This is a genomic window from Noviherbaspirillum sp. UKPF54, assembly GCF_007874125.1.
Taxonomy (GTDB): Bacteria; Pseudomonadota; Gammaproteobacteria; order Burkholderiales; family Burkholderiaceae_D; genus Noviherbaspirillum.
The window spans coordinates 1,992,571-2,048,352 of the sequence record NZ_CP040128.1 but is presented as its reverse complement, the minus strand read 5'-3'; the positions used below and the strand labels follow the sequence as shown (position 1 = coordinate 2,048,352).

The 55,782-nt window shown below is 61.4% G+C and carries 61 protein-coding genes (2 of these 61 cut by a window edge); 34 read left to right on the top strand and 27 right to left on the bottom strand.

Going from position 1 to position 55,782, the window contains the following annotated elements; all coding sequences use genetic code 11:
• From FAY22_RS09445 to motD, 19 genes are all read left to right on the top strand, one after another.
• A protein-coding gene (locus FAY22_RS09445) for a chemotaxis protein (RefSeq protein WP_146329972.1) crosses the window boundary here: on the top strand, window positions 1-36 show its 3' end. The gene continues 510 nt to the left of window position 1, outside the view; the window shows 36 of its 546 coding nt (coding positions 511-546); its start codon lies beyond the left edge, outside the window; its stop codon occupies window positions 34-36.
• Between the two features lie 65 nt (window positions 37-101).
• On the top strand, window positions 102-467 hold the full coding sequence (locus tag FAY22_RS09440; RefSeq protein ID WP_040040860.1) for a response regulator: 366 nt from the start codon (window positions 102-104) through the stop codon (window positions 465-467).
• A gap of 56 nt (window positions 468-523) precedes the next feature.
• Entirely contained in the window at window positions 524-2,716 is a 2,193-nt protein-coding gene (gene cheA, locus FAY22_RS09435; RefSeq protein ID WP_146329971.1) for a chemotaxis protein CheA, read from the top strand.
• A gap of 16 nt (window positions 2,717-2,732) precedes the next feature.
• Window positions 2,733-3,242, top strand: a complete 510-nt coding sequence (locus FAY22_RS09430) for a chemotaxis protein CheW (protein WP_146333390.1) — start codon at window positions 2,733-2,735, stop codon at window positions 3,240-3,242.
• 125 nt (window positions 3,243-3,367) lie between these two features.
• Window positions 3,368-5,077 carry a methyl-accepting chemotaxis protein gene (locus FAY22_RS09425; protein ID WP_146329970.1) on the top strand — a complete coding sequence of 570 codons (1,710 nt, stop codon included), beginning with the start codon at window positions 3,368-3,370 and terminating at the stop codon, window positions 5,075-5,077.
• A 57-nt stretch (window positions 5,078-5,134) separates the two neighbouring features.
• Entirely contained in the window at window positions 5,135-6,856 is a 1,722-nt protein-coding gene (locus FAY22_RS09420) for a methyl-accepting chemotaxis protein (RefSeq protein WP_146329969.1), read from the top strand.
• Window positions 6,857-7,182: 326 nt separating this feature from the next.
• Entirely contained in the window at window positions 7,183-8,076 is an 894-nt protein-coding gene (locus FAY22_RS09415) for a CheR family methyltransferase (RefSeq protein WP_146329968.1), read from the top strand.
• On the top strand, window positions 8,073-8,684 hold the full coding sequence (gene cheD, locus FAY22_RS09410; protein WP_146329967.1) for a chemoreceptor glutamine deamidase CheD: 612 nt from the start codon (window positions 8,073-8,075) through the stop codon (window positions 8,682-8,684). Before FAY22_RS09415 ends, cheD begins: the two co-directional genes overlap by 4 nt.
• Before the next feature lie 42 nt (window positions 8,685-8,726).
• Window positions 8,727-9,803 (top strand): chemotaxis response regulator protein-glutamate methylesterase, encoded by a 1,077-nt coding sequence (locus tag FAY22_RS09405; RefSeq protein ID WP_146329966.1) that lies wholly within the window; start codon window positions 8,727-8,729, stop codon window positions 9,801-9,803.
• A gap of 200 nt (window positions 9,804-10,003) precedes the next feature.
• Window positions 10,004-10,399 (top strand): chemotaxis response regulator CheY, encoded by a 396-nt coding sequence (gene cheY, locus FAY22_RS09400; protein ID WP_146329965.1) that lies wholly within the window; start codon window positions 10,004-10,006, stop codon window positions 10,397-10,399.
• 1 nt (window position 10,400) lies between these two features.
• Entirely contained in the window at window positions 10,401-11,045 is a 645-nt protein-coding gene (cheZ, locus tag FAY22_RS09395; RefSeq protein WP_146329964.1) for a protein phosphatase CheZ, read from the top strand.
• A gap of 35 nt (window positions 11,046-11,080) precedes the next feature.
• A complete protein-coding gene (locus FAY22_RS09390) occupies window positions 11,081-12,283 on the top strand; it encodes an EAL and HDOD domain-containing protein (protein ID WP_146329963.1) in 1,203 nt (400 codons plus the stop codon).
• Window positions 12,284-12,437: 154 nt separating this feature from the next.
• Complete coding sequence (gene flhB / locus FAY22_RS09385) at window positions 12,438-13,610, top strand: flagellar biosynthesis protein FlhB (RefSeq protein ID WP_146329962.1); 1,173 nt, start codon at window positions 12,438-12,440, stop codon at window positions 13,608-13,610.
• Window positions 13,607-15,691 carry a flagellar biosynthesis protein FlhA gene (gene flhA / locus FAY22_RS09380; protein WP_210411924.1) on the top strand — a complete coding sequence of 695 codons (2,085 nt, stop codon included), beginning with the start codon at window positions 13,607-13,609 and terminating at the stop codon, window positions 15,689-15,691. The genes flhB and flhA overlap by 4 nt, the downstream gene beginning before the upstream one ends.
• Window positions 15,688-17,082, top strand: a complete 1,395-nt coding sequence (gene flhF / locus FAY22_RS09375) for a flagellar biosynthesis protein FlhF (RefSeq protein ID WP_146329960.1) — start codon at window positions 15,688-15,690, stop codon at window positions 17,080-17,082. The genes flhA and flhF overlap by 4 nt, the downstream gene beginning before the upstream one ends.
• Complete coding sequence (locus tag FAY22_RS09370) at window positions 17,075-17,908, top strand: MinD/ParA family protein (RefSeq protein ID WP_146329959.1); 834 nt, start codon at window positions 17,075-17,077, stop codon at window positions 17,906-17,908. Before flhF ends, FAY22_RS09370 begins: the two co-directional genes overlap by 8 nt.
• 63 nt (window positions 17,909-17,971) lie before the next feature.
• Window positions 17,972-18,703 carry an RNA polymerase sigma factor FliA gene (locus FAY22_RS09365; RefSeq protein WP_146329958.1) on the top strand — a complete coding sequence of 244 codons (732 nt, stop codon included), beginning with the start codon at window positions 17,972-17,974 and terminating at the stop codon, window positions 18,701-18,703.
• A complete protein-coding gene (locus tag FAY22_RS09360) occupies window positions 18,685-19,422 on the top strand; it encodes a flagellar motor protein (protein ID WP_146329957.1) in 738 nt (245 codons plus the stop codon). Before FAY22_RS09365 ends, FAY22_RS09360 begins: the two co-directional genes overlap by 19 nt.
• Window positions 19,422-20,195 (top strand): flagellar motor protein MotD, encoded by a 774-nt coding sequence (motD, locus tag FAY22_RS09355; RefSeq protein WP_146329956.1) that lies wholly within the window; start codon window positions 19,422-19,424, stop codon window positions 20,193-20,195. The genes FAY22_RS09360 and motD overlap by 1 nt, the downstream gene beginning before the upstream one ends.
• Window positions 20,196-20,270: 75 nt before the next feature.
• Here the strand turns inward: motD and FAY22_RS09350 are convergent, their stop codons facing one another.
• The 3 genes from FAY22_RS09350 to flgA form a co-directional block, all read right to left on the bottom strand.
• Window positions 20,271-20,741 (bottom strand): flagella synthesis protein FlgN, encoded by a 471-nt coding sequence (locus tag FAY22_RS09350; RefSeq protein WP_146329955.1) that lies wholly within the window; start codon window positions 20,739-20,741, stop codon window positions 20,271-20,273.
• 2 nt (window positions 20,742-20,743) lie between these two features.
• Window positions 20,744-21,043 (bottom strand): flagellar biosynthesis anti-sigma factor FlgM, encoded by a 300-nt coding sequence (gene flgM, locus FAY22_RS09345; protein ID WP_146329954.1) that lies wholly within the window; start codon window positions 21,041-21,043, stop codon window positions 20,744-20,746.
• A 117-nt stretch (window positions 21,044-21,160) separates the two neighbouring features.
• Complete coding sequence (gene flgA, locus FAY22_RS09340) at window positions 21,161-21,865, bottom strand: flagellar basal body P-ring formation chaperone FlgA (RefSeq protein ID WP_146329953.1); 705 nt, start codon at window positions 21,863-21,865, stop codon at window positions 21,161-21,163.
• Between the two features lie 199 nt (window positions 21,866-22,064).
• Between flgA and flgB the strand changes: the two genes are divergently transcribed.
• From flgB to FAY22_RS22660, 13 genes are all read left to right on the top strand, one after another.
• Window positions 22,065-22,478 (top strand): flagellar basal body rod protein FlgB, encoded by a 414-nt coding sequence (gene flgB / locus FAY22_RS09335; RefSeq protein ID WP_146329952.1) that lies wholly within the window; start codon window positions 22,065-22,067, stop codon window positions 22,476-22,478.
• A 2-nt stretch (window positions 22,479-22,480) separates the two neighbouring features.
• Window positions 22,481-22,885, top strand: coding sequence for a flagellar basal body rod protein FlgC (gene flgC, locus FAY22_RS09330; RefSeq protein ID WP_146329951.1), 405 nt, complete (start codon window positions 22,481-22,483; stop codon window positions 22,883-22,885).
• 65 nt (window positions 22,886-22,950) lie between these two features.
• Window positions 22,951-23,577, top strand: coding sequence for a flagellar hook assembly protein FlgD (locus FAY22_RS09325; protein ID WP_246860723.1), 627 nt, complete (start codon window positions 22,951-22,953; stop codon window positions 23,575-23,577).
• 33 nt (window positions 23,578-23,610) lie between these two features.
• Window positions 23,611-24,861: a flagellar hook protein FlgE gene (gene flgE, locus FAY22_RS09320; protein WP_146329949.1), complete on the top strand. Its 1,251-nt coding sequence runs from the start codon at window positions 23,611-23,613 to the stop codon at window positions 24,859-24,861.
• Window positions 24,862-24,934: 73 nt separating this feature from the next.
• Window positions 24,935-25,675 carry a flagellar basal-body rod protein FlgF gene (gene flgF / locus FAY22_RS09315; protein ID WP_146329948.1) on the top strand — a complete coding sequence of 247 codons (741 nt, stop codon included), beginning with the start codon at window positions 24,935-24,937 and terminating at the stop codon, window positions 25,673-25,675.
• A gap of 75 nt (window positions 25,676-25,750) precedes the next feature.
• Window positions 25,751-26,533: a flagellar basal-body rod protein FlgG gene (flgG, locus tag FAY22_RS09310; RefSeq protein ID WP_146329947.1), complete on the top strand. Its 783-nt coding sequence runs from the start codon at window positions 25,751-25,753 to the stop codon at window positions 26,531-26,533.
• Between the two features lie 23 nt (window positions 26,534-26,556).
• Window positions 26,557-27,225 (top strand): flagellar basal body L-ring protein FlgH, encoded by a 669-nt coding sequence (locus tag FAY22_RS09305; RefSeq protein WP_146329946.1) that lies wholly within the window; start codon window positions 26,557-26,559, stop codon window positions 27,223-27,225.
• An 8-nt stretch (window positions 27,226-27,233) separates the two neighbouring features.
• On the top strand, window positions 27,234-28,346 hold the full coding sequence (locus FAY22_RS09300) for a flagellar basal body P-ring protein FlgI (protein ID WP_210411923.1): 1,113 nt from the start codon (window positions 27,234-27,236) through the stop codon (window positions 28,344-28,346).
• Between the two features lie 5 nt (window positions 28,347-28,351).
• The gene (gene flgJ, locus FAY22_RS09295) at window positions 28,352-29,245 is read left to right on the top strand and encodes a flagellar assembly peptidoglycan hydrolase FlgJ (RefSeq protein ID WP_146329944.1); all 894 of its coding nucleotides are present in this window, start codon (window positions 28,352-28,354) and stop codon (window positions 29,243-29,245) included.
• A 126-nt stretch (window positions 29,246-29,371) separates the two neighbouring features.
• Window positions 29,372-31,006 carry a flagellar hook-associated protein FlgK gene (gene flgK, locus FAY22_RS09290; RefSeq protein ID WP_146329943.1) on the top strand — a complete coding sequence of 545 codons (1,635 nt, stop codon included), beginning with the start codon at window positions 29,372-29,374 and terminating at the stop codon, window positions 31,004-31,006.
• 26 nt (window positions 31,007-31,032) lie between these two features.
• Window positions 31,033-31,404, top strand: coding sequence for a flagellar basal body rod C-terminal domain-containing protein (locus FAY22_RS22330; RefSeq protein ID WP_246860722.1), 372 nt, complete (start codon window positions 31,033-31,035; stop codon window positions 31,402-31,404).
• A 76-nt stretch (window positions 31,405-31,480) separates the two neighbouring features.
• Window positions 31,481-32,431, top strand: a complete 951-nt coding sequence (flgL, locus tag FAY22_RS09280; RefSeq protein WP_371417386.1) for a flagellar hook-associated protein FlgL — start codon at window positions 31,481-31,483, stop codon at window positions 32,429-32,431.
• Window positions 32,431-32,757, top strand: coding sequence for a hypothetical protein (locus tag FAY22_RS22660; RefSeq protein ID WP_371417385.1), 327 nt, complete (start codon window positions 32,431-32,433; stop codon window positions 32,755-32,757). The genes flgL and FAY22_RS22660 overlap by 1 nt, the downstream gene beginning before the upstream one ends.
• Before the next feature lie 113 nt (window positions 32,758-32,870).
• Here the strand turns inward: FAY22_RS22660 and fliR are convergent, their stop codons facing one another.
• The 8 genes from fliR to FAY22_RS09240 form a co-directional block, all read right to left on the bottom strand.
• Window positions 32,871-33,665: a flagellar biosynthetic protein FliR gene (gene fliR, locus FAY22_RS09275; RefSeq protein ID WP_146329942.1), complete on the bottom strand. Its 795-nt coding sequence runs from the start codon at window positions 33,663-33,665 to the stop codon at window positions 32,871-32,873.
• Window positions 33,666-33,733: 68 nt separating this feature from the next.
• Window positions 33,734-34,003 (bottom strand): flagellar biosynthesis protein FliQ, encoded by a 270-nt coding sequence (gene fliQ / locus FAY22_RS09270; RefSeq protein WP_040040830.1) that lies wholly within the window; start codon window positions 34,001-34,003, stop codon window positions 33,734-33,736.
• A 9-nt stretch (window positions 34,004-34,012) separates the two neighbouring features.
• Complete coding sequence (fliP, locus tag FAY22_RS09265) at window positions 34,013-34,783, bottom strand: flagellar type III secretion system pore protein FliP (RefSeq protein WP_305778382.1); 771 nt, start codon at window positions 34,781-34,783, stop codon at window positions 34,013-34,015.
• 7 nt (window positions 34,784-34,790) lie between these two features.
• Complete coding sequence (gene fliO / locus FAY22_RS09260) at window positions 34,791-35,207, bottom strand: flagellar biosynthetic protein FliO (protein ID WP_146329940.1); 417 nt, start codon at window positions 35,205-35,207, stop codon at window positions 34,791-34,793.
• Entirely contained in the window at window positions 35,204-35,611 is a 408-nt protein-coding gene (fliN, locus tag FAY22_RS09255) for a flagellar motor switch protein FliN (protein WP_146329939.1), read from the bottom strand. The genes fliO and fliN overlap by 4 nt, the downstream gene beginning before the upstream one ends.
• Complete coding sequence (fliM, locus tag FAY22_RS09250; protein WP_146329938.1) at window positions 35,604-36,668, bottom strand: flagellar motor switch protein FliM; 1,065 nt, start codon at window positions 36,666-36,668, stop codon at window positions 35,604-35,606. Before fliM ends, fliN begins: the two co-directional genes overlap by 8 nt.
• Window positions 36,669-36,672: 4 nt before the next feature.
• Window positions 36,673-37,194: a flagellar basal body-associated protein FliL gene (gene fliL, locus FAY22_RS09245; RefSeq protein WP_146329937.1), complete on the bottom strand. Its 522-nt coding sequence runs from the start codon at window positions 37,192-37,194 to the stop codon at window positions 36,673-36,675.
• A gap of 280 nt (window positions 37,195-37,474) precedes the next feature.
• Window positions 37,475-37,885, bottom strand: a complete 411-nt coding sequence (locus FAY22_RS09240) for a flagellar hook-length control protein FliK (RefSeq protein ID WP_246860721.1) — start codon at window positions 37,883-37,885, stop codon at window positions 37,475-37,477.
• A gap of 591 nt (window positions 37,886-38,476) precedes the next feature.
• Here FAY22_RS09240 and FAY22_RS22325 point away from each other — a divergent pair.
• Complete coding sequence (locus FAY22_RS22325; RefSeq protein WP_246860720.1) at window positions 38,477-38,944, top strand: hypothetical protein; 468 nt, start codon at window positions 38,477-38,479, stop codon at window positions 38,942-38,944.
• On the opposite strand, the gene fliJ is transcribed toward FAY22_RS22325, so the two are convergent.
• The 5 genes from fliJ to fliF are packed head-to-tail and all read right to left on the bottom strand — an operon-like array spanning window position 38,941 to window position 44,230.
• The gene (gene fliJ / locus FAY22_RS09235) at window positions 38,941-39,381 is read right to left on the bottom strand and encodes a flagellar export protein FliJ (protein ID WP_146329936.1); all 441 of its coding nucleotides are present in this window, start codon (window positions 39,379-39,381) and stop codon (window positions 38,941-38,943) included. The two genes, FAY22_RS22325 and fliJ, sit on opposite strands and share 4 nt — an antisense overlap.
• Window positions 39,382-39,416: 35 nt before the next feature.
• Window positions 39,417-40,814 carry a flagellar protein export ATPase FliI gene (fliI, locus tag FAY22_RS09230; protein ID WP_210411954.1) on the bottom strand — a complete coding sequence of 466 codons (1,398 nt, stop codon included), beginning with the start codon at window positions 40,812-40,814 and terminating at the stop codon, window positions 39,417-39,419.
• A gap of 2 nt (window positions 40,815-40,816) precedes the next feature.
• On the bottom strand, window positions 40,817-41,500 hold the full coding sequence (gene fliH / locus FAY22_RS09225; protein WP_146329934.1) for a flagellar assembly protein FliH: 684 nt from the start codon (window positions 41,498-41,500) through the stop codon (window positions 40,817-40,819).
• A 25-nt stretch (window positions 41,501-41,525) separates the two neighbouring features.
• Complete coding sequence (gene fliG / locus FAY22_RS09220) at window positions 41,526-42,521, bottom strand: flagellar motor switch protein FliG (RefSeq protein WP_146329933.1); 996 nt, start codon at window positions 42,519-42,521, stop codon at window positions 41,526-41,528.
• Entirely contained in the window at window positions 42,518-44,230 is a 1,713-nt protein-coding gene (fliF, locus tag FAY22_RS09215; RefSeq protein ID WP_146329932.1) for a flagellar basal-body MS-ring/collar protein FliF, read from the bottom strand. The genes fliG and fliF overlap by 4 nt, the downstream gene beginning before the upstream one ends.
• 238 nt (window positions 44,231-44,468) lie before the next feature.
• Between fliF and fliE the strand changes: the two genes are divergently transcribed.
• Window positions 44,469-44,810 carry a flagellar hook-basal body complex protein FliE gene (fliE, locus tag FAY22_RS09210; RefSeq protein WP_146333388.1) on the top strand — a complete coding sequence of 114 codons (342 nt, stop codon included), beginning with the start codon at window positions 44,469-44,471 and terminating at the stop codon, window positions 44,808-44,810.
• 111 nt (window positions 44,811-44,921) lie between these two features.
• Here the strand turns inward: fliE and FAY22_RS09205 are convergent, their stop codons facing one another.
• From FAY22_RS09205 to FAY22_RS09155, 11 genes are all read right to left on the bottom strand, one after another.
• Window positions 44,922-45,683, bottom strand: a complete 762-nt coding sequence (locus FAY22_RS09205; RefSeq protein ID WP_146329931.1) for a flagellar brake protein — start codon at window positions 45,681-45,683, stop codon at window positions 44,922-44,924.
• A gap of 47 nt (window positions 45,684-45,730) precedes the next feature.
• Window positions 45,731-46,015, bottom strand: coding sequence for an EscU/YscU/HrcU family type III secretion system export apparatus switch protein (locus FAY22_RS09200; RefSeq protein ID WP_146329930.1), 285 nt, complete (start codon window positions 46,013-46,015; stop codon window positions 45,731-45,733).
• Between the two features lie 69 nt (window positions 46,016-46,084).
• Window positions 46,085-47,392, bottom strand: coding sequence for a flagellar hook-length control protein FliK (locus FAY22_RS09195; RefSeq protein WP_146329929.1), 1,308 nt, complete (start codon window positions 47,390-47,392; stop codon window positions 46,085-46,087).
• 3 nt (window positions 47,393-47,395) lie between these two features.
• A complete protein-coding gene (locus FAY22_RS09190; RefSeq protein ID WP_146329928.1) occupies window positions 47,396-47,731 on the bottom strand; it encodes a flagellar protein FliT in 336 nt (111 codons plus the stop codon).
• A 5-nt stretch (window positions 47,732-47,736) separates the two neighbouring features.
• A complete protein-coding gene (fliS, locus tag FAY22_RS09185) occupies window positions 47,737-48,204 on the bottom strand; it encodes a flagellar export chaperone FliS (protein ID WP_146329927.1) in 468 nt (155 codons plus the stop codon).
• A 32-nt stretch (window positions 48,205-48,236) separates the two neighbouring features.
• On the bottom strand, window positions 48,237-50,267 hold the full coding sequence (gene fliD / locus FAY22_RS09180; protein ID WP_146329926.1) for a flagellar filament capping protein FliD: 2,031 nt from the start codon (window positions 50,265-50,267) through the stop codon (window positions 48,237-48,239).
• Window positions 50,268-50,364: 97 nt separating this feature from the next.
• Window positions 50,365-50,745 (bottom strand): flagellar protein FlaG, encoded by a 381-nt coding sequence (locus FAY22_RS09175; RefSeq protein ID WP_168204811.1) that lies wholly within the window; start codon window positions 50,743-50,745, stop codon window positions 50,365-50,367.
• A gap of 78 nt (window positions 50,746-50,823) precedes the next feature.
• Window positions 50,824-52,326 carry a flagellin gene (locus FAY22_RS09170; protein WP_146329924.1) on the bottom strand — a complete coding sequence of 501 codons (1,503 nt, stop codon included), beginning with the start codon at window positions 52,324-52,326 and terminating at the stop codon, window positions 50,824-50,826.
• Window positions 52,327-52,780: 454 nt separating this feature from the next.
• Complete coding sequence (locus FAY22_RS09165) at window positions 52,781-54,283, bottom strand: flagellin (protein ID WP_146329923.1); 1,503 nt, start codon at window positions 54,281-54,283, stop codon at window positions 52,781-52,783.
• 216 nt (window positions 54,284-54,499) lie between these two features.
• A complete protein-coding gene (locus tag FAY22_RS09160; protein WP_246860719.1) occupies window positions 54,500-55,156 on the bottom strand; it encodes a hypothetical protein in 657 nt (218 codons plus the stop codon).
• Window positions 55,143-55,782 carry the 3' portion of an NAD(P)-dependent oxidoreductase gene (locus FAY22_RS09155; protein WP_146329922.1) on the bottom strand. Its footprint extends 173 nt past the window's final position, so only the last 640 of its 813 coding nucleotides appear in the window; its start codon lies beyond the right edge, outside the window; the stop codon is at window positions 55,143-55,145. The genes FAY22_RS09160 and FAY22_RS09155 overlap by 14 nt, the downstream gene beginning before the upstream one ends.

Below are 55,782 nucleotides of genomic sequence, written 5' to 3'. Positions count from 1 at the left end.
ACCCACATGGAAAGCGGCGACATCGAATTGTTTTAACCGGAATCGGAAATCAGGAAAACGGGCGTCACGCCCGGACAACGGAAACAGCGGGAGTTAGAAAGATGGCAAAAACGATATTGGCAGTGGATGACTCGGGCTCGCTACGGCAGATGGTGGTGTTCAGCCTGAGAGCCGCTGGCTATCAGGTCACCGAGGCAGTGGATGGACAGGACGGCCTAGACAAGGCCCGCACGCAGGTGTTCGACCTGGTCCTGACCGACCAGAACATGCCGCGCATGGATGGCCTGACCCTGATCCGTTCGCTGCGCGGGCTGCCGACGTACCAGAAGGTTCCGATCCTGATGCTGACCACCGAATCGAGCGACGAGATGAAATCGAAGGGCCGCGCCGCCGGTGCCAACGGATGGCTGGTCAAGCCATTCGATCCGCAGCGCTTGACGGAAGTGGTCAAGAAGGTCATCGGATAACGCAGCGCGGGGCACGGAAAACCAACATAAGAAACATGTAGAGCGTAGAGGGTGTTATGACCATCGATATGAGCCAGTTCTTCCAGGTATTCTTTGACGAGACCGAGGAACTTCTCGCCGAAATGGAAAAGCTGCTGCTGGCGATCGATGTCGCGTCGCCCGACCCGGAAGATCTCAATGCCATCTTCCGCGCCGCGCATTCCATCAAGGGCGGTGCGGGCACGTTCGGCCTGACCGACCTGATCGATGTGACGCATGTGCTGGAATCCCTCCTCGACAAGATCCGCAAGGGCGAGATGGCGCTGTCGGCGGAACACGTCGACGCCTTCCTGGTCGCCAAGGACGTGCTCAAGATGCAGCTCGACGGCCACCGCCTGCAGACGCCGGTCGACCAGGAAGCGGTGGTCGACGCGCGCATGATGCTGCTGTCGCTGTCGCAGGGCGAGGTGACGAAGGCCGCGCCGGCCGCGTCGCTGGAAACGGCGCCGAAAACGGAGGCGCCGGTCGCTGCGGCAGATGGAATGCGCCAGTTCCGGATCGAACTGCCGCCGGCGCCGGAGCGCGACGTCGAGGCGCTGATGGCCGAGCTCGGCTTGCTGGGGCAGATCAGCAAGGCGACGCAGGCCGACGGACACGCCGTCTTTACGCTGGTCGGCCATGCAAGCGCCGACGACATCGTCGCGATCTGCTCGTTTATCCTTGACCCGAAGGACCTGAAGATTTCCGAGGAAGCACCGCCACGCGTGATGACGGCCGCCGAGTTGAAGGCGGCGCAGGAAGAGGCTCAAGGCTACGGTTTCTTCGAGCCGCTGGAACCAACGCCCGAACAGGTTGCTGCCGAGAAGGTCGCGCAGGAAGAAAAGCAGGGCTACGGATTCTTCGACGGATTCGAAACGCCTGTCATGAAGGAGGCGCGCGAGGCGCAGGAAGCCTCGGCCAGGGCGGCGCCGCAGGAGGCGGCGGTTGCAGCGGATTCCGGGCCCGGGCACGAGGCCGCGGGCGCTGCGGCCGCGGAGAAAAAAGCGGCACCCAGGGCCGCCGAAAGGAATGCCCACAATTCCGAGTCGACATCGATCCGGGTCGGGATCGAAAAAGTCGATCAGCTGATCAACCTGGTCGGCGAACTGGTCATCACGCAGGCCATGATCGAGCAGCGTACCGGTTCGCTCGACCCGATGCTCCACGAGCGCCTGCTCAACAGCGTCAGCCAGCTCACCCGCAATACGCGCGATCTGCAGGAAGCGGTGATGTCGATCCGCATGATGCCGATGGATTACGTGTTTTCCCGCTTCCCGCGTATGGTACGCGACCTGGCGACCAAGCTCGGCAAGCGCATCGAATTCGTCACGCACGGCGCCGCAACCGAGCTCGACAAGGGGCTGATCGAACGCATCGTCGACCCGCTGACCCACCTGGTGCGCAACAGCATCGACCATGGCATCGAAATGCCTGACGTGCGGCTTGCCGCCGGCAAGAGCGAGATGGGCAAGCTGTCGCTGTCCGCGGCCCATCAGGGCGGCAATATCATCATCGAAGTCACCGATGACGGCGGCGGCCTGAACCGCGAAAGGATCCTCGCCAAGGCGAAGGAGAAGGGCTTGGCGGTGTCCGACTCGATGCCCGATTCCGATGTCTGGCAGCTGATTTTCGCGCCGGGCTTTTCGACGGCCGAAGTGGTTACCGATGTGTCCGGCCGGGGTGTCGGTATGGACGTGGTCAAGCGCAACATCACCGCGATGGGCGGTGTGGTCGACATCCGCTCCGCCAAGGGCTTCGGCACCACGATCTCGATTTCCCTGCCGCTCACGCTGGCGATCCTGGACGGCATGTCGATCAAGGTGGGTGAGGAAATCTATATCCTGCCTCTTGGCTACGTGGTCGAATCGTTGCAGCCCGATGCAGCCGACGTCAAGGAAATCACGGGCCAGGGGCGCGTGATCAAGGTGCGCGGCGAGTACTTGCCGCTCATCCCCCTGTACCAGATGTTCGGCATCGAGCCGCGCTTCACCGATCCGTCGCAAGGCATCGTCGTCATCCTCGAGTCGGATGGGAGGAAGGCGGCGCTGTTCATCGACGATCTCGTCGGGCAGCAGCAGGTGGTCGTGAAGAACCTGGAATCGAATTATCGCAAGGTGGCCGGTATTTCCGGCGCCACGATTCTGGGCGACGGCGGCGTCGCCCTGATTATTGACGTCGCTGCGCTATTACGTTCGAGCCGGCAGCTCAGCGACGAATCCATTTATTCCTGATAAGGACAACGACATGATGCAAGCAGCGCAAATCAACACTCCGGCACTCGGCGAAAAATCCGATCGTGACGTCGCCGGCCAGGAATTTCTCGCCTTCACCCTGGGCAATGAGGAATACGGCATCGATATCCTGAAGGTGCAGGAAATCCGCGGCTACGAAACCGTCACGCGCATCGCCAACGCGCCCGAATTCATCAAGGGCGTGGTCAACCTGCGCGGCATCATCGTGCCGATCGTCGACATGCGCATCAAGTTCAACCTCGGCACGCCGACCTACGACCAGTTCACGGTGGTGATCATCCTGAATATCGGCGGTCGGGTGGTCGGCATGGTGGTCGACAGCGTCTCGGACGTGATCACCCTGTCGCCGGAGCAGATCAAGCCGGCGCCGGAGATGGGCACGGCGCTCAACACCGATCACCTGATCGGTCTGGGCACCGTCGACCAGCGCATGCTGATCCTGGTCGACATCGACAAGCTCATGTCGAGCGCCGAGATGGGACTGATCGAGAAAATGGCCGCATAAGACGGCCGGACATAGAGCAATGTTGCAAGCGGCGGGAACACGCCGCGGCAAAAACAACTATTAGCTGCGGAACAGGGCGCGCCGGCATGTGCCGGCGACCGACTGGCCGCACAAGGGGGAGACAAATGCTCAAGAATCTCACAATAAAGTCGCGCCTGGTATTCGTGATCGGTTTCCTGTCTCTGCTGCTGGTGAGCGGAGGCATCATCGGCCTGACCAGCCTGCATTCCGCCAATACATCGATCAGGACGATGTACGAGACGCGCCTGGTGCCGATGGGGAAACTCGATTTCGTCGCCCGCGCCATCGATACCGACCGCATGGCGATCGCGGAAACGATGAATGGCGACCCGGTCGTCGTCGTCAAGAAAATGGAAGAGGCGGAAAAGCGCATCGCCGAAATAACGAAGGCATGGGAAGCCTATCTGTCCGGGCCGCTGACCGCCGACGAAAAAAAGCTGGCTGACAAATTCAACGAGAACCTTAAGAAATTCATCGCGGAAGGCTTGCGCCCGGCGATCGAAGCCCAGCGTTCAAGCAACGTGCAAATGACGATGGAGCTCATGCAGGGGCCGATGGCGCAATACTACGCGCCGATGCAAGTGAGCTTTGACGAACTCATCAAGCTGCAGCAGAACGTGGCGAAAGACGAGTTCGAAAACAGCCAGAGCGTTTATTCCATGGTGCGCAACATGTCGATCGCCGCCATCCTGTTCGGGCTGGCGATGGCCGGATTCGTCGGAGCGTGGCTGATCCGCGCGATTTCGGTCCCGCTCAACGAAGCGGTGCGCGTCGCCAGGAGTGTCGCGGCGGGCGATCTCTCGCAGCAGATCGAGGTGCGTTCGTCGGACGAGACCGGACAGTTGCTGCAGGCGCTGAAAGACATGAACGACAGTCTGGTCAACACCATCGGCCAGGTGCGGCAGGGCACCGAAACGATCGGCGTGGCATCGCGCGAGATTGCCAGCGGCAACGCCGACCTGTCGGCGCGCACCGAGTCGCAGGCCAGTTCGCTGGAGGAAACGGCGTCCTCGATGGAGGAATTGACTTCGACCGTGCGGCAGAACGCGGAAAACGCGCGCCAGGCCAACCAGCTGGTGGTGTCCGCTTCCGACCATGCGCTCAAGGGCGGCCATGTGGTCGGGCAAGTGGTGGAAACCATGGGATCGATCAAGGAAAGCTCGCGCAAGATCGTCGACATCATCGGCGTGATCGACGGCATCGCGTTCCAGACCAACATCCTGGCGCTGAACGCGGCGGTGGAAGCGGCGCGCGCCGGCGAGCAGGGACGCGGCTTCGCGGTGGTGGCCGCCGAAGTGCGCAACCTGGCGCAGCGTTCGGCGGGAGCGGCCAAGGAAATCAAGGCATTGATCGGCGATTCGGTGGAAAAGGTCGATGCCGGCGGCAAGCTGGTCGACGAGGCGGGCAAGACCATGGATGAAATCGTCACCTCGGTCAAGCGCGTGGCCGACATCATGAGCGAGATTGCGGCGGCGAGCGCGGAACAGAGCAGCGGTATCGAGCAGGTCAATCAGGCGGTCACGCAAATGGATGCATTGACGCAGCAGAATGCGGCGCTGGTGGAGGAAGCGGCGGCGGCGGCGGAAAGCATGCAGGACCAGGCCGTCAAGCTGAGCCAGGCCGTGGCCGTGTTCAAGCTGCGCAACGCCATGCCTACAGCGTCGGCGCTTCAACCGGCGGCCGTGCCTGCGACGGCATTGCCGACGCCAGCCGCGAATGTGAGGCCGACTCTCTCCCGCACAGTGTCTTCGCCCGCCATCAAGCCGTCGCCTGCCGCTATGAGCGGCAACGGCGACGATTGGGAAGAGTTTTAGGCGCGGTTTGATTGGCCATCCGGCATTTCCATCTCTTCCAGGATAAAGGAAAGCATCATGTTCAAGATTTCCGACCTCAACATCGGCAAGCGCCTTGCGCTGGGATTCGGTCTTGTCCTGTTCTGCGCGAGCGCGCTGCTCGCGCTGGGGCTATGGCGCATGGGCGATCTGCAGGCAAGCGCGGAACAGATCGTCCAGAAAAACGTCGGCAATCTCACCAATGCGATGGAAATGCGCGAGTCGGGATGGTCGCTCGCGCTGGCGTTGCGCAGGATCGCCACTCCAACCGACGCCAGCGAGGGCGAGCGCGAGGGCAAGCGGCTTGAAGCGATTCTGGCGACTTATGCCAAGTCGGAAGAGGCTTTGAAAAAATTCACGACCTCCGGACAAGCCAAAACCTTGCTGGCCACCGCCGTTGAAAACAAGCAGGCGACCATGCCGATCATCGACAAGATCAAGTCGCTGGTAGTGGGCGGTAATTTTTTCGATGCCTCGGCCATGCTCAAGTCGGATTTTCAGCCCGCGCATGACAAGTGGATCGCCAGCCTCGTCGCCCTGGCGGAATACCAGCAGAAGGAAATGAAGGAAACAATAGAGGCGGCACAGCACAGTTACCTGGTGACGCAGACGGTGATGCTGGCTATCGGCAGCATCACCCTTGTCGTCGGCGCATTCATCGCGTTCTTCATCACGCGTACCATTACCGGACCGCTGCAAAGCGCCGGCCTTATCGCCGACTCGATTGCCAACGGCGACTTGACGACGGCTATCGAGGTTCGGTCGCGTGACGAAGCTGGGCGACTCGTCAACTCACTCAAGGTGATGCAGGAAAACCTGATCAATACCGTGAAGAACATCAAGCAGGGCACGGACACGATCGGCGTGGCATCGCGCGAGATTGCCAGCGGCAATGCCGACCTGTCGGCGCGCACCGAGTCGCAGGCCAGTTCGCTGGAGGAAACGGCGTCCTCGATGGAGGAATTGACCTCGACCGTGCGGCAGAACGCGGAAAACGCGCGCCAGGCCAACCAGCTGGTGGTGTCCGCTTCCGACCATGCGCTCAAGGGCGGCCATGTGGTCGGGCAAGTGGTGGAAACCATGGGATCGATCAAGGAAAGCTCGCGCAAGATCGTCGACATCATCGGCGTGATCGACGGCATCGCGTTCCAGACCAACATCCTGGCGTTGAACGCGGCGGTGGAAGCGGCGCGCGCCGGCGAGCAGGGACGCGGCTTCGCGGTGGTGGCCGCCGAAGTGCGCAACCTGGCGCAGCGCTCGGCGGGAGCGGCCAAGGAAATCAAGGCATTGATCGGCGATTCGGTGGAAAAGGTCGATGCCGGCGGCAGGCTGGTCGACGAGGCGGGCAAGACCATGGATGAAATCGTCACCTCGGTCAAGCGCGTGGCCGACATCATGAGCGAGATTGCGGCGGCGAGCGCGGAACAGAGCAGCGGCATCGAGCAGGTCAATCAGGCGGTCACGCAAATGGATGCATTGACGCAGCAGAATGCGGCGCTGGTGGAGGAAGCGGCGGCGGCGGCGGAAAGCATGCAGGATCAGGCCGTCAAGCTGAGCCAGGCCGTGGCCGTGTTCAAGCTGGCCGGGGCCGTCGGACAGCCGGCAATCCAGGTTCAGCCTGCCGCCCCGGCCGCACTCCGTGCGCCGCGGCCAGGCCGGGAGACCGCTGCCACGCCGCGGCCGCTTGCGGCTGGCACGGCCAGGCTGCCGTCCGCTAGCCGTGTCAGCCGCACCGGCGGCGACGATTGGGAGGAATTCTGAGCTTGGCGGCTATGTCGCGTTGGGCCAGACGGCGTGTACAGGCACCTTTATTTGATTGCCTTAAGGTAATATGCGTACGTGAGCAGGACGGTAGGGCCGCCGTGGGATGCACCGAACCTTCCGCTTTCGGGCATCGTATTGCGCCAAAAAGTGGAAAACGCCCGTCTTTTTCCTAACAGGCAGGGTAATGCGGCTCTTTTCTTTTGATGATGTCATGTTCCGGACAATCATAATTCGGGACATGGTCCGATCTGGACAGGGAGGCGGCGCCGGATTGCATCCGGGCGACTGCCGGCAGTGCGAAACAGGGAAAGTAGTTCGGCGAGATGAATTCAGTGAGACCAATCAAGTCAGATGCCGCCAAGGAGTTCGAGTTCACCGCTCGCGACTTTGACCGGGTCAGGGACCTGATTTATAAACGGGCCGGTATTGCGCTCGCCGAAAGCAAGCAGGAGATGGTTTACAGCCGCCTGGCGCGCCGCTTGCGCGCCACCGGCATCCGTTCCTTTCAGGCTTATCTCGATGCGCTGGAGAACAAGGGCGACGACAGCGAGTGGGAGGCATTCACCAATGCGCTCACGACCAACCTGACCAGCTTTTTCCGCGAAGCGCATCACTTTCCGATTCTTGCAGACCATGTACGCGGCAGGAAGGAACCGATTTCGATCTGGTGTTGCGCCAGTTCCACCGGCGAAGAGCCGTATTCGATCGCAATGACGCTGTGCGAGGCGCTGGGCACGATGGCGCCGCAGGCGCATATCATCGCCACCGACATCGACACCAACGTGCTCAACACGGCTTCCGCGGGCATCTACGCCCTCGACCGGCTCGACAAGATGGAGCCGGATCGCGCCCGGCGCTTTTTCCTGAAGGGGAAGGGCCAGCAGGATGGGCTGGTGCGGGTGCGGTCGGAACTGCGCGAGATGGTGACGTTCAAGCAATTGAACCTGCTGGCCGACAGCTGGCCGATTTCAGGCCAGTTCGATGCGATCTTCTGCCGCAACGTGATGATCTATTTCGACAAGCCCACGCAAAGTAAAATCCTGTCGCGCTTCGTGCCGCTGATGAAGCCGGACGCGCTGCTGTTTGCGGGGCACTCCGAAAATTTTCTGTATGTATCCGATGCGTTCAAGCTGCGCGGCAAAACCGTGTACGAGTTGGACCCGCATCGCGCGGCCGGGCGCCAGACGCCGCCGCGCCGGCTTGAGAAAGAATTATGAGCTACGCAATCGAAGAACATTTTGCGACGAACGTCTATTACGACCGGACCTTTGACTGCGACGCGGCGAAGATTTTGCCGGGCGAGTATTACTACACCTGCAAGGACATGATGATCGTCACCGTGCTCGGTTCCTGCGTGTCGGCCTGCATCCGCGACCGCGTCACCGGCATCGGGGGGATGAATCATTTCATGCTGCCGGATGGCGGCGGAGACGCCGACAGCCCGGTATCGGCGTCGATGCGCTACGGCACCTACGCGATGGAAGTGTTGATCAACGATCTGCTGAAAGCAGGCGCCCGCAGGGAAAACCTGGAAGCCAAGGTGTTCGGGGGCGGCAACGTCCTGCGCGGATTCATCGCGATCAATGTCGGCGAGCGCAACGCCCAGTTCGTGCGTGGTTATCTGCGCGCCGAGAATATCCGCATCGTGGCCGAAGACCTGAACGACATCTATCCGCGCAAGGTGTATTTTTTCCCGCGCAGCGGTAAAGTGCTGGTCAAGAAACTCAAGCAGCTGAACAACAATACATTGGTAAATCGGGAGCAGGACTACGCCAGCCGCCTCCAGACGACTCCTGTGTCTGGCGACGTCGAACTGTTCGGTTGAGTCGATATCGGCTTACAGAGCACATCCCGGAAAGCACGCATCATGAAAACGAAAGTGTTGATCGTCGACGACTCGGCCCTGATCCGCAGCGTCATGAAGGAAATCATCGGCAGCCAGCCGGACATGGAAGTGGTCGGCGTGGCGCCCGATCCGATCGTCGCGCGCGATCTGATCAAGCAGACCAATCCAGACGTGCTGACGCTGGATGTGGAAATGCCGCGCATGGACGGGCTGGACTTTCTCGAAAAGCTGATGCGCCTGCGCCCGATGCCGGTCGTGATGGTCTCCTCGCTGACCGAGCGCGGATCGGAAATCACCCTGCGCGCGCTGGAGCTGGGGGCGGTCGATTTCGTGACCAAGCCCAAGCTGTCGATCCAGAGCGGCATGCTCGAATACACCGAACTGATCGCCGACAAGATCCGGGCCGCGGCCAAGGCGCGCGTCAAGCCGCGCACCATCGTTCATGCCGACACGAACAAGGTGGCCGGAACGGAGCTGCCGCTGATCCGCAATCCGCTCACCAGTAGCGAGAAGCTCATCATCATCGGCGCGTCCACCGGCGGCACCGAAGCGATCAAGGAATTCCTGATGCAGATGCCGTCCGACTGCCCGGGGATACTGATCACGCAGCACATGCCTGAAGGGTTCACCCGCTCGTTCGCAAAGCGCTTGGACAGCCTGTGCAAGATCACGGTGCAGGAAGCCGCCGGCGGCGAGCGCGTGCTGCCCGGTCACGCATTCATCGCGCCGGGACATTCGCATCTGCTGCTGGCACGCAGCGGTGCGAACTACGTGACGCAGCTCGACCAGGGGCCGCCGGTCAATCGGCATCGTCCGTCGGTCGACGTGCTGTTTTCGTCAGCCGCACGCTGCGCCGGCAAGAACGCGGTGGGCGTGATCCTGACCGGCATGGGCAAGGATGGCGCGGCCGGCATGCTGGAGATGAAAAACGCGGGCGCCTACAATTTCGCGCAGGACGAAGCGTCCTGCGTCGTGTTCGGCATGCCGCGCGAAGCGATTGCGGTCGGCGCGGCGCACGAAGTCGGAGCGCTCAGCGCATTGCCGGGGATGGTGATGGATTATCTTGCCACCCACAGCAGCCGCGCGCTGCGGGTGTGACCGCGGCTTGCGCCGGTTGCAGGAAAATCGGGATGGTCAGCGCAGGCCGCGCATTTTCTTCGGAAGATGACTGCTGCCGCCGATGACAAGGTGCATAATAGAGTAAGGTTTGTTTATGTTAGGACTCGGCCAGCCGATCGCATCCGAGGATGATCGTTGGGCGGGCTCGATAACGCGTTTAAGGAATATTGGAGTGATTCATGGCTGACCCGAAAACGAAATTCTTGATTGTTGACGACTTTTCGACGATGCGTCGTATCGTCCGCAATCTGCTCAAAGAATTGGGGTATTCAAACGTGGACGAAGCGGAAGACGGTGCCATGGCGCTTGCGAAACTCCGAAGCGAGCAGTTCGATTTCGTCATCACCGACTGGAACATGCCCGTGATGGACGGCCTGACGATGCTGCAGAATATCCGCGCCGACGCGGCGCTGGCCAAGCTTCCGGTCCTGATGGTGACCGCCGAGGCCAAGAAGGAAAACATCATCGCCGCCGCGCAGGCCGGCGCCAACGGCTACGTCGTTAAGCCCTTTACCGCTGCCACGCTTGACGAAAAGCTAGCGAAGATCTTCGAGAAGCTGGAAGCGGCGGGCTGACATGGACAATCCGCGCCATCAGGGCGGCGAAGTGGCTGTGCAGCAGGAAGAGGTGCTCGCGCGCATCGGCCAAATGACCCGCGCCCTGCATCAGAATCTGCGCGCTCTGGGCTTCGACAAGCTGATCGAAAAAGCCGCTTATGAGATGCCGACGGCCAGGGATCGCCTGAGCTATGTCGCCAAGATGACTGAGCAGGCAGCGCAGCGCGTGCTTAATGCAACCGACGTCGCCACCCCGCTGCAGGAGGGCATGGATGCCGGCGCAGGGACGCTGGCCGCTGCATGGCAGGAATTGCTGCAAAGCCCCGATGCGGATGAGCGCTATCGTGCCATGGCAGCGCAAACCCTATCCTTCCTGGAGCAGGTAAGGAGCGACGCCGGCACCACCAAGCAGCAGCTGCTGACTATCATGATGGCCCAGGATTTCCAGGATCTGACCGGCCAGGTGATCAAGAAGGTGACCGAGCTTGCCCACGGCATCGAACAGCAGCTGGTCCAGCTCCTGATCGATTACGCGCCGCCGGAAATGCGGCGCGATGCAGGTTCCGGATTGCTGAACGGCCCGCAGATCAACCCGGAAGGCAATCCTGACGTCGTCGCCGGTCAGGAGCAGGTGGACGATCTGCTGGGCAGCCTGGGGTTCTGACAGGCCGGCCGCGCATAAACGTGTTTTAGAAAGTCATGCAAGAAGAGAAATTCATTGTCAGGGAGCCGCTGCTCAATCCGCAGGAGGGGGTTCTCGGCTACGAGCTCGGCTGGCAGCATCCGGATGATTCGAGCGAAGACGAGGCGCATGCGCTGGCCGATTTCGTCGTCAAGCAGGTCAGCGGCATGGAGACTGAAGCGCTGCTTGGCGAGCATTTGCTGTTTCTGGCGGCCCCTGTCGAATTGGTGAAGACCAATGCATTTTCCGGCTTGCCGAAGAAGCGCACCGTGCTGGCCGTGCGCGCGCCTGAGCTGGCCGATGCCGATGCCGTAACGGTGCTCAAGACCTGCGGTGCGCAGGGATATCGCATTTCGCTGCGCGAAGCTCATCCGGCGACGATCGACCAGAGCCTGCTTTCGTTTGTCACACATGTCGAAATCTCGGCCGCGGCAAGCGATTTTGCCGATCAGGTGCGGCAGTGGCGAGCGTTTGACTTGCCGTCTATGCAGCTCGTCGCGCGCGATGTCGGCGACTGGACGCAGTTCGATCTGTGCGCGTCCATGGGGCTGCAATCGTTCGCCGGCACGATGCATCTGGCGCCGCGAGCGGGCAGTCGCGCCAAGGAGCTCAACCCGGCGCAGACCATGATCCTGCAACTGATGGACATGGTGAAAAAGGGCGCCGACGTCAGGCAGCTCGAAAGCGTGCTAAAACACGACGCCGCCATTTCGTACAAGCTGCTGCGCTACATTAATTCGGCCGGATTCGGGCTTGGCTGCGAGATTCAATCCCTCAAGCATGCGGTAACGCTGCTGGGCTATTCCCCGCTGTACCGCTGGCTGGCGCTGCTGATGGCAACCGCCACCACCACCGGCTATTCCCCCGTGCTGATGCAGACGGCGGTCATCCGCGGGCGCTTCGCCGAACTTCTCGGGCAAGGCTATCTGCCGAAGAGCGAGGCTGAAAACCTGTTTGTGGTCGGCATGTTTTCCTTGCTCGACCGCCTGCTGGGCATCCCGATGGAAGAGGTGTTGGAAAAAGTTCAACTTTCCGGCGCGGTGTCGGAAGCCCTGCTAGCGAGGGAGGGGATCTACGGCCCGTTCATTGCGCTGGCCGAGGCTTGCGAATCGAAGACCTCGGATATCGAGTCGATGGCCGGCGCGTTGTGCATCAGCGCATTGCAGGTGAATCAGTCGCATTTGTCCGCCCTGGCGTGGGCGCAAACTCTGCACCTGTAACCCGTCCCGCCCACCGAGCCTCCCGCTGCGTCGAAAAGCGGGGGGTTTTCTCTCTTGTTCCCCCGATAGGGTTGCCGCCTTCTGGCCAATAATCGTGCCTGATGGTCCCTCAGTGCGTCAGTCTGGCGCCGGGCGGGCTTGACAGGAGTCGGCGATGGCCGAAGACAGCGATCTCGAAAAAACAGAATCAGCGTCGCCCCGGCGACTTGAGCAAGCACGCGAGGAGGGCGATGTACCGCGCTCGCGCGAGCTTGCCACATGCACGGTTCTGCTGGCGGCTGGCCTCGGCTTCTGGGTGTTGGGCGACAACCTCGTTGTCCGCCTCAATCGCATGCTCATTTCCGGACTGTCATTCGAGCGGGAGCAGGCGTTCGACTTCAACCTGCTTGTCGCGCGGCTGAGCACGGATATTTTCGATCTGCTGATCGGATTCGCTCCCTTTGCCGGCTTGCTGATGCTCGTCGCCGTCATTTCCCCGCTGCTGATCGGCGGCTGGCTGTTCAGCGGTAAGGCGCTGCAACCAAACTTTGGGCGACTCAACCCCATGAAGGGCTTGAGCAACCTTGTTTCCGCCCATTCCGGGGTTGAGTTGGTGAAGTCCATCATCAAGACGCTCGTGGTCGGCACCGTGTCCTGGCTGGTCATCTCCAGCCAGATCGATTCGGTGCTGGCGCTGACGATGGATCCGCCGAAGACGGGCGGGCCGCACCTTGCCCACTTGATGCTGACCGGTTTTCTGACGATCGTCGGCAGCCTGGTTGTCATTGCTGCGATTGACGTGCCCTACCAGCTTTGGCATTACGCCAACAAGCTGAAGATGACGCGCGAAGAAGTGCGTCAGGAAGCCAAGGAATCGGACGGCGATCCGCACATCAAGGCCAAGATCCGCCAGATGCAGCGCGAGATGGCCAAGCGCCGCATGATGTCCGAAGTACCGACCGCGGACGTCGTGGTGACCAACCCGACCCACTATGCGGTGGCGCTGAAATACGCCGACGGCAAGATGCGCGCGCCGAAGGTGATCGCCAAGGGCGCCGACGAGGTCGCGGCCAAGATCCGCGAGCTCGCCGCCGAGCACAACGTGCCGCTGCTGGAAGCGCCGCCGCTGGCGCGCGCGCTGTACACCCACACCGACTTGGGCGACGAGATACCCGAGGGCTTGTATACCGCTGTGGCCGAGGTGCTGGCCTATGTGTTCCAGTTGCGTGCATACAATGCTCGCGGCGGCGTGCGGCCCGACGTGCCGGACGACCTGGATGTTCCCGCGCAGCTCGACCCGCTCAATCCGGCCGCGCAAAAGAAAACGGATAATGGATTGACTCAATGAACAGCTTGAGACTGCCGGCCTGGCTTTCCGGGCAATCGAGCAAGGCGCTGGCGGCGCCGATCCTCATCATCATGATCCTGGTGATGATGGTGCTGCCGCTGCCGGCATTCGTCCTTGACATCTTCTTCAGCTTCAATATCGCGCTGTCGATCATCGTGCTGCTGACCAGCCTGTACACTGTCAAGCCGCTCGATTTTATGGCATTCCCGATGGTGCTCCTCGTCAGCACCATGCTGCGCCTGTCGCTCAACGTCGCCTCGACCCGCGTGGTGCTGACCGAAGGTCATGCCGGACCGGACGCCGCGGGCAAGGTAATCGAGGCATTCGGCCACTTCCTGATCGGCGGGAATTTCGCGGTCGGTATCGTGGTCTTCGTCATCCTGACCATCATCAACTTCGTCGTCGTGACCAAGGGCGCGGGCCGTATCGCGGAAGTCGGCGCGCGTTTCGCCCTGGATGCGATGCCGGGCAAGCAGATGGCGATCGACGCCGACCTGAACGCCGGCCTGATCGGCGAGCAGGAAGCGCGCCGCCGCCGCACCGAGGTGGGGCAGGAAGCCGAGTTCTACGGCGCGATGGACGGTGCCAGCAAATACGTGCGCGGTGATGCTGTTGCCGGCATCATGGTTACCATTATCAATATCGTGGGCGGCCTGGTGGTCGGCATGGTGCAGCACGACCTCGATTTTTCGCAGGCGTTGAAGAATTACACGCTGCTGGCCATCGGCGACGGCCTGGTGGCGCAGATTCCCTCGCTGATCATTTCGCTCGCTGCCGGTGCCGTCGTGTCGCGCGTGGCCAGCGAGCAGGATATCGGCGGCCAGCTGGTGGGCCAGCTGTTCGGCAAGCCGCAGGTCTTATACATCACCGCCGGCATCATCGGCGGCCTGGGAATCATTCCGGGCATGCCGCACCTGGCCTTCCTGCTGCTGGCCGCCGCGCTTGGCGGCGCCGGCCACGCGATGAGCAAGCGCGCGCAGAAGGCCGAAACCAAGCAGCCCGAGCCGGCTGCCGCGGTTGCGGCGCCTGAAGTGGAAGAGGCGACCTGGCAGGACATCGTGCCGGTCGATACGCTCGGGCTGGAAGTCGGCTACCGTCTCATTCCGCAGGTCGACAAGACGCAGGGCGGCGAACTGCTGCGCCGGATCAAGGGCATCCGTAAGAAGTTTGCGCAGGAAGTCGGTTTCCTGCCGCCGTCCGTGCATATCCGCGACAACTTGGAACTGCGGCCTTCCGCCTATCGCATTACCCTGAAAGGCGTGGAAGTGGGCGGTGGCGAATCGCACATCGGCCAGTTCCTGGCCATTAACCCCGGCATGGTCAGCGGCACCTTGCCGGGCGCCGCGACCACCGACCCGGCATTCGGCCTGCCGGCGGTCTGGATCGACGCCGGCCTGCGCGAGCAGGCGCAGGCATTGGGCTACACCGTGGTGGATGCCGGTACGGTCATCGCCACCCACCTCAACCACGTGATCACGATGCATGCGGCCGATCTGCTCGGCCGCCAGGAAGTACAGCAGCTGCTGGATCACCTCGGCAAGGAATCGCCGAAGCTGGTGGAGGACCTGGTGCCCAAGCTGATTCCGCTGGCGACGCTGCAGAAGGTGCTGCAGAACCTGTTGTCGGAAGGCGTGCATATCCGCGACATGCGCACCATCATCGAAACGCTTGCCGAACATGCGCCGCACAGCCAGGATGCAACGGATCTGACATCGATGGTGCGTATCGCGCTGGGCCGTGCTATCGTCCAGCAGATTTTCCCGTCGACGAACGAATTGTCGGTGATGGCGCTCGACAGCAAGCTCGAACGATTACTGATGCAGGCAATGCAATCGAGCGGGCCGGACGGCGGCGGCATGGAGCCTGGCCTGGCGGATGCGCTGGTGATGCAGACCGAGCAGGCGGCGCGCCAGCAGGAACAGATGGGCCTGACGCCGGTGCTGCTGGTGCCGGCGCCGCTGCGTGCATCGCTGTCGCGCTTCCTGCGCCGAGCGCTGCCGCAGCTGAAGGTTCTCTCGCACGCGGAACTTCCCGATTCAAAGACTATTAGAGTTACCAGCCTAGTTGGAGGGCAAGCATGAACGTCAAAAAATTCCTTGCGAGTACTTCGCGTGAGGCCTGGCGCCTGGTACGCGAAGCGCTTGGGCCGGATGCGGTAATCCTGTCCAATCGCACGGTCGACGGCCAGGTCGAAATCCTGGCGTTGCCGATGGAAGACATGTCATCGCTCGCGGAACCAGCCGTGGAGAAAAAGCCCCTATCGGAATCCACGCTGGCGGCGTTTTCCGCCCCGAAGTACCGGGCCGAGAGCGCAGCGCCGCAGGCGCCGGCTGCCCGGCCGGCTGCGGCCCGCCCGCAGGTTCAGGCCGCGGCTCAGGCTCAGGTACAGACACCGGTGCAGGCGCAAGCCGAACCTCCGGCGCAGCGCATGCCTGCCGCGGAAGCGGCGCCTGCACCGCTCAAGGACACGGCTGCCATCGAGCTGGCGGAAGTCATGAGCGAGATTCGCACCGAGGTCATGGGCGAGATCCGTTCGATGCGCGGCATGCTGGAAGAGCAGCTTGCGGAAATCGCCTGGAGCGGGCAGCAGCACCGCGCGCCGCACAAGACCCTGGCCTTGCGCGAGATGCTGTCGGCTGGTTTTTCCGCCAGCCTGGCGCGTCTGTTGGCCGAGAAACTGCCGTCGTCGGAAAAGCCGGAAGAGGCGATGAACTGGATTCGGATGGTCTTGGGGCGCAACCTGCCGGTGATGGACAACGAGCGCGACCTGCTGGAAAAGGGGGGCGTCTACGCCCTGGTGGGCCCGACCGGAGTGGGCAAGACCACGACCACTGCCAAGCTGGCGGCGCGCTGCGTGATGAAGCACGGCGCCGGGCAGTTGGCGCTGATCACCACCGACGGCTATCGTATCGGCGCCTACGAACAGTTGCGCATCTACGGCAAGATCCTCGGCGTGATGGTCCATTCGGTGAAGGATGAAACCGATTTGCGCATCGCCCTCGACGAACTCAAGAACAAGCACATCGTGCTGATCGACACGGTCGGCGTCGGCCAGCGCGACAAGATGGTGGCCGAACAGGTTGCGATGCTGCAGGGCGCGGGCACCGAGGTCAAGCGCCTGCTGTGCATGTCGGCTACGGCCACCGGCGAGACGCTCAACGAGGTGGTGCGCTCCTATCTGGGGGGCGGACTGGCCGGCTGCATCGTCACAAAGCTCGACGAGGCGGCGACCATCGGCAACGTGCTGGACGTTGTGATCCGCCAGAAGTTGAAGGTCTATTACGTGGCGAACGGGCAGCGGGTTCCCGAAGACCTGCACGTGGTCAATCGCAACTACCTCGTCGACCGCGCATTCAAGCTCAAGCGCGAGACGGCGGCATATCAACTCAAGGACGAGGAGCTGCCGCTCGTCGTCGCCAATACGGCGCGCGCCATGAACGACAAGGCCCTGCGCGAGGTGAAAGTTGGCTAATTTCGATCAGGCGGAAGGGCTGCGGCGCATGCTCGCCGGAGCCAGGACGCGGATGTACACCTTCCTGTCAGCGACGTCGAGCGAGGAAAAAGGCGCGATGCTGGTCAATCTGGCCGCATCGCTGGCGCAGGCCGGCAGCGACGTGCTGGTACTCGATGCCTGCATGGCTTCGGAGGGCGTCTCGACGCGGTTGCAGGCCAATGGCGCCACGCTGCAGCAGGTGGCCGCGCAGGAGCGCGCGCTGGACGAAGTGGTGCAGCCGGTGCCCGAGGGCTTTGGCGTGGCCGCGCTCATGCGCGGCGACCAGCGCGCGGCGCTGCGCGAGCCGAAGCAGGTGCAGCGCCTGTCGAACGTGTTCGACATGGTGGCGGCCCAGGCGGATATCGTGGTGGTGGACGCTGAGCTGGGCAGCGACGACTGCTTTCCGCTGCCTGTGCTGGCCAACGGCGAGATCGTGGTGCAGGTGTCGACCAGCCCGGAGTCGATCACTTCAGCGTACGCCATCATCAAGCGCCTCAACAACCAGCTGGGGCGGCGCCCTTGCGGCGTGGTGGTCACGGGCGCCTCGGAAAAGGAGGCGCAGGTGGTGTACCAGAACATGGCGCAGGCCGCCAGTCGTTATCTCGCCGTCAAGCTCTGTTCGATGGGTTCGGTGCCGGCCGACGAGCACCTGTCGCGCGCGGCGCGCCTGCGGCGCTCCGTGGTCGATGCCTTTCCGCTGGCCGGCGCGTCGGTTGCATTCCGTCGCCTTGCCGGAAAGTTCGCCCCGTCGGAAGCCGCGCTCGGAGAGCTGCATGATTTTTCTGCCAGCGGCGCCAATTTCTGAGGCGCCGCCGCGCTCCGCCGGTTCTTCATCTGCGGTACGCGACTATGCATAACAGGCTTTCACATGTACACCGTTAGTGGAAAAAAAGACAAGAACGCCTTGCTGGCGAATCACGCGCCGCTGGTGAAGCGGCTGGCGCACCAGATGATGGCGAAGCTGCCGCCCAGCGTCGAGGTCGACGACCTGATCCAGGCCGGCATGATGGGCCTGCTCGATGCCATCAACCGCTATGAAGATACGCATGGCGCGCAGTTCGAAACCTACGCCGTGCAACGGATTCGCGGCTCCATGCTGGACGAGCTGCGCAGCACCGACTGGCTTCCGCGCAGCATCCGCCAGAACATGCGCAAGATCGAGGTCGCGATCAATACGCTACAGCAGCGCCTGGGGCGGCCACCAGGCGAGTCGGAGATCGCCGGCGAGCTCAAGATGTCGCTCACGGAGTACCAGGAGATGCTGAGCGATGGCAGCGGCCATCAGCTGATCTACTATGAAGATTTCCACGAGACCGAGGGCAACGAAAGCTTCCTCGACCGCCATGTGATCGACGAAGAGGGCGACCCCTTGCGCGCGCTGCTCGACGGCGCCTTCCGCGGCGCCGTGATCGAGGCGATCGAGGCATTGCCGGAGCGCGAGAAAATGCTGCTTGGCCTCTACTACGAGCAGGAGTTGAATTTGAAGGAAATCGGGGCCGTGATGGGCGTATCGGAATCGCGCGTGTGCCAGCTGCACAGCCAGGCAATGGCGCGCCTGCGCGCCAGGTTAAAGGAGCAGGCGTGGACTGGGCAAGCGTAGCCGGGCTGGCGCTGGCGCTGGCGGGCATCCTGTCCGGACAGCTGCTCGAAGGAGGGCATGTCGCGTCGCTGCTCCAGCCGGCGGCAGGCGCGGTCGTGCTGGTCGGTACTTGCGGTGCGGTGCTGCTGCAGAGCGGCATGACGGTGTTCATGCGCGGCGTGAGAATGGCGCGCTGGGTGTTTTCCCCGCCAAAGGACAATTCGGCCACCGATTCGATGGAAATCATGGCCTGGAGCGCCACCGCGCGGCGCGAGGGACTGCTGAGCCTGGAGCGGACGCTGTCGTCGGTGCAGGATCCGTTCATGGCAACCGCGTTGCGCCTGATGGTCGATGGCATGGACCCGGTGAAGATGCGAGAAATTCTCGACATCGACATCTCTTCCTATGAGCGCGGCGAGCGCCAGGCCGCGAAGATCTGGGAAGCCGCCGGCGGCTATGCGCCGACCATCGGCATTCTCGGCGCGGTGCTCGGCCTGATCCACGTGATGGAAAACCTGGCCGACCCGGCCAAGCTCGGCAGCGGGATCGCGGTTGCCTTTGTCGCCACGATCTACGGTGTCGGCTTCGCCAACCTGGTATTTCTGCCGATCGCCAACAAGCTGAAAACGCTCATTTCACGCGAAGTCGCCCGGCGCGAGATGCTGGCCGAGGTATTTTCCGGCATTGCCAGCGGAGACAATCCCCGCGTGATCCAGGAACGCCTGGCGGCGTATCGCTGATGGCACGCAAAAGATACGAAGAAGAACATGACAATCCCGACCGCTGGATGGTGTCGTACGCCGACTTCATCACGCTGCTGTTCGCGTTCTTTGTCGTGATGTACGCAATCTCTTCGGTTAACGAGGGCAAATACCGGGCTGTTGCGAATTCGCTGGTCGGGGCCTTCAAGAGCACGCCGGTGATGCCGGCGAACGACAATGCGCAGCAACTCGACGCGCCCAGCATTCCCAAGGCGTCGCAGCAACGCCGCAATGCCGAAGCGTTGCGGCGCGAGCGGGAGCAGATGACGCATATGGCGCGAGATATCCAGAAAGCGCTTGCGCCGCTTGTCAGCCAGGGCAAGGTCCGGGTGACGCAGAGTCCGCGCGGCGTGCGCGTCGAGATCAATGCGAGCGTGCTGTTCGCTCCGGGCGATGCCCGGTTGAGTGACGAAACGGGCGACGTGCTGAAGGCGGTCGCTTCTGTGCTCAAGAGCGACGACCATGCGATCCAGGTGGAAGGGCATACCGATAGCGTGCCGATCAGGAATTCCGCTTTTCCGTCGAATTGGGAATTGTCGTCGGTGCGAGCCAGCAGCGTCGTGCGGCTGTTTGCCGAAAACGGTGTAGCACAGAACCGTCTGACAGCGGTTGGCCGGGGCGATACGCAACCGGTCGACAGCAATGACACTTCCGAAGGGCGCCAGCGCAACCGGCGGGTGACGGTGATTATTCTCTCAAGCCTGCCGGAGCATGTGACGGAAGTGCCGCTTGCCACGGGGGCGGAGCGATAAGAGTCGGGGATCGGGATATTCTTGGGCGAGGGTGCCGGATTGCCGGGGGCAAACGGCCCGCCCTAGGTTTGTCGCTTAGCCCACCACCAGCCGGCGGCTGCCGATCTTGGTGGTTGCCTGGCCGTCCGGACCGTAGATGGGGCCGCCTTGGGCGTTGCCCTGCAATACGTTGAGCGCGCCTTGATTGCGCGCCATGTGCTGGCCGATCAGAAGGCCGTTGACGCGATTGTGTTCCTTGGCCGATCGCATCGCTGTCAACAGATCGTTCCACGCCCTGTTGTCGGCGGCGGTGGCGCTAGCGAGCCAGGCCTGCATGCCGGTATCGTTCGCTTCGAACCCGGCGTCTCTCAGCGCGCGGTGCCGGCGTTTCGCCAGTTGCGTCATCTGCGCCGCGAGTTTCGCCTTTTCGGCGGTCAGCTTGATCAAGCCGTCCACGTCGGCATTGACGAGGGTAGTCTGTTCCTGCAACAGCAGTTGCAGCAAGTTGTTGGCAGCCTGCAGCTCTTCGTCGAGTCCGTGCGCAGGGCTGGTGCCAGGGGCATGCATGGTTAACCTTTTCTTGCCGAAATCAAGTCTTTCACGGTGTCGATCAGTCCGTCGGCAATCCGGCCGGCATTGACCTGGAAGCGGCCGCTGGCGATCGCCGCCTTGATTTCTTCCACTTTCTTCGAATCGAACACCTGGTCGCCGGAGCGCTGGCTGGACAACGCCTGCGCTTCGGACGAGAGGGTGACGCTGTCGGAGGAAACCTTGTCCACGCCAGCCTTGTCCTCCGCCTTTGCGGCCCGGGTTTTGGGCGTGGCTACACCCAAACCGTTGGCTTTGTTGAGCGAGTCAGAAATTTTCATCACAGTTCCTCGTTTTGTCCGGGCTTATCGCCGCTGTCTGCCTCTATATCGGCGATATTACCGCAAACTTTAGTGCCGGACGTGGCACTTTTTCGGGGTAATTTCGTTGCGTTTGTATCAATATGTTACTTCGATGATTCCACCCATCCGGGCCACGCCGCTGACCACCTGGCCCGACGCCGTACGTGCCTGCACCACCTGGCCCTCGTTCGCGTTGGTCAATGCCCGGGCTTCCGCGCTCACCCGAAACCCGGGGCCGTTCGTCGTGACGCGCACGGTCTGCCCCTGCTGGATCGCCTGCTGCGCGCGCAATGTGTCCTGGCGCAGCGCCGCCCCGGCCGGTGTCGAGATGGACAGGGTCCGTCCGACCGCCTGCGAGGCGTCGGTGATGACGCCGGCGGGTAGCGAGGTCAGCTCGCCTTTGATCTTGCGGATATCGTTCGGACCGACGGCCTGTCCCTGGGCCAACGGTGCCGCCGCAGCGATATATTCGCCATGCACTCGCACCGTGGCGGGCACGTAAATCGTCCAGTTTGCCGGCGCGGTGCAGCGCACGCCGACGGTAGTCTTGCCCCAGGCACGGCTGCCGGCCGGGAAAAAAGCTTCGGGCGATGGGCAGGCTGCCAGATTGAGTCGAGGATCGATTGCGCCCACGGAGATGCTGGCATTGCCGGGCAATCCCGCTGTTTGGGCATGCAGAAATTGTTCGACGGTGTCGCGCAGCGCGGCATGCTGCTGGCGCGGGCCCGGGTCCTGCGCGCCCGCATATTGCCAGATTGGCAGCGTCAGCAGGAGGAGAAGGGCATGGCGATGGCGGTTCATTGCGGCTCGTGATTGGATCCTGTGCCATCTTAAGGGGAGGGCGGCCGCGCAAAGGGTTGAATAGGGCGGAATTTTGCAGTCTTATCGTCTGATCGGCTTGCCGGAGGCGTCCGTATGATCGAGATTACACAAATCCACCTATCGGACGAGTGCCGGCTTACCGGGCCGGATTTCGTGCCGATATACCCCGGAGAAGTCGATGATCGGAAAACTTGACGAAGCGTTACGCTTCCATGAAACGGCGCTCAGCTTGCGCTCGCAGCGGCAGCAGTTGCTGGCGTCGAATATCGCGAATGCGGACACGCCCAATTACAAGGCGCGGGACGTCGATTTTAGCAAGGCGCTCCAGGGGGCGCTAGCGCGCGGCAACGCGCCCGCGCAGGGCGAGCTGGTCAAGACCGCATCAGCCCACCTGTCCGTGCAAGGGCAGCCGACCATCGGCGGCCTCACGCCGCAGTACCGGCAGACGGTACAGGGCAGCGTGGACGGCAACACGGTCGACATGGATGTGGAGCGCAATCAGTTCACCGACAACGCGTTGCGTTATGAAGCGGGACTCACGATGATCTCGCACCAGATCAAGAATCTGCTGACCGCCATCCAGGGGCAATAATCATGTCGCTATTTAATATCTTCAATGTTGCCGGTTCAGCCATGAGCGCGCAAAGCCAGCGCCTTAACGTCGTGTCCAGCAATATCGCCAACGCCGACAGCGCCACCAGCGCCGACGGCAAGACCTATCGCGCCAAGCAGGTGGTGTTTTCCGCCGTGCCGACCGAGAACGCGGCGGCGACCGGCGTCAAGGTGCAGCAAGTGGTAGAAGATGCGTCGCCGCTGAAGATGGTGTACGACCCGAAACATCCGCAGGCCGACGAGAAGGGCTATGTCGCGATGCCCAATGTGAATGTGGTCGAGGAAATGGTCAACATGATTTCCGCTTCGCGTTCCTACCAGACCAACGCGGAAACCATGAACACCGCCAAGAACATGCTGTTGAAGACACTGACCCTCGGTCAGTAAGAAAGGGAAGAGCGATGGTTAGTACAGTGCAAAACAGTGGAGTGTCCAGCGCGTTGATGGATACGATGAACGGAAAGACGAGCGCTTCATCGAAAACCGACGTGGAGGAAACGCAGGACCGTTTCCTGAAGCTGCTGGTGACCCAGATGAAGAACCAGGATCCGATGAACCCGCTCGACAATGCGCAGGTGACCAGCCAGTTCGCGCAGCTGTCGACCGTCTCCGGCATCAACAAGCTCAACGACACGATGGCGAGCATGATGGCAGGCTACCAGGCTAACCAGACGCTGCAGGCGGTCAGCATGATCGGCCACGGCGTATTGTCGGCCGGCTCAAATATCGACCTGGTGAAGAGCAGCGCGCTGATGGGCGTCGAGCTGGCCGATTCGGCCACCAAGGTCAGCGTGACGATACGCGACGCCTCCGGCAAGGAAGTGCGCAAGCTGGAACTCGGCGCGCAGAAGGCAGGCTCGCTGCCGCTGACCTGGGATGGCAAGGCGGAGGACGGCAGTACCGTCGCAGACGGGCGTTACACATTCGAAGTCGGCGCCACCAACAACGACGCCAAGGTGACGGCGACTGCATTGCAATTCGGCCTGGTCGATACTGTTTCGACCGACGCCAAGGGCGTCAAGCTCAACGTCAACGGCATGGGCACGCTCAATTTGGCCGATGTCCGGCAGATTCTTTGATCCATCAGCAGCAGAACACCAAGGGAGAATGACATGGCTTTTCAACAAGGTTTGAGCGGTTTGAATGCTGCATCAAAGACCATGGAAACCATCGGCAACAACGTTGCCAACGCCGGCACCGTCGGCTTCAAGAAATCGCAGGCGCAGTTCGCCGACGTGTACGCCAGCTCGCTGATCGGCAGCGGCGCGTCCCCGATCGGTATCGGCACCAAGCTGGCCCGGGTGTCGCAGAGCTTCACGCAGGCGAACATCACCGGCACCAACAACCCGCTCGATATCGCGATCAACGGCGACGGATTTTTCCGGATGGCCGATCCCAGCGGGGCGATCACGTATACCCGTAACGGCCAGTTCCAGCTGAACAAGAACGGGAATATCGAAAATGCCAATGGCAGCCTGTTGACCGGCTATCCTGTCGGGGCGAACGGCGCTATATCAAACGGCGCGGCAGCTCCGCTGCGCATCACCAATACCGCGCTCGCGCCGAAGCCGACCGATAAATATAACGTGAACCTCAATCTGGATTCGGGCAAGCCGGTGATCGGCGCCGTGTTCGATCCGACCGACCCGACTACCTACACCAACCAGACCTCGGTTGGCGTGTATGACAGCCTGGGCAATTCGCACGTGTTGTCGACTTTTTACGTGAATCGCGGACCGGCTGCTCCTGGCGCGGGAAATACGTGGGATGTATACGCCACTGTCGATGGCACGCCGATCGGCTATGTGCCGCCGGCAGCGCCGGTCGCGCTTACCAGCATTGCATTCAGCACTGGCGGCGTGGCCCTGGCGACACCGGCAGTCAACGCTAACCTTACGCTCACTAACGGCGCCACTTCACCGCAAGCCGTTTCGGTCGATTTTTCCGGCACCACTCAGTACGCACTGGAATTCGGCGTACGTGACCAAACCCAGAACGGTTATACCGCAGGCAATCTGGTGTCGTTTAACCTTTCGCCGGACGGCAAGGTGGTCGGCAGCTATACCAACGGCCAAACCTATACGCTGGGGCAGGTGGCGCTGGCGAGGTTTGCCGATCCGAACGGACTGCTGGCGCAGGGCGACAATCAATGGGTCGAAACCTCGGTTTCCGGTCCGCCCGTGGTCAGCACTCCCGGCAACAGCGGTCTTGGTGTCGTGCAATCGTCTGCTGTGGAAGAGTCGAACGTCGACCTGACCGCCGAACTGGTGTCGATGATCACCGCGCAACGCATCTACCAAGCCAATGCGCAAACGATCAAGACCGAAGACCAGATCATGCAGACGCTGGTCAACCTGAGGTAAGTGAGCTGATGCAGTGCTTGACGAACGAGGCGCCCGCCGCCTGGCAGGGCGCGCCGATCGCAGGAGGAATTAGATGGATCGCCTGATTTATACCGCCATGACCGGCGCCAAGCATATCCTGGAGCAGCAGGCAACGACCTCGCACAACCTGGCCAATGCAACCACGACCGGCTTTCGCGCGCAGCTCGACTCGTTCCGTGCGGTGCCTGTCGTCGGCGACGGACTGCCGACGCGGACCTTCGTGGTCGACGCGACCGTGGGCACCGATTTCCGTCCCGGCGCCATTCAGCAGACCGGGCGCGAGCTCGATGTCGCCGTTCAGGGCGACGGCTGGATCGCGGTGGAACGTCCGGACGGCTCCGAAGGCTATACCCGCCACGGCAGCCTGAAGCTGAATGAAAACGGCGTGCTGCAGACCCAGGGCGGCCTGAATGTCTTGGGAGACGGCGGTCCGATCACGATACCGCCGGACGCGATCGTGACCATTGCAAAGGATGGCACGATTTCCACCGTCACGCAGGGCAACTCGCCCGGCGCGACCACCACAGTCGGACGCATCAAGCTGGTAAATCCGCCGACGGATACGCTGGTGCGCGGCGACGACGGGCTGTTTACGGTAAAAGACGGCAATCCTGCCGACGCGGATGCCGGCGTGACGCTTGTCGGCGGCGCGCTCGAAGGCAGCAACGTCAATGTGATCGATTCGATGGTGAGCATGATCAGCCTGGCACGCCAGTTCGAGCTGAACATGAATTTGCTGAAGAATGCCGAAACCAACGAAAACAAGGCGAACGAGTTCCTGTCTCTGGGCTGATCGCTTCCGTATCAATGAACATGGACGCCGCTCCAATCTCGCTGCGGCACAACGAAATAGGGCTTCGGAGATAACATGATTAAATCGCTTTGGATTTCCAAAACCGGCATGGATGCGCAGCAGACGCAGATGGATGTCATCTCCAACAACCTCGCGAATGTCAGCACCAACGGCTTCAAGCGCTCGCGCGCGGTGTTCGAGGATCTGCTGTACCAGACCATGCGCCAGCCCGGTGCCCAGTCCTCGCAGCAGACGCAGTTGCCGTCGGGCCTGCAGATTGGCACCGGCGTACGCCCCGTCGCTACGGAACGCATTTTCACTCAGGGTAATTTGCAGGCGACGAGCAATAACAAGGATGTCGCGATTCAGGGCGCGGGCTTTTTCCAGGTCCTGCTGCCGGACGGAACAACGGCGTATACGCGCGACGGCTCCTTCCAGCTGGACAATCAGGGGCAGCTGGTGACGTCGAGCGGCTTCGTGGTTCAACCCGCCATCACCATCCCGGCGGACGCGCAAAGCATTACCATCGGGCGCGACGGCACCGTGTCGGTCACGCTGCCGGGCACGCCGACGCCGACCCAGGTCGGCGCGCTCCAGCTCGCGACGTTCATGAATCCGGCCGGCCTGGAAAGCAAGGGCGAAAACCTCTACGTCGAGACGGCGGCATCGGGCAATCCCAATACGAACACGCCGGGCACCAACGGTTCGGGCTTGCTGGTGCAAGGCTATGTCGAAACGTCGAACGTGAACGTGGTCGAGGAAATGGTCAACATGATCCAGACTCAGCGCGCCTACGAAATCAACAGCAAGGCGATTTCGACGTCCGATCAGATGCTGCAGAAGCTGTCGCAACTGTAATTTCGACGGAATGACTGCCTGAAATGAAACTGTCGCTTCTCATCCCGACCATGGCAGCCGCCTTTATTCTCGCTGCCTGCGGTACGGTACCCGAAACCATCGTGCAGCAGCCGCTGTCGGCGCGGCCGCAGTCGCCCGCCGCAGCCGTTCCGACGAATGGAGCGATTTTTCAGGCGTCGACATACCGCCCGGTGTTCGAGGATCGTCGTGCGCGCCTGGTGGGCGACATCCTGACGATCGCCATCAATGAAAAAACGAGCGCAGGAAAGAACGCGCTCAATTCCGGCAGCAAGACCGGCAGCACCGACTCGTCCGTGTCGAAATTGTTCGGCGTACCGGCGGCGACGGTCGCCGACCTCGGCGTGGGCGCTTCCAGCGCCAACAAGTTCGAAGAGAAGGGCGCGCAAGCCTCCAGCAATACGTTCAGCGGCACGATCACGGTCACGGTTACCGAAGTGCTCCCGAATGGCAATCTCCTCGTGGCCGGCGAAAAGCAGGTCTCGTTCGACAAGGGCGTCGAGTTCGTCCGCTTTTCCGGTGTCGTCAGTCCGCAGACGGTCGGTGCCGGCAACGTGGTGTCCTCCACCCAAGTCGCGGACGCGCGCATCGAATACCGCACGAATAGCCGCATCGACAAGTCCGAATTCATGTCGCAGATTGCGCGCTTCTTCCTGAGCTTTGCGCCGCTATGAAAATCCGCATGCCAGTTTTCAGAAAATTCCTCCCGCTCGCGTTTGCGGCACTCTGCGCCGGCTTGTCCGGAGCCGCCAACGCGGAACGTCTGAAAGACCTTGCCAGCATCCAGGGCGTACGGCAGAACCAGCTGATCGGCTACGGCCTGGTGGTCGGCCTCGATGGCAGCGGCGACCAGACCACGCAAACGCCGTTCACCGTCCAGAGCGTAATCAGCATGCTGCAGAACATGGGCGTCAACCTGCCGCAAGGCGTGAGCCTGCAGCTCAAGAACGTCGCCGCGGTGGTGGTGACGACATCGCTGCCGCCGTTCGCCCAGCCAGGGCAGACCCTCGACGTGACCGTGTCATCGATGGGCAATGCGAAAAGCCTGCGCGGCGGCACGCTGCTGATGACGCCGCTGAAAGGCGCGGACGGCCAGATCTATGGTATCGCGCAGGGTAACGTCGTGGTAGGCGGTGTTGGTGCCGCCGCCAACGGCAGCAAGGCGCAGATCAATCATCTCAGTGTCGGCCGCATTTCGGCCGGTGCGACCGTGGAGCGCGCGGTTCCAACGGCGTTCGGCCAGGGGGATTCGGTGTTCCTGGAGCTGAACGATACTGATTTCTCGACCGCAAGCAGGGTGGTCGATGCCATCAACAGGCAATTCGGCGCCAATACCGCAGCGGCGCAGGATGGGCGGGTGATCCGCGTTCGCGCGCCCGCCAGCAGCGACGAGCGCGTATCCTTCCTCGGCGCCCTGGAAAGCATCAACGTCACGCCCGCGCAGATCGGGGCCAAGGTCATCCTGAATGCGCGCACCGGTTCGGTGGTGATGAACCAGTCCGTCACGCTCGACAGTTGCGCGGTATCGCACGGCAACCTGCAGGTGGTGATCAATACCGAGCCGGTAATCAGCCAGCCGGCGCCGTTCTCCGGGGGACAGACCGTCGTGGCGCAGACCTCGCAAATCGAGATCAAGAAGGAGCCGGGCCAGGTCTTGTTGTTGAAAGGCGGGGCAAATCTGGCGGACGTGGTGAAGGCGCTCAATGCCATCGGCGCCACGCCGCAGGATTTGCTGGCCATCCTGCAAGCGATGAAGGCCGCCGGATCATTGCGGGCCGAACTGGAAGTCATCTGAGCGCGATGGTCAACCGTATCAATTCTTCCGAAAATCTCGCCATCGACGCGAAAAACCTGGAGTCGCTGCGCCAGTCCGCGCGCGAAAATTCTCCGGAAGCGCTGAAGACGGCTGCCAAACAGTTCGAGGCGCTGTTCATGAACATGATCATGAAGAGCATGCGCGAGGCGACGCCGCAGGATGGGATTTTCGATAACGAGCAGAGCCGCATGTATACGTCGATGCTCGACACCCAGTTGAGCCAGAACCTCTCCAAGCGAGGCCTTGGGCTGGCAGACATGCTGGTGCGCCAGTTGTCGGCGAACCTGGGCGGGCAGGCTGAACCGGCCTCTGCTTCATATTACAAGGCGGCAAGCGCGCAGGCGCGTCAGTATGCCGCCTGGCAGCCGGCAGAGCTGTCATCTGCAGCACCCGCCGATGGCGTCAAGCCGAATGGCGGACAACCGGCGCATGTGCAGGCGTTCCAGGATCGACTCAGGTCGCATGCCGAAGAGGCCAGCCGGACAACCGGCATCCCGGCCAAGTTCATGCTGGGGCAAGCCGCGCTGGAAACTGGCTGGGGCAGGAAAGAAATCGTCGCGGCCGACGGCACTCCCAGCTACAACCTGTTCAATATCAAGGCAGGCGGCAGCTGGAAAGGCCGCGTGGTGGAAGCCGTCACGACCGAATATGTGGACGGCGTGCCGCAAAAGCGGGTCGAGAAATTCCGTGCCTACGACTCTTATGCGGATGCGTTCCGGGATTACGGCCGGTTGTTGCGCTCCAACCCGCGCTATGAAAACGTATTGGCCAACGCCAGCGATGTCAGCGGTTTTGCGCAGGGCCTGCAGCGGGCCGGTTACGCTACCGACCCGAATTATGCAAGCAAGCTGACTAACATCATTACGCAAATCTTATAGATTTGACAATCATCCTGGCCAGCCATGGAACGGAAATGGCGGAATTTTTAAATACACCTCAAGTTTTCCGTCCAGCTGCCGTTCATACAGGCGTTACGGTATATCGCGATACCAGGGAAGAAAATCATGGCTAATATTCTCAGTACCTCCAATAGTGCTCTCTTCGCGGCGCAGCAGGGTCTCGCCACGACCGCCCACAATATCGCCAACGCCAACACTGTCGGATACCATCGCCAAGTGGTGCTGCAGGCGGCCATCGGCGGACAGGACGAGGGGGGCGGCTTTATCGGCAAGGGTACGGAGGTCGTATCCGTACGGCGCGTCTACAATGAATACTTGGGCACGCAGTTGCGCACGGTGCAGACCAGTCAGGGGCAGCTTGACAGCCATTACACCCAAGCTTCTCGTATCAACAACATGCTGGCCGACCCCAATTCCGGGCTCTCGCCGGTACTGCAGGATTTTTTCCAGAGCGTGCAAAATCTCGCGGCCAATCCCGACGCGCGCGGCTCGATGCTTGCATCGTCCCAGTCGCTGGCCAGCCGTTTTCAAAGCATGGATGGGCAACTGCGTGAGTTGCGCGTCGCGGTCAATTCCGAGATTTCGACCACCATTACATCAATCAATTCCTATGCACAGCAGATCGCTGACCTGAACGACGCGATTTCCAAGGCGCAGAGCGGCAGTGGCCAGTTGCCGAACGATTTGCTCGACCAGCGCGATCATATGGTGGGCGAACTGAGCAAGCTGACCAAGGTGACAGTCGCCAAGGACGGCAGCAATTACGGCATCTTTATCGGCAATGGTCAGCCCATGGTGGTCGGTTCGACCGTATCTAAGCTGGCAGCGGCGGCATCGCCGACCGACCTGAGCGAAGTCGAGGTGGGTCTGGTCACCGCCAGCGGCACGATCCGGCTTTCGGAAAACAGCCTGCAGGGTGGCAAGCTGGGTGGGCTGTTCGAGTTCCGCTCGACCACCCTGACCGACACGCAGAATCAGTTGGGCCGAATCGCCATCGGACTGGCGACCACCTTCAATGACCAGCACAAGCTGGGCAAGGACCGGACCGGCGCCATGGGTAGCGATTTCTTCAATGTGGCGCCGCCTCTGGTCAGTGCAAGCAGCCTTAACACAGGGACAGCGGTGGTCAGCGCCAGCATCTCCGACGTGTCGCTGCTGAAGGCGAGCGATTATAAGGTCAGCTACGACGGAACGAACTACTCCATTACCCGCATGTCCGATAACGTGCAGGTCAGTTCGACGGCAACGCTAGGCGCTCCTGGCGTGACGGTCGACGGAGTCAATATTGTCTCGTCGGGGGCGATGAATTTGGGTGACCAGTTCATCGTGAAGCCGACGATCAATGCCGCGTCCGGCTTCAAGGTCCTCGTGACGGACCTGAACAACATCGCTTCCGCCGCGCCGGTCGCGACAAGCAGCCCGACAACCAATTCCGGCACTGCCACGATCAGCAATGGCACGGTCGACAAGACCTTCTCCCTGTCGATGCTGGCTTCGCCGATCACATTAAATTACGTTGCGAACGTTCCGGCGACAACGCCGCCATCGGGCACGCTGAACGACACTGCCACCGCTCCTGGAACCGGCTTTTCGTTTCCTGTAAAGGTAACGGATATCAACGGCAACTCGACGATCTATCCGGCAGGAACCCCGGTTCCTTATTCATCGGGCGCCACCATTACATTCGGAGCAACGACTCCTTCGCCGCCTCCCGCGCCCCAGCGACACCGACGGACGTAAGTGGCATCAGTGTCCAGCTCAGCGGTGTGCCAGGTAACGGCGATCAGTTTATTGTCCAGAACAATACAACCACTTCCGGCGACAACCGCAACATGGTGTTGCTGGGTAACCTGCAAACCGCAGACACGCTTGTAAACGGAACGACCACTTACCAGGGAGCGCTTTCGCAAATGGTCAGCATGGTCGGCAACAAGACGCACGAACTGGAGGTGGGCAAGGATGCGCAAGGCAATCTGGTTACCCAGCTTCAGCAGGCTCAGGATTCGGATTCCGGCGTCAATCTGGATGAAGAAGGTGCCAATTTGCTGCGTTATCAGCAGGCTTATGTGGCAGCCGGCAAGGTGATGCAGGCGGTCAAGGAAATGTTCGATACGCTGGTCGCATTAGGACGTGGCTGATGCCAGTGTCTCGACGAGAATAATGTGATGCATTAACGTGAATTCAGTATTTTAGGATCGGTAGGAGTATCCAATCATGCGCATCAGCACGAACATGATTTTCGAACTCGGTTCGACGAAAATCAGCGACCTGCAGTCGAACCTGGCAAAGACCCAGCAGCAGCTGTCGACTCAGCGCCGCGTGCTGACACCAGCGGACGATCCAGTCGCCTCGGCTAATATCCTGGGTATTACCCAGACGATGTCGATCAACGACCAATTGGCGACCAATCGCCAGAATGCAAAGAATCTCCTTTCTCAGCAGGAGAGCGTACTGCAAAGCGTCACGACGCTGCTCCAGGACGTGAAGACGCTGACGGTGAATGCGGGTAATGGCGCCATGGATGATTCGCAACGCCAATACCTGACCGCGGAATTGAAGGGGCGTATCGACGAATTGCTGGGACTGGCGAACAGTCGCGATGGCGCGGGAAATTTCATGTTCGGTGGATTCCAGATTGCTTCGCAGCCGTTCTCAGAGACGCCAACCGGCGCCCAATACAGCGGCGATCAGGGCAAGCGCATGCTGCAGATCGGCCCGTCCCGCCATATTGCATTGAATGACTCGGGTAATTCGGTATTCGAGAGCAACCGTACCGGCAATGGCGATTTCGTAACCGCGGCAGCGTCAACCAATACCGGCTCCGGGATTGTCGGAACCGGGGCGATCGTCAATAGCACGGCGGTCACCGGGCATAGTTATAGCGTCGACTTTACTGTGATACCCGGCGCAATTACGACGACGGCATATATCGTGCGGGACACGACTGCCGGTACGTATTGGGACGGGGCGGCTTGGCAACCTGGTGCGCCGCCTGCCATGCCGGCCCCGCCTGCGCCGTCTGCGCCATACGTTCCTTACGTCAGCGGCCAGGCAATTACAGTCGATGGATTACAGCTAGACATCAAGGGTGATCCAGCCAACGGCGACAAATTCACTCTAACCCCAGCGTCAATCAGAGCATTTTCACGACGCTCAAGGATCTGATGGCGACTCTTGGCGCCTCCGGAGCCGGCGCGACAGGCCAGGCCAAACTTACCAACGGGTTGAATGCCGCAAACAACAACATCGACAACGCGCTGGATAACCTGCTGGAGGTGCGCGCTTCGGTCGGTACGCGCCTGAAGGAAATCGATACGCTCGACAGCACGGGCGATGATCTGAATGTCCAATACACCGAAGCGTTGCACCAGATGCAGGATATCGATCTGGCCGAAGTGATTTCGAACTTTACCCAGCAGCAGCAGGCGCTCGAAGCCGCGCAAAAATCATTTCTCCAGATTTCGCATTTGTCGCTGTTTAACTATATTTAACGTTTCTTCATGCATGGGCGTGCAGTTCATGCATGAAAAAGCAAGGGCCTCCTCAACGCCGGATGCGTGGATCGGCCCCTTAACCGTTCCTTTTTAAGTTTTCTGAGAGCGTTCTAATTCGCTTTAGGAGTCATCGCCGTCGTGATCTGCTGGATTGCGCCGATACCTTCATGCAGCACATGTCCGATTGGCGTGGCAAGGTAGGGCAGGGATATCGCTATCATCGCAAACCCTACGCTAATGGTCACCGGAAAGCCGATGCCGAAGATATTGAGTTGCGGTGCCGCGCGGGTCAGGATGCCGAGCGCCATGTTGGTAATCAGGAGCGCGGCGACGATCGGCAGCGACAATTGCACGCCTGCGCTGAAGATGCGCCCGCCCAGGCTCGCCAATTGCTGAAAGCCCGCTCCCGAGATGGCGTTCGCGGAAATCGGCAGGCTGGAAAAGCTCTGCGACAGCGTGGACAACAGTACCAGGTGCAGGTCGGTCGCCAGATAGATCATCAATGTCAGCAGCGCCAGGAACTGGCTGATGGCGGACGAATGGCCGCGCGACTGCGGATCGTAGAACGTCGCGAAGCCCAGGCCCATCGTCATGCTGCTGATTTCGCCCGCCATTTCGATGCCCGCGAAGACGATCCGCATTGCAAAGCCCATCGACAGTCCGATCACGAGTTGCTGCATGAGGATCAGGAGCCCCTGCATAGACATCGGATCGAGCGCGGGTAGCGCCGGGACTGTCGGAGCGATCACCAGCGACAGCATCACGCCGAGCCCGGCTTTGATACGGCGCGGCACGCTAACATTGCCGAACAGCGGCGCGGTCGATACCAGGCCGAGTATGCGCGTCAGCGGCCACAGGAAAGAGGCAATCCAGGTATTGAGTTCGGCGCTGGTGATGGAGATCATATCGATGGCAGGGGGCTGCCCTAGTGTTTCTTCGGGCCGGCGTCGCCGCGTGAGTCCGGCCTGGAATGCTAGCCGATCATGTTGGGGATATTCGTGAACAGCTCGCGCATGTAGTCGAGCATCACGGACAGCATCCAGGGGCCAGCTACCACCAGTGCGACGAATATCCCGACCAATTTGGGGATGAACGACAGAGTTTGTTCGTTGATCTGCGTCGCCGCCTGGAATATGCTGACGATCAGGCCGATAGCCAGGGCCACCAGCAAAAGCGGCGCGGCCACCATCAATGTCACTTCCATGGCGTGGCGACCGATGCCCATGACGCTTTCAGGAGTCATTGGAATTCCTTAATAAAAACTCTGTGCCAGCGAACCGATCAGCAACTGCCAGCCGTCGACCAGCACGAACAGCATCAGCTTGAAGGGCAGCGCCACGATGGCCGGGGATACCATCATCATGCCCATCGACATCAGTACGCTGGCCACTACCATGTCGATGATCAGAAACGGGATGAAGATCGCGAAGCTGATCTGGAATGCGGTCTTCAGCTCGCTGGTGACGAAGGCCGGTACCAGCACCCGCAGCGGCACGTCTTCCGGGCCTTGCAAGGCGGGGCCGCGCGACAGCTTGACGTACAGCGCCAGATCGGATTCACGCGTCTGCTTCAGCATGAAGCTCTTGAGCGGCGCGGCACCTTTTTCCAATGCCTGCGACATGCTGATCTTGTTTTCCGAAAGAGGCTGGTAGGCGTCGGTATAGATCTTGTCCAGCACCGGCCCCATCACGAACAGGGTCAGAAATAACGACAGGCCGATCAGCACCTGGTTGGGCGGCGCGCCTTGCGTGCCGAGCGCCTGGCGCAGCAGCGACAGCACGATGATGATGCGCGTGAAGCTCGTCATCATCATCAGAGCGGCCGGCAGGAACGACAGGCTGGTCAGCAGCAGCAGCGTCTGCAGGCTCAGCGAGTAGGTTTGCCCGCCGCCCGGCGCAGGAGTGCTGTTAAATGCCGGCAGGCCAGCCTGCTGCGCGAACGCGAAAACCGGCAGGCCGAGCAGGGCGGCGATGGATGCCGCGCGCAGTGTCGTCTTGATGCCGGGCCGTATCTTGTTAAACAATGAAACCTTATTGCGCATTACGCTTGTCGATCGTTTGCTTCAGCCATGCTGAAAAATTCTTTGCCATGGGCGGCATGTTCTCTTGCGGCGCAAAGCCTTCCTGCCGCGGCATGGTGGACAAGGCATTGATGCATCCGGGCGCCACGCCGACCACGATCCACTGGTCCGCGACCTCCACCAGCACGATGCGCTCGCGCGTGCCGATGCTGGCGCCGCCTATGACCTTGACCGCGCTTGCGGCCGAGGGCTTCGCCAGTCCAAGGCGGCGTATGGTCCATGCGGTTCCGGCCAGCAGGCCGAGCACGACGACCAGCCCCAGCAAAACCTGCAGCAGGCTTGCCGCCGAGCCCGGTCCCGCCTGCTCGGCCGCATGCGCGATCGCGCCGGCGCACAGCAGTGGCGGAAGTACTAGAGCTCGCATCATTTGTTCAGTTTTCTGATCCGCTCGGATGGGCTGATGATGTCGGTCAGTCGGATACCGAATTTGTCGTTGACGACCACCACTTCGCCTTGCGCGATCAGGCAGCCGTTGACCAATACGTCCATCGGTTCGCCGGCCAGGCCGTCGAGCTCGACCACGGAGCCCTGGGCCAGCTGCAGCAGGTTCTTGATCGCGATCTTGGTGCGGCCCAGTTCCACGGTGAGCTGGACCGGAATATCCAGGATGAAATCGATGTCGTTGTGGGTACCGCTCTTGACGCTCGCGCCGGAAAAATCCTGGAACGCGGCTGGCGATGGCTGGGCGGCCTGTTCGGCCGCTTCCATCTTGGCCTGTTCGGCCAGGGCTGCGCCCCAATCGTCGTCCGGGCTGGTGGTTTCGTTAGCCATTTTTGGTTTCTCCTTGCGGTGATTCGTTGTCGTCCTGTGCTTCGGTTTCCTTGAGCCTGCGCAGCTGCTCGTGTCCGCGCAGCGACTCGTTGGCGCTGTAGATCAGCTTTTCGATGCGCAATGCATACTGGCCGTTCAGCTTGCCGTAGGTGCATTCCATGACGGGCACGCCGTCAACCGTGGCGCACAGCGGGTCGGGAACGGCGATGGGAATGATGTCGCCGACCTTCATGTTCAAAATGTCGCCGAAGGTGACGTCGGCGGTGCCGAGATTGGCCACCAGTTCGACCTCGGCGGTCTTGATTTGCTGCTTCAGCAGCCGGATCCAGCGCTTGTCCATTTCCAGGGTTTCGCCCTGCAGGCTGGATGTCAGGATGTCGCGGATCGGCTCGATCGTGGAATAGGGGGTGCAAAAGTGCATTTCGCCGGTGACCGGGCCCAGTTCGATCGAGAAGGTGGTGGTCACCACCACTTCGTTCGGTGTCGCGATATTGGCGAACTGCGTGTTCATCTCGGAACGGATGTACTCGAACTCGATCGGGTACACCGGCTCCCACGACTTGGCGTAGGTTTCGAACACGATATTCAGGATGCGCTGGATGATGCGCTGCTCGGTCAGCGTGAATTCGCGGCCTTCGACGCGCGTGTGGAAACGGCCGTCGCCGCCGAACATGTTATCGACCAGCAGGAACACCAGGTTCGGGTCGAACACGATGAGCGCGGTGCCGCGCAGCGGCTTCATGTGGACCAAGTTCAGGTTGGTCGGCACCACCAGGTTGCGAATGAACTCGCTGTATTTCGATACCCGCACCGGGCCGATCGACACTTCGGCGGCGCGATGCAGGAAATTGAACAGGCTGATGCGGAACAGCCGGGCAAAACGTTCGTTGATGATCTCGAGCGTCGGCATGCGGCCGCGCACGATGCGTTCCTGGGTCGCCAGGTTGTACGGGCGCACGCCGGACAGGTCTTCCTGGACCTCGACTTCATCCTGGTCGCCGGTGACGCCCTTGAGCAGGGCATCGATTTCTTCCTGTGAGAGGAAATTGTCGGACATGACTTTACTGAACGACGAACGAGGTGAAAAAGACGTCGGACACCTCGGGCTTAGGGCCGTTGGGCGTGAAGGGCTGCTGGATCTGCTCGACGATTTCCGTGGAAAGCTTCTTCTTTCCTTCCACGGTCAGGATCTCGGTTGCTTTCTTGCTTGACAAGAGCAGCAGCAGGCGGTTGCGCACCTGCGGCATGTTCGTCTTGAGATGTTCGACCGTGGCTTCGTCGGCTACCTGCAAGGTCATGTTCACTTGCAGGAACTGCTGCATGTCTTCTCCCTGCAAATTCACGGTGAAAGTTTCCAGCGCCATAAATACCGGGGCTGCTGCGGGCTTGTGCTGTTCTTTCGCCGGCTTGTCGGCGTGTTGCGCCTTCGAGCCGAGGAAAAACCACGCGCCGCCTCCGGCGCCGGCAAGCAGCAGCACCGCGGCTGCGGCAATGATGATCAGTTTCTTTTTTGGGGCCGCCGGCTGTTCTGAATCCGGCTTCGCGCCTGCCTTGTTGGCTGCTTTGGGAGCGGAGGTCGCCATCGTTACGAAATCCTTGTGTGCGGCACTGCTGCAATCATGCAGTCATTATTCAAAAAAAGCGGTACGCGGGATGCGTCGAAAAGAAGGGAGAAGCTCTCCCATATCCGGGCATCGCGCGCCAAGGAGGCGATCCCCGGACGCTGCGAATCCGCGCTGTTCCGCCATTATTAATCACTGGAAATATAAAGGATAGTGGCGCTGCGCAACTTTTGGTGGCGGCAGGGACGTTGCCGCCCTTATTGCGACGGCCTTCGCTTGGCTGTGGATGGGATGCTGGATGTCAGGCGAAGGTGTTAACCAATCCTTCGCCGGTCGAGATTGTCCGGGTTGGGGCAACGTGCACGGTGGCTGCATCGCCACTGTCGTCAGCCGCACTAGTTCCATGGCGCGACGCTTGTTGCGGTTGCGCGAAGGCGTTTTGCGGATTGTTGTTCGGATTGCCAGCATTGACGTTGGCCTGGCCGAGCTGAATGCCGGCATCACCCAGCATTTCGCGCAACTTGGGCATCGCGGCCTCCAGCGCGTGGCGCACTTCCGGCTGCGCCGCGGTGAAGTTGGCGGTTGCCTGGTTGTCGGATACATGCAGCACGACCTGCAGCGGGCCGAGGTCGGGGGGTTGAGCGTCAATGACGCGCTTTGCACATCGCTGCCCACCATCCAGACCACCTTCTGGCCGAGTGCCTGCTCCCATCCCTGGCTGCCGACGCGCGGCGCGAGCATCTCGCTGACTTGCGCTGCCATGGCCTGCGCAGGCTGGAACTGGGCAGTGGTTGCGGCATTCGGTGTGATCATTGCAACGGCCGGCGGCTCACCGTGCTGCACCGGTCTTGGCGTGGACTGGTCGGGGGATTGTGGTGCGGCGAACTCCGATCGGCCGGATTGCGTCTTGGCGGCGGTGTCCGTCGTTGTCTTTTCGTCCTTGGTTTGCGTCAGTTTGGTGCGGAAGTCGTCATGTCCGGGAGCTGTCTCTTCGGAAGCGGCTGCGGCTTCCGCATGTTCGCCCGAGGCGCCGATGACGCCTCGGCGAGCCGCGTTCGCTGCAGCTCCAGCGAGCTGGGGCAAGCCGGATTCACGGCGGCGTTGTCCGGGCGCGATCAGGCCGTCGGTTTTCCCGGAGGTTGACTGGCTTGCCGCAGTTGCGGACAGTGACTGGGCCTCGGGTAGGCCGGCTGCAACGCTTCGCGGCGCATTCTGGGACTGCGCGGCTTGCGCGAGCAACAAAATATCCTTTGCCTGTCCGTCCGGCGCAGTACCGTCGCCTGATGCGTCGAGCGCAGTTTGCTTGCTTTCGTCCGCTGCTTTGGTATCCGTTTGCTTTGCCGCCGGTTGCGTCAGGCTGGCCACCAGCGCCAGCAATTGTTCCGATTCGGCCGACACCGTGGGGGCGTCGTCCTGGTCCTCGCTGTCATCGGTCTTCGCTGCCGTGCCTGCCGCCGCTTTATCCGCCTTGGCGGAGCGCGTGGCGCTTTCCGGGGCGGCGCGGTCCGCTGGGGTGCCCGCATCGGACTGTTGGGGCGGCTTCGATTCATTTGTCTCGGGCTGCGCGGCCTGCGACTCCTTGCCGTTTTGCGCCTTGTCGGCTCTGGTCGGTTCGCTGGGCTTCGGTGGCGCGGCGATCTCGCGCGACAGCACGTGGCTGAACGAGGCTTCGGATCCATCGCCCGGCGCTTTTGCTGCCGTCGCGGCGCCGGAGGCGAGATTGGCGAGAGTCGATATTGCTGATGTCTTCATGGTATCCGGCCGGGTCTAGCGTTTGTTGAACAGCAGCCGCGCTGCGAATTCATCCGTTTGTTTCTGGTCGCGCCGCGTTTCCTTCAATTGACGCACCTTTTCGGCACGCGTCGCCAGCGTATCGTAGGACATGCGCTTGCGCTCGCTGTCCTGCCACGCGCCGCGCTCCCTTGTCACGCGCCGCTGGGCGTCCTGCACGACGCGCTGCTGTCCCTTGATGGCCTCGTCGAGCTTGTCGATGAAGTGCTGGAAATTGCGATAGCTCGACGCGCTCAGGCCGGCTTGCAGCGTCGTCTGGAAGCGCGCCATGTAGTCGTCGCGGTATTGCAGCAGCAATTGCAGTTTTTGCTCGGCGTCTTCGCCGTTCCGGATCGCGCGCCCAAGACGCTTGGCGGCCTCGTCGGTCTGTTGCGTTGCCAGTTCGATCAGCGTGTCGAGTGCGGAAGGGATAGCCATATGACTGAGTATATCGCTTGCCCGGCGCTATTCAATCACTGGAATAGCGCGGAAAGTTGCCCCAAGCTCTCGGCTAGGCCGGCGCGCTCGCTGATATCCTGCTGCAGGAATGCTTCAATTTTGTCATGTTTGGCGATCGCTTCGTCCAGCACGCGGTCGGATCCCGCGCTGTACGCGCCGACGCTGATCAGGTCACGGCTGCGCTGGAAACTCGAAGTCAGCTTTTTCACGCGGCGCGCGAGGCTCTGGTGGTCGTGCGAGGTAATCGAATGCATTGCGCGGCTGATCGATTGTTCGATATCGATTGCCGGATAGTGGCCGGCTTCGGCCAGCGAGCGGTTGAGCACGATATGGCCGTCGAGGATGGCGCGTGCCGCATCGGCGATCGGATCCTGCTGGTCGTCGCCCTCGGTCAGTACGGTATAGAACGCGGTGATCGAACCGCCGCCTTCCTTGCCGTTGCCAGCGCGTTCCACCAGCGCCGGCAGCTTGGCGAACACCGACGGCGGGTAGCCTTTGGTGGCCGGCGGTTCGCCGATCGCCAGGGCGATTTCGCGCTGCGCCATCGCGTAACGGGTCAGCGAATCCATGATCAGCAAGACATTTTTCCCTTCGTCGCGGAAGTGCTCGGCGATCGCGGTGGCGTAGGCGGTGCCCTGCAGGCGCATCAAGGGCGAAGTATCGGCCGGGGCGGCCACCACCACCGAGCGCGCCAGCCCTTCCGGGCCGAGAATCTGCTCGATGAATTCCTTGACTTCGCGTCCCCGTTCGCCGATCAGGCCGACCACGATCACATCGGCGCTTGTGTAGCGCGCCATCATGCCGAGCAGGACGCTCTTGCCGACGCCGGAGCCGGCGAACAGGCCCATGCGCTGGCCGCGGCCGACCGTCAGCAGGCTGTTGACCGCGCGTACGCCGACGTCGAGTATGTCCTGGATCGGTGCGCGCGAGAGCGGGTTGGCTGCGCGCGCGTTCAGGGGCGCGACATGCGACGCATTGAGAGGGCCGAGGTTGTCGAGCGGGCGGCCGGCGGCATCGAGCACGCGGCCCAGCAATTCGCTGCCGACCGGGAGGTGCCGACCGCGGTCGCTCGGGCGCCGGCGCGGATGGCTGACCGCGCCCGGGCGGGGCAGGCTGTGGGCGAGTTCTAGTGGCAGGACGCGGGTGCCTGGCACGACACCTTCGACGTCGCTTTGCGGCATGAGGAACAGGCGGTCATCCTGGAATCCGACCACTTCTGCTTCGATACGCGTGCCACTGGCCAGCGGCACGGTGCAGGCGGCGCCGATCGGCAGGCGCAGCCCGACCGCTTCCATCACCAGGCCGGTGACACGCGTGATGCGGCCCGACACCAGCAGCGGCTCGGAAATGGACAGTATCGCGCTGCAATCGCGCAGGTAGGATTGCCAGCGGCTGCTGTGCGGCGCGTCCATGCTCATGGCGCCAGCCAATCGGAATCCTTGCCGAGGGCGGCGGCGATGCGTTGCCAGCGGCTCGTGGCTGTGGCATCGACCTGGTTGCTCGCCGTATCGACGCGGCAACCGCCACGCTCCATGGTCGCATCCTCGACGATGCGCCAGCCGGCCGTGGCCAGTTCTTCTCCCATCAGCGTGCTGGCCAGCTTGGCGTCTTCCGGATGCAGGAAGAGCAGGGCCGGTTGTTGCAGCGAGGGCAGGTAGCGGATCGCTTCACCGATGACCGGAATGACCAGATCGGGGCGCACTTGGAGCGCGTTTTTCAGCATCGCCTTGGACAGGTCGAGGGCCAGATCCAGGATATCCGATGCGATCTTCTCGTTGGCCAGGGCGATTTCTTCGCCGAAGACTTGCGCGATCTGCAGCAGTTGCGCGCGCTCCTGTTCCGCCTGGGCGCGGCCTTGGGCGAGCCCGTCGGCGTAGCCCTGATCGAAGCCCTGCGCCTTGCCCTGTTCGAATCCGGCTGCGCGGCCTTCCTCGATTCCCGCCGCATAAGATGCGTTGCGTGCTTCGTCCGTGGCTTTCTTGATCTGGTCGGCCAGTGCTGCCGCCGCCTTTTCGGCCGGGGAGGGCTCGTCGAACGATGCCAGCTCCCAGCGCTGATAGGCGGTCAATTGTTCCTTGGGAATCCTGCTGGAACTCATTTCGTCGTTATCCGATTACGTGTATCTAGACGTAGGTGTCTTCGCCCTTGCCGCCCAAGACGACCTGGCCTTCGTCGGCCAGGCGGCGGATGATGGCCAGGATTTCTTTCTGCTTCTCCTCGACTTCGGACAGGCGCACCGGGCCTTTCGATTCCAGGTCTTCCTTCATCATCTCTGCCGCACGCGACGACATGTTCTTGAAGATCTTGTTGCGCAGGCCTTCGCTGGCGCCTTTCAGGGCGATGATCAGCGACTCCGACTGCACTTCGCGCAGGATGATCTGGACGCCGCGGTCGTCGATGTCCATGATGTTCTCGAACACGAACATCTCGTCCATGATCTGCTGCGCCATTTCGGTATCGTAGGCCTTCAGGCTTTCCATCGCGGACGATTCGTTTTCGCCGCTGAAGAAGTTGAGGATTTCGGCCGCGGTGCGGATGCCGCCCATCGGCTTCTTCTTCAGGTTTTCGTTGCCGGTCAGAAGCTTGGTCAGCACGTCGTTCAGTTCGCGCAAGGCCGCCGGCTGCACGCCGTCAAGCGTGGCGATGCGCAGCACGACATCGTTGCGCAGGCGCTCGGTGAAATGGTCGAGCACTTCGCACGCATGGTAGCGCTCCAGGTGCACCATGATGGTGGCGATGATCTGCGGATGTTCGTTGCGGATCAGTTCCGCCACCGATTGCGCGTCCATCCACTTGAGGCTCTCGATGCCGCGCGCCTCGCGCGCACCCAGGATGCGGTTGAGCAGGGAGGTCGCCTTGTCGTCGCCCAGCGCCTTGGTCAGCACGTTGCGGATGTAGTCATCCGAGTCGAGGCCGAAGGAGGTGTTGGTCTTGGTTCGCAGGCGGAACTCCTGCAGCACGCTTTCGAGTTCCTCGGTCGTCACCGATTTCATCGTGGACATCGCGGTGCCGAGCTTTTGTACTTCGCGCGGACCGAGGTATTTCATTACCTCGACTGCTTCATCCTCGCCCAGCGCGAGCATCAGTATGGCTGCTTTTTGAACGCCGATATCGCTCATTCGGTTACCCATTCCTTAACAACATTGGCCACCACTTTCGGGTTTTCCTTGGCCAGGCGCTTGGCCGCTTCCAGGCGACGCTGATAATTGCTGATCGCCGGCGTCGCCTCATCGTCATTCAGATCCGACAGGTCGTCGATGGCGCTGGCCGCCGGCTGCGGAATCGGATTGCCTTCCTCGTCCAGCACCGGTGCCGGCAGGGCCTCGGTTTTTTCCTCTTCCTTCGCTGTCAGGCGGTCAAGCAGGGGGCGCAGCAGCTTGAAATACATGAACAGGGTGACCAGGGCGATCAGCAGGTATTTGCCCGCTTCCTTCGCCAGGTCCAGCATTTCCGGCTGCTTCCAGATCGGCGGCTCGGCCTGCGCTTCCTTGTCCAGGCCGGCGAACGGGCTGTTGACCACGTTCAGGCTGTCGCCGCGCTCCTTGTTGTAGCCCATCGCTTCCTTGACCAGGTCGGCGATCTGCGCCTTTTCTGCGTCGGAGAGCGGCTTGTAGGCGACCTTGCCGCCTTTTTCGACGACCCTCTTGTAGTTGACCACCACGGCTACGGACAGGCGCTTGATGCCGCCCATCGGCTGCTGTACGTAGCGCACGGTCTTGTCGACTTCATAGTTGACGGTCGAATCACGCTGGGTCGGGCCGGATGCGGTGGCGCCGTTGGCCCCGTTCGCGCTTGCCGCTGCATTTGCGGTCGCCGGCGCGCCGGGCGGCGTGGTCAGCGGCGCGGTCGCCGGCGCCGGCGGCTGGTTGGTCAAGGCGCCGGGAACGCCGGAGGCGGTATTGCCGCCGTTACGCATCTCGCTGCTGTGCTGGCTGCGCACGGCGGCCGGGTTGTCGCCCTGGTTGGGCTTGTACATTTCGGCCGCTTGCTCGCTGGTCGAGAAGTCGACGTCCGCGGTCGCCTCGGCGCGCACGTTGTTGGCGCCGACGATCGGGGTGATGATCGACTCGATGCGGTGCACGATGCTCTGTTGCAGTTCCTGTACGTATTTCAGCTGCGTCGGGTCCAGCCCGTTGGCGCCCGGCTGCTTGCCGGTTTCGGACAACAGGTTGCCTTCCTGGTCTACCACGGTGACGTTCTTCGTGCTCAGCTCCGGCACGCTGCTGGCCACCAGGTGGACGATCGCGCTGACCTGTTGCCGGTCCAGCGCGCGCCCCGGATGCAGGTTCAGCAGCACGGAAGCTGTCGGCTTTTGCTGGTCGCGCACGAACACCGAATTTTTCGGCAGCGCCAGGTGGACTCGGGCGGCCTGCACCGCGGCGACGGACTGGATGGAACGCGCCAGTTCGCCCTCCAGTGCGCGCTGAAAGTTCACCTGCTCAAGGAATTGGGAGACGCCAAGCCGCTGGTTCTCCATCAGCTCGAAGCCGACATTGCCGCCCTTGGGCAGCCCCTGCGACGCCAGCTTGAGGCGTGCGTCGTGCACGCGGTCGGCCGGCACGAGGATGGCGCCGCCGCCCTCGGCGAACTTGTACGGCACGTTCATCTGTTGTAGCGACGCCACGATGGCGCCGCCATCGCGATCGGAGTAATTGGAGAACAATACCCGGTACTCCGGCTGCTGCCCCCACATCCACACGCCTGCCATCGCCGCGGCCACGGCCGCGACGCCGACCATCAGCGCAATGTTGCGTCCGTTCGGCGTGCGCACGAGGTTCAGCAGATTGTTGGGAGAGGTCTTCTTGTCCTCTTCCGCAACTATTGCCATGTCTGGCCTCCATGAGTGCAGTTTTTAAGTGTCGTTGTGAGTTTCACTGGGGTGCCGCCAAATAGTCAAAAACAGGTTGCCTTAGCCTGAATTGTCGGTGCAGCACAAGATTTTAATCGTCGGAATAGAGCGGCATTTCCGCTGCTTATCGCGCCGTCTGTTGTTGCGCCAAGTGCTAATGTGTGACCATGAAGGGCGGATGTGCCTTTGCCATGCACGTTCGCAGCAAGGAGGAATGATGAAACCAGGGATGATCGACACCAGCCGCATCGAAGCCATGGTGTCGCAATTGAAGGCTGCCGCGGCCGCCGCCAAGGGCGACGTCAAGCAGGTCGATGAGGAAAAGCCGGCGGCCAGGGCCGACTTCGCGGCGGCGCTGCGCGCGTCGCTCGACTCCGTCAACAATGCGCAGCATAACGCGGAGCAGCTCGGCCAGCGGTTTGCTTTGGGCGACGACAGCGTCAACCTGTCGGACGTGATGATCTCCATGCAAAAGGCCAATATCTCCTTCCAGGCCACCGTTCAAGTCCGTAACAAGCTGGTCTCGGCATATCAGGACATCATGAACATGCAGGTGTGACGCACCTGTTCTTGTCGGCTTTTCAAGCTCCGCAGTGGCAAGCGAGGTGCGCAATCATGCGCGCCTTTCACCTGTCGTTACGTCCTAATTTGTTGTTGATAAAGCATTAACTCAGGCCATTCCCGTTGCCCGTGCATTCTGCTCCCTCTCCAGTTTCGTGATGTAGCGCTGGACCGCCGCGAGGGCTGCGTTGGAAATATCGACGAACATGAAACCCAGGCGACGCGTCGTCTTGCCGTTGGTGAGCTTGAGATCGTGGATGTTCATGAGCTCGAGCCTGGTTTCGATGACGCCGCCCGGCAGTTCGATGCGGCATTTCTCATAGATGACGCCAAGTGTGGCGGGAATCTGTTTTTTTTCATCGACGACGGCAATGCCGCCTGCACTGATGTTTTGCAGAGGGACGATGACCGTCCCGCCGGCTTGGCCTGTTTCGCCGGGAATGGCAAAGGCGCAGCGGACCGGATTTGCGACCGGAGCCGGCACTCGGTAGTACTCGCGCCGTTGCAGGCGAATCAGGCTTTCCGGAATTGCCATGGATAAGGCCGGGCGGCCCTCATGGATGCAGCTGTCGACGTGCGACGCGAAAAACAGGATGCGGATGTTTTCCAGTACGGTTTCAAAGGCGATCTCGTCGCTTTGAAGGATGCGCTCGTTGGTCAGCGCGCTTTGCGCACGATCGATAATCACCGCGTCGCCGGAGTCGTCGACCTCCAGAATCGAAGTGATGACGGCATCGGCGCCGTTATTGGCCTGCATGCGCACCAGTTGATTGCGCGCGCCCACCGTGCGCAGCAGGTTGACGATTTCCCGCCGCGAGTAGACCCGGTAGCGACTCAAATCCTGGCTGTCGTCGTCAAATTCGGAAGTCATCTGGGTTCTCGTTCAGCATTAAGAGTGACATTAAGTGCAACCGTCTATCATACCTTGTCGGCGCCTTGCTGGGCAGCCTCGATGTGATGCACCCATGCCAACAGTTCCGCAACGGCGCGATAAAGGGCTGGCGGGATGTGCTCGTCCAGGTCGACCTGGGTAAGCAGGGCGACCAGCTCGCGCGATTCGTGCACGAACACGCCATGCTCCCTGGCCCGCTCAATGATCTGTTCGGCGACCAGGCCGCGGCCCTTGGCCACCACCTTGGGGGCGCTATCGCCGCTCTGGTAGGCCAGGGCGACGGCGTTCTTGGGAGGGGGCGGATGCGTCATTTTTCTTGTCGCTTCGATGCGTGCGGTGAACCTCGCGCCGCCTTCGGGAGCGATTCTCTCGCAGTTGAACTATGTCTCTGCATCGCGTTTCACGGAAAACTGTTCCAATGGCGATCCCGCCGCCGCCAGGGCCGTGCTTAAGGCATCGCCATGCGTGCGCAGCAGCGTCGCGGTGTTTTCGTCGGCGGCCCGGACCTGGACCTGCACACGCTCGCCGGCAAGCCGGATGGTTGCCGCCACCCTGCCCAAGGCCGGCAGCTCGAAGCGGATCACGCTTTGCCACGTCCGCTCCTGCGTGTCGCCGTGATGGCCTCGCGGCGTGTCTTCGCCGATCTCCCACTCCATCGTTTGGCCGGGCCACAACTCGCCTTGCCATGCGATCCGGTGCTGTTCGAGTGCGTTCAATTGCAGGTTGATCATGCTGACCGATTCGCCGCTCATCGATTTTGGCTGCCCGGTGGGCTCGGTCTCGCTTGGAATTTGGGTGATTGCGGCCATTACCGCATTTTTCGCCGCCGCAGCTAATGTCTCGGGCGGCTGCGGGTTCGCCGGCGGTACGGGCACGGCTTCGCCATCCGCGCTCGCCGGTGGCAGCGGCGCGGGAGGGGTGTCGCGCGGCACATCCGGACCGGCTGACGGCTGGGGGGCTGCAGAGGCGGATTGATGCGCTGCGCGCAGTGCAGTCAGCAGGCTTGGCGGGACGCCCGGCTGGCTGGCCAGGTGCGCAATCAACCGCTCGAGGTGCACGGTGCCGCCGGCCTGCGCCATTCCGCGCGAAGCGTTCTGCAGCGCAGCCTGAAGCAGGCGGGGGTTGCCATGCCAGGCCTGGGGTTCGCGCAATAGCGTCGTCAGCGGGCGTTCGCCCTTGGCCCAGTGCTCGAGATGGGATTCATAGAACAGGCCGCTGGATTCCAGCGAGTCTTTCATCGATGCCGCGATTTGGCCAGCATCCGCGTCAGGCGATGCCACCAGTGGCGCCTTGCCTGCGAGGGCGGTCGGCGCACCCGTCGTCTTGGCGGTATGAATGATCCAGTCGACGAGCCGCCCTGCGTCGCTGAGGGCGGGAGGATTGTCGTGGACCTGCGTGGCGAGAAGAAAGGCCGGGCGCGGTTGTGTCGCCACCAGCGTCAGATCGAGGGTTTCGCCGACCTGGGTGCCGGCCGGCAGGTTCATCCGCACGGCGGCATCGGCCACCTTCACGACAAATGTCCCGTCGTGCAGGCGGGACAGCACTTCGCCTTCGAGAAACGAGCCGAGCGCAATCCGGTTTAAGCGCTGCGATAATTCCTGGTGGGTGTCGCCGACCGGGACGGCCGGCCTGGTTGCCTCGACCGAGGCAACGGGCCGCGTTCCAACGATGTCGGCCCGCGGGAGCATGGATTAACCCGTCTGGTTGGCGCCGTAAACCTGGGCCAGCTTGCGTTCCGTTCCGGTGCTTTTGATTAGCATCGAAAGCTGTTCCATCCACGGCTCGGTGATGGTGCGGATTTCGCGGTCGTCCGCCAGGATCTGGCGAATGAACTTGACCTTTTGCTCGCGCACCATGCCCGTCAGCGGAACGGCTGACTCGTCGCGCCTGAGCGTTGCGACATGGCTGGCGCACTGGGATTCCAGCGCGGCCAGCTGCTCCCAGTCATATTCACGCGCCGCGGCAAGCATCTGGTGCGTAATGACCGCGACTTTTTCATAAATGGAGATAACTTCTTCGCCAGTCATGGTAATCAAGCCTTTACTAGTCCTGAGATATTGGGGGCGAGAGGGTCGTTGATTGCGGGCGGCGCTTCCGGCGCTGCCTGTCCTGCCGGAGCGATGGCTTCCCATGCGCTTCGCAAATCTTGCAGCAGACGCTGCACCTCTTCGATCAGTTCCGGCTGGTTATTCAGGTTGGCGGTCATCAGCCGGGTGCTCATATATTCGTACAACGCATCCAGGTTGGCTGCGATTTCTCCGCCGCTCTTGTGATCGAGGCTGGCGCGCAAGCCGCTATCGATGATGGAGATGGCCTTCGAAAGTGCCTGTCCCTTGCCTGGGATATTGCCTGTACTCATATGTTGCAGCGCCGTGGCCAGAGCCGCGAGTGCGCCGTCGAACAGCATGACGATCAGTTTGTGCGGGCTGGCCGCCACCACGCCGGTTTCGATCCCGACCTTGGCGTAGGCATTCGCGCCGCTGCGCATAGATCCAAACATTGTCGCTTTCCTCTGTAATATCCTGTTTTTGTCTATTTGCTGGACAGACTGCTGATTTGTGCGAGTTGCTGTGTCAGGTAGGTACTGGTCGAATTCATCTTGCTGATCGTTACATCTAGGGCGGTGAACTGCTTGCGATAGCGCGCTTCGATATCGGCCAGCCTGTTATTCAGTGCTTCGGTCTGCTTGTCGATGTCGGAGATGGACCGTTTGATGCCATCGGTGCGCCCGCTGAGCAATCCTGAGCTGCCGAGATAACCGTCGATCTGACCATTCAGCAAATGCGCATACCCGCGCGAAAAGTTGATGGTGCCGCGACTGGCGTTTTCCAGCCCGCCTGTTATCTGCAGTTTCAGGCCTTGTGTCGCCGAGCCAAGCGCGCCAGTCAAAAATTGTCCCGACCCTGTTGCGGTAATGCCGCCGATGGTGCCCGCGACGTCCACGCCATCAGTGGCAGTCGTAGTGCCCAATATGGTCGACACGGCGCTGCCCGAGATGCTGACCTTGGAGTCGGAGCCATATTTGTTCGAGGTAACGACCATCTTGCCGGAGGCGTCTATCGTGACGCTGACTGCAATACCGGCGGAGGAAAACGCTGATGCGCCGTTAATCGCCGATTGAACCTGGGCGGCGAGCGCCGAAGCGGAGTTATATGTGCCTTCCACCAGCGACATCGATGCCGATACACCATTTACCGTCAGCGCCAAATCCTTGTTGCCGCTGTTGATATTGATGGGCGCGGCGATAACGTTCGATCCGGTTACATTGCCTTGGGTAGCAAGCTTGGACACGTACACCGCATAGTCGCCCGGCGTCGTGGCCGAGGTTGCGCTGTCGTACTTGACCAAGCTGTCTGTGCTGGCGCCGATTGACGAGAACAGGGCGGTGACGTCCTTCATGTTGTTGCTCATCGCCGATGACAGCTTGCCGGAATCGAGTGACATCACGCCGGACTTGTCTATTGAGATGCCGACCTGGGACAGCGTTGTGAGGCTACCGCTTGAGTCCGTTAGCGGGGACGCCATCATTTTACGCAACTGCACCTGTATATTGTTCACCGTAGCGTCGCCAAGCAGCAGGCCCGCCTGCTTGGTCGAGGAGTCGTAGCTTGTCAGCTTCCGGATGGTCGTGTTCACATCGTTGTAGGCTTTGACGAATCCGTTGACGGCCGATGTCACCGCCGCCGTGTTGGCGGCAACGGTCAGATTGCTGCTGCCTGCCTTGGCCAGATTCAACGTCACGCCGTCGATCGCGCCGGTGACTTTATTGGTTGCGCTGGTTATCGCAATGCCATTGACAGTCAGTGCAGCGCTTTGTCCAGCGGCACTTTGAGTCATGTTTTGCGTGGCAGTCGGGTCGTAGGCAAGCAAGCTGCTCAATGTGGCATCGCCCCCGGGAGTGCCGTCGGGCGCGGTGACGCTGATTTTCATGCTGGACGTCGCACCGGTGCTGTTCGACTTAATGACCAAGTGATTCGGGGTGGCGCTGCCATCCGAAACGATGGATGCAGTTACGCCGATATTGGCCTTGTTGATTGCGTCGCGGATGCCTTGCAGTGAATTATTGGTATTATCGATCGTCACCGTTCCAGTTGCCTGGTTCGCATCCGGCGCGAAGCTTGCGCCGCTATAGGTGCCGTTGGAGAGGGTTCCCCCGCTGATCGTGCCGAACTGAAAAGTCAGCTTGGTCGCCGTGCCGGCGCCGATAGTCGCTGTTGTGGTGGATTGCCCGGCGGTGGCAATGGTCTGCGCCTGGGCCAATTGCGTGATATTGACGTTGTAGGTGCCGGCAGACGCGCCGGAAGCCGCAGATGCTGTAAAAATCGTCGTATCCGCCGAGGTGGCGTTTACACCCTGGAATGTGGACAGGTTATTTAGCGTTCCAAGGGCCGTCTGCAATGAGCTCAGAGACCCGGACAAGGTGCCGTAAGCGGAGAGCTGGGCCTGATAGCTTGCCTCCTTCTTTTGCAAGATGGTCAGCGGCTGCGACTCCGCCTGCATCAGCTTGGAAACGATGCCATTGATATCCAGATTGGAGCCGATACCCGGAGATGAGATCCCCATCTTGCCTCTCCTTCGAAAACGTGTTCACTGTATCTCAATATCGGCGGAGCCAAACCGAACTTTAGAACGGAGTTTACCCGCCTGTTTCAGCCAAGGCTCAAGCCTTTTGTCTGATTAACAAGCCTTGCACCCGGTCCAGCGCTTTAGCGATTTCAAGCGCTTCCTGCGTCGGAATCTGGCGGATGACTTCCTTGGTTTGCTGATCCACGACCTTCACGATTGGTCGCTCGGAGTCTTCATCCACCGTGAATTCAAGGTCTTGCGACAACTTCTTCATTGTGTCGTTTATTTGCTTTAACGCTTCGTGGGTCTGATTCATGGACGGAATCGATGCGGGCTGCTGTACCGCATCGACTGTCTGTACCGGCGTGGCGGCCTGCCTTGCTGCGATCGACGGCAGGTCGGCAGCGAAATTCCCTGTTTCCGAGATCCGTTGCCCTGGCTGGGCGGCGGTGTTACCAACTGGTTTGATGTCCATGATCATCTCCTTAATGGGGATACCCCGGCCGAACGAAGGTCAGCCGGGGTATCGATCAGCATGATCCTGCCGTGTTAATTAGCCACGGAGCAGGGCGAGCACGCCGTTGGGCAGCGAGTTAGCTTGCGCCAGCATCGCGGTACCGGCTTGCTGCAGGATCTGGCCGCGGGTGAGCGAGGCCGTTTCCGATGCGAAGTCGGCATCCTGGATCCGGCTACGTGCGGAAGAGAGGTTTTCCGCGGTAGTGGTCAGGTTGCTGATGGTGGAGGCAAAACGGTTCTGGATCGCACCGAGTTGCGCACGCGAGTTGTTGATCGAAGTCAGCGCGGCATCGATGGTGTTCAGCGCATTGTTGGCGCCGGACACGGTGCTGATATCGATGCTGGCCACGGTGGTCAGGGTCGATGCCTGGCCTGCGGTGGAGGTGAACAAGCCGCCGGCTGCCTGGTCCGTGGTGACGGTGTAGCCGTTGCTGGAGCTGAACTGGAGCTGGCCGCCGACGACGGTACTGTCGGTACCGACTGCCGCGCCGATCGTCGCCGGGCCGCCGCTGGCTGCGCCGGTGAAGGCGTTGTTGCCCGTGACGTCGATCGTGCCGCCGGCAGAGGTCGTGTTCAGGAAGTCGCCGATCTTGATGTCGTAGCCATCCTTGCTTTCCAGCGTGATGGTGGCGCCATTGCCGGACGCGCTAATGCCGGTGGCGGCGGTTTGTGCGTTGATGGCTGCGGCGAGCGAGGACAGGTCGCTGGCGCTGCTGACGGTGGCAGCGACATTGACGGCATTGCCGGAACCCTGCAGGGTGAAGGTCAGGGTGCCGCCTGCGGACAGGTTGCCCAGAGTGGCCTGGGTTTTCGCGGTGGCGGAAACGCCGGTGGTCGAGGTGGTGCCGTTGATCTGGGATGCGATCGCATTGGCGGAGCTGTCGGCTGCAACCAGGAAGGTGGACGACTGGCCGTTACCGGCGATCGTGACGTTCTGGGAGGTCACGTTGTTGCCGCCGGCAGTGTTGGCGGCAGCGGCGGTGGCGGCGCTGCTGGAGCCTGCGCCACCCAGCGAGCTCAGGGTGTAATTACCGATCTTGGAAGCCTGGGCGCTGGCGATGCCGACGTTGATGGTCTGGTTGGCGTTGGCGCCGACCTGGAACTGGGTGGACGACAGGGAGCCGTCGAGCACGTTCTGGCCGTTGAACTGGGTGGTGTTGGCCACGCGGTTCAATTCCTGCTGCAGCTGCGAGACTTCCTGTTGCAGCGAAGCGCGGTCGGATGCGGAGTTGGTGCCGTTGGCGGACTGAACGGACAGTTCGCGCATACGCTGCAGCAGGTCGCCTGCGGTGCCCAGGCCGCCTTCAGCGGTCTGCGCCAGGGAGATGCCGTCGTTGGCGTTACGCACTGCCTGGTTCAGGCCCTTGATCTGGGAAGTGAAGCGTTCTGCAATTGCCAGGCCTGCGGCGTCGTCCTTGGCGCTGTTGATGCGCAGACCGGACGACAAGCGTTGCAACGACGTGGAGAGCGCCGATTGCGATGCCGTAAGGTTGCGCTGGGCATTTAGCGACGCGGCATTGGTGTTGATGATTGCTGCCATGATAATTCTCCTTAGAGAGGTTTCTTGAGTTCCCCCGGGCACTGCCAACAAACGAAACAAATGTTGTTAATGCAGCTTGTCAGGCGAGACTGGAAAAATTGGATACCTTTGACGGTCTGATTTTTCCAGTCCTGCTTGATCCTAGGTCGGACACCTCTTCTTCGGATGCTTTTGGGAAATCTTTAGTGCTTGATCTAATTAAAATGAATAAAGACTATTGAATAACGCGTTTTTAATTGATGGCAATCAAGACGGGCGCAGTCACGACGGTTACGCGTGGTCAGATAAGCAAGGATTTGCTGCAATCGAAAAAATGCTTATAAAGCAACTTCCTGTCAAAACCCTGTATTTTCATTGCGCTAGCGTAATTTTTACGAGGCGTAAACGCAAATACCTCGGCGGAAATTCTGCCGAGGTATTGTGTCGATGCTACTAGTTAAGCCAACTAAGTCGATTAGCCTTTGAGCAGGGAGAGCACGCCGTTGGGCAGCGAGTTGGCTTGCGCCAGCATCGCGGTACCGGCTTGCTGCAGGATCTGGCCGCGGGTGAGCGAGGCCGTTTCCGATGCGAAGTCGGCATCCTGGATCCGGCTACGTGCGGAAGAGAGGTTTTCCGCGGTAGTGGTCAGGTTGCTGATGGTGGAGGCAAAACGGTTCTGGATCGCACCGAGTTGCGCACGCGAGTTGTTGATCGAAGTCAGCGCGGCATCGATGGTGTTCAGCGCATTGTTGGCGCCGGACACGGTGCTGATATCGATGCTGGCCACGGTGGTCAGGGTCGATGCCTGGCCTGCGGTGGAGGTGAACAAGCCGCCGGCTGCCTGGTCCGTGGTGACGGTGTAGCCGTTGCTGGAGCTGAACTGGAGCTGGCCGCCGACGACGGTACTGTCGGTACCGACTGCCGCGCCGATCGTCGCCGCGCCACCGCTGGCTGCGCCGGTGAAGGCGTTGTTGCCCGTGACGTCGATCGTGCCGCCGGCAGAGGTCGTGTTCAGGAAGTCGCCGATCTTGATGTCGTAGCCATCCTTGCTTTCCAGCGTGATGGTGGCGCCATTGCCGGACGCGCTAATGCCGGTGGCGGCGGTTTGTGCGTTGATGGCTGCGGCGAGCGAGGACAGGTCGCTGGCGCTGCTGACGGTGGCAGCGACATTGACGGCATTGCCGGAACCCTGCAGGGTGAAGGTCAGGGTGCCGCCTGCGGACAGGTTGCCCAGAGTGGCCTGGGTTTTCGCGGTGGCGGAAACGCCGGTGGTCGAGGTGGTGCCGTTGATCTGGGATGCGATCGCATTGGCGGAGCTGTCGGCCGCAACCAGGAAGGTGGACGACTGGCCGTTACCGGCGATCGTGACGTTCTGGGAGGTCACGTTGTTGCCGCCGGCAGTGTTGGCGGCAGCGGCGGTGGCGGCGCTGCTGGAGCCTGCGCCACTCAGCGAGCTCAGGGTGTAATTACCGATCTTGGAAGCCTGGGCGCTGGCGATGCCGACGTTGATGGTCTGGTTGGCGTTGGCGCCGACCTGGAACTGGGTGGACGACAGGGAGCCGTCGAGCACGTTCTGGCCGTTGAACTGGGTGGTGTTGGCCACGCGGTTCAATTCCTGCTGCAGCTGCGAGACTTCCTGTTGCAGCGAAGCGCGGTCGGATGCGGAGTTGGTGCCGTTGGCGGACTGAACGGACAGTTCGCGCATACGCTGCAGCAGGTCGCCTGCGGTGCCCAGGCCGCCTTCAGCGGTCTGCGCCAGGGAGATGCCGTCGTTGGCGTTACGCACTGCCTGGTTCAGGCCCTTGATCTGGGAAGTGAAGCGTTCTGCAATTGCCAGGCCTGCGGCGTCGTCCTTGGCGCTGTTGATGCGCAGACCGGACGACAAGCGTTGCAGGGAAGTGGCGAGTGCGCCTTGGGACGAATTGAGGTTGCGCTGGGCATTCAGCGACGCGGCATTGGTGTTGATGATTGATGCCATGATAATTCTCCTTTATGCGGCGATCCGTGGATTCGGGCTCAAGCCAGTTGAATCTGTTATCGGGCGATACTGGAAAAAATTTAGTCCTGTTCGGTACTTTTTTTTTCCGGTATTGCCCGGACTTGAGCAAGTGATTCTTTTTTCGGACGGATGGCTGGAATCTTTAGGGTTGGTCCCGCAGATTCCGCACGAGAATGACGCTGCGGGCGAGGGAAGTCAGGACAGCCGGAATATGTCGGCGAGTACGGGACGCTTGGCGGGCTTGAATACGAGCTTGCCCATCCGGCCGGGGTAGGCCACGCAATTGCCGGGCGTGTCGCAATTGATGGCGCTGGTGCCTTGCGACAGTATGGTGCCGTCGCCGATATGGCAGCGGCCGATGATCGCCGTGTTGGGATACATGACGACGCCGTCGCCGATGACAGGTGCGACGCCGTGGTTCTTGCCGACGGTGGAATTCTGGTATAGCACCAGGTGGTTACCGTAGGTCGCCTTGGCCAGTACGATGCCGACCGAGTGGCCGATGAAGAACACCTCCGGCATCTCGATCTCATAGAAGAGGTCGATCGCGTTCAGCGCCTTATTGAGAAGGAACAGGCGGGTCGGCACCGTCGCGTCATGCTCGTTGCGCCAGATGGTATTTGCCAGGTAGTACAGGTAGATGCAGTATTGGCTGGAGTTGAGGTAGTTGAACTGGCCGGCCTTCCACATGCGCACCGCGTCGATGCAGCGTCCGAGCCGGGAGAGCGCTTCGTCGATGTGGCGGGTCACCTGAGTGCGAACGAGCTCGCCTTTCCCGTCGGGGAAGAATGTCGCTACCTGCGCGCAGGTATAGTCGATCAGGCTTTGCCGCGTCTGCTCAAGCAATTCCATGATGTTCCTTTAAATACGATTGCACGACGTCACGCACCAGGCGCGGCTGCTTCCAGATCGATGCAAGCCGAGCTACGTCGCAGCGAGCCGCGCGCTGCGGCGCGGTTTCCCTGCTCAGGCTGATGTCCCAGCCGTTGCGTGCAAAAACCCCGACCAGCTCGGCATTCGACACGTTTTCTCCGCTGGCTACGTTGACGATGCCGGTAACGGCACCGTCCGACAGCGCACGCAGCGAGGCGACGACGTCATCGAGATGGATGTAGTCGCGTACGACTCCGGTGCCGGAGTCGAGGCAGAACCTTTTCTCGACGGCTGCGCGCTGCAGCCATTCGGACAGAAAGCCGGGAGCGCATGGAGCCCAGTCATAGACGCACGACAGGCGGGCGATCGCAGCCCGTGTACCGGCAACGGTCAGGCAAAGATTTTCGCCGAGCGCCTTGGAAAGATCGTACAGATGCCGCGGGTTGGCCGGATTCAGCACAAGGTCGGAATCTTCCTTGCCCCTTTCGGCACCGCTGCTGTCGTACAGGCGGGTGGAAGACAGGTAAATCAGGTGGGAAAAATGTGCTTCCTGCAAGATCCGCGACAGCAGGCGGACATGCGCTTCCACGGTATCGAATGGGCGG

Coding starts and splice junctions, on each gene's coding strand:
- flgL (WP_371417386.1), top strand. CDS start 31,481: ATGCGCATCAGCACGAACATGATTTTCGAACTCGGTTCGACGAAAATC.
- flgB (WP_146329952.1), top strand. CDS start 22,065: ATGATCGGAAAACTTGACGAAGCGTTACGCTTCCATGAAACGGCGCTC.
- FAY22_RS09165 (WP_146329923.1), bottom strand. CDS start 54,283: ATGGCATCAATCATCAACACCAATGCCGCGTCGCTGAATGCCCAGCGC.
- FAY22_RS09205 (WP_146329931.1), bottom strand. CDS start 45,683: ATGACTTCCGAATTTGACGACGACAGCCAGGATTTGAGTCGCTACCGG.
- FAY22_RS09415 (WP_146329968.1), top strand. CDS start 7,183: ATGAATTCAGTGAGACCAATCAAGTCAGATGCCGCCAAGGAGTTCGAG.
- flgC (WP_146329951.1), top strand. CDS start 22,481: ATGTCGCTATTTAATATCTTCAATGTTGCCGGTTCAGCCATGAGCGCG.
- fliE (WP_146333388.1), top strand. CDS start 44,469: ATGAAACCAGGGATGATCGACACCAGCCGCATCGAAGCCATGGTGTCG.
- fliI (WP_210411954.1), bottom strand. CDS start 40,814: ATGGACGCGCCGCACAGCAGCCGCTGGCAATCCTACCTGCGCGATTGC.
- fliL (WP_146329937.1), bottom strand. CDS start 37,194: ATGGCGACCTCCGCTCCCAAAGCAGCCAACAAGGCAGGCGCGAAGCCG.
- flhF (WP_146329960.1), top strand. CDS start 15,688: ATGAACGTCAAAAAATTCCTTGCGAGTACTTCGCGTGAGGCCTGGCGC.
- FAY22_RS09305 (WP_146329946.1), top strand. CDS start 26,557: ATGAAACTGTCGCTTCTCATCCCGACCATGGCAGCCGCCTTTATTCTC.
- FAY22_RS09405 (WP_146329966.1), top strand. CDS start 8,727: ATGAAAACGAAAGTGTTGATCGTCGACGACTCGGCCCTGATCCGCAGC.
- FAY22_RS09390 (WP_146329963.1), top strand. CDS start 11,081: ATGCAAGAAGAGAAATTCATTGTCAGGGAGCCGCTGCTCAATCCGCAG.
- fliG (WP_146329933.1), bottom strand. CDS start 42,521: ATGAGCGATATCGGCGTTCAAAAAGCAGCCATACTGATGCTCGCGCTG.
- flgK (WP_146329943.1), top strand. CDS start 29,372: ATGGCTAATATTCTCAGTACCTCCAATAGTGCTCTCTTCGCGGCGCAG.
- fliN (WP_146329939.1), bottom strand. CDS start 35,611: ATGGCTAACGAAACCACCAGCCCGGACGACGATTGGGGCGCAGCCCTG.
- fliF (WP_146329932.1), bottom strand. CDS start 44,230: ATGGCAATAGTTGCGGAAGAGGACAAGAAGACCTCTCCCAACAATCTG.
- FAY22_RS09365 (WP_146329958.1), top strand. CDS start 17,972: ATGTACACCGTTAGTGGAAAAAAAGACAAGAACGCCTTGCTGGCGAAT.
- FAY22_RS22660 (WP_371417385.1), top strand. CDS start 32,431: ATGGCGACTCTTGGCGCCTCCGGAGCCGGCGCGACAGGCCAGGCCAAA.
- FAY22_RS09300 (WP_210411923.1), top strand. CDS start 27,234: ATGCCAGTTTTCAGAAAATTCCTCCCGCTCGCGTTTGCGGCACTCTGC.
- flgF (WP_146329948.1), top strand. CDS start 24,935: ATGGATCGCCTGATTTATACCGCCATGACCGGCGCCAAGCATATCCTG.
- FAY22_RS09200 (WP_146329930.1), bottom strand. CDS start 46,015: ATGACGCATCCGCCCCCTCCCAAGAACGCCGTCGCCCTGGCCTACCAG.
- cheY (WP_146329965.1), top strand. CDS start 10,004: ATGGCTGACCCGAAAACGAAATTCTTGATTGTTGACGACTTTTCGACG.
- FAY22_RS09420 (WP_146329969.1), top strand. CDS start 5,135: ATGTTCAAGATTTCCGACCTCAACATCGGCAAGCGCCTTGCGCTGGGA.
- FAY22_RS09430 (WP_146333390.1), top strand. CDS start 2,733: ATGCAAGCAGCGCAAATCAACACTCCGGCACTCGGCGAAAAATCCGAT.
- fliS (WP_146329927.1), bottom strand. CDS start 48,204: ATGTTTGGATCTATGCGCAGCGGCGCGAATGCCTACGCCAAGGTCGGG.
- fliQ (WP_040040830.1), bottom strand. CDS start 34,003: ATGACTCCTGAAAGCGTCATGGGCATCGGTCGCCACGCCATGGAAGTG.
- cheZ (WP_146329964.1), top strand. CDS start 10,401: ATGGACAATCCGCGCCATCAGGGCGGCGAAGTGGCTGTGCAGCAGGAA.
- cheA (WP_146329971.1), top strand. CDS start 524: ATGACCATCGATATGAGCCAGTTCTTCCAGGTATTCTTTGACGAGACC.
- FAY22_RS09175 (WP_168204811.1), bottom strand. CDS start 50,745: ATGGACATCAAACCAGTTGGTAACACCGCCGCCCAGCCAGGGCAACGG.
- FAY22_RS09190 (WP_146329928.1), bottom strand. CDS start 47,731: ATGACTGGCGAAGAAGTTATCTCCATTTATGAAAAAGTCGCGGTCATT.
- FAY22_RS09350 (WP_146329955.1), bottom strand. CDS start 20,741: ATGCATGCCCCTGGCACCAGCCCTGCGCACGGACTCGACGAAGAGCTG.
- fliJ (WP_146329936.1), bottom strand. CDS start 39,381: ATGGCTATCCCTTCCGCACTCGACACGCTGATCGAACTGGCAACGCAA.
- fliH (WP_146329934.1), bottom strand. CDS start 41,500: ATGAGTTCCAGCAGGATTCCCAAGGAACAATTGACCGCCTATCAGCGC.
- flhA (WP_210411924.1), top strand. CDS start 13,607: ATGAACAGCTTGAGACTGCCGGCCTGGCTTTCCGGGCAATCGAGCAAG.
- flhB (WP_146329962.1), top strand. CDS start 12,438: ATGGCCGAAGACAGCGATCTCGAAAAAACAGAATCAGCGTCGCCCCGG.
- flgM (WP_146329954.1), bottom strand. CDS start 21,043: ATGAAAATTTCTGACTCGCTCAACAAAGCCAACGGTTTGGGTGTAGCC.
- flgE (WP_146329949.1), top strand. CDS start 23,611: ATGGCTTTTCAACAAGGTTTGAGCGGTTTGAATGCTGCATCAAAGACC.
- FAY22_RS09160 (WP_246860719.1), bottom strand. CDS start 55,156: ATGGAATTGCTTGAGCAGACGCGGCAAAGCCTGATCGACTATACCTGC.
- FAY22_RS09440 (WP_040040860.1), top strand. CDS start 102: ATGGCAAAAACGATATTGGCAGTGGATGACTCGGGCTCGCTACGGCAG.
- flgJ (WP_146329944.1), top strand. CDS start 28,352: ATGGTCAACCGTATCAATTCTTCCGAAAATCTCGCCATCGACGCGAAA.
- fliO (WP_146329940.1), bottom strand. CDS start 35,207: ATGATGCGAGCTCTAGTACTTCCGCCACTGCTGTGCGCCGGCGCGATC.
- FAY22_RS09240 (WP_246860721.1), bottom strand. CDS start 37,885: ATGGGAGCAGGCACTCGGCCAGAAGGTGGTCTGGATGGTGGGCAGCGA.
- fliM (WP_146329938.1), bottom strand. CDS start 36,668: ATGTCCGACAATTTCCTCTCACAGGAAGAAATCGATGCCCTGCTCAAG.
- FAY22_RS09170 (WP_146329924.1), bottom strand. CDS start 52,326: ATGGCAGCAATCATCAACACCAATGCCGCGTCGCTAAATGCCCAGCGC.
- FAY22_RS09425 (WP_146329970.1), top strand. CDS start 3,368: ATGCTCAAGAATCTCACAATAAAGTCGCGCCTGGTATTCGTGATCGGT.
- flgA (WP_146329953.1), bottom strand. CDS start 21,865: ATGAACCGCCATCGCCATGCCCTTCTCCTCCTGCTGACGCTGCCAATC.
- FAY22_RS09325 (WP_246860723.1), top strand. CDS start 22,951: ATGAACGGAAAGACGAGCGCTTCATCGAAAACCGACGTGGAGGAAACG.
- FAY22_RS09195 (WP_146329929.1), bottom strand. CDS start 47,392: ATGCTCCCGCGGGCCGACATCGTTGGAACGCGGCCCGTTGCCTCGGTC.
- fliD (WP_146329926.1), bottom strand. CDS start 50,267: ATGGGGATCTCATCTCCGGGTATCGGCTCCAATCTGGATATCAATGGC.
- motD (WP_146329956.1), top strand. CDS start 19,422: ATGGCACGCAAAAGATACGAAGAAGAACATGACAATCCCGACCGCTGG.
- fliR (WP_146329942.1), bottom strand. CDS start 33,665: ATGATCTCCATCACCAGCGCCGAACTCAATACCTGGATTGCCTCTTTC.
- flgG (WP_146329947.1), top strand. CDS start 25,751: ATGATTAAATCGCTTTGGATTTCCAAAACCGGCATGGATGCGCAGCAG.
- cheD (WP_146329967.1), top strand. CDS start 8,073: ATGAGCTACGCAATCGAAGAACATTTTGCGACGAACGTCTATTACGAC.